51 protein-coding genes and 1 pseudogene are annotated in these 57671 nt (G+C 71.1%); 24 read left to right on the top strand and 28 right to left on the bottom strand.

Annotated features, from left to right (window positions below; translation table 11 throughout):
* Positions 1-194: 194 nt before the first annotated feature.
* Entirely contained in the window at positions 195-1940 is a 1746-nt protein-coding gene (locus D458_RS0128440; protein ID WP_017590120.1) for a stealth family protein, read from the top strand.
* Positions 1941-2102: 162 nt separating this feature from the next.
* On the opposite strand, the gene D458_RS0128435 is transcribed toward D458_RS0128440, so the two are convergent.
* Positions 2103-3542, bottom strand: a complete 1440-nt coding sequence (locus tag D458_RS0128435; protein WP_017590119.1) for an MFS transporter — start codon at positions 3540-3542, stop codon at positions 2103-2105.
* A gap of 53 nt (positions 3543-3595) precedes the next feature.
* On the opposite strand from D458_RS0128435, the gene D458_RS0128430 reads away from it, so the two are divergent.
* From D458_RS0128430 to D458_RS0128410, 3 genes are all read left to right on the top strand, one after another.
* Positions 3596-4183 carry a TetR/AcrR family transcriptional regulator gene (locus D458_RS0128430; protein WP_026119767.1) on the top strand — a complete coding sequence of 196 codons (588 nt, stop codon included), beginning with the start codon at positions 3596-3598 and terminating at the stop codon, positions 4181-4183.
* Between the two features lie 360 nt (positions 4184-4543).
* Complete coding sequence (locus D458_RS0128425; protein WP_017590117.1) at positions 4544-6079, top strand: alkaline phosphatase D family protein; 1536 nt, start codon at positions 4544-4546, stop codon at positions 6077-6079.
* A 429-nt stretch (positions 6080-6508) separates the two neighbouring features.
* Positions 6509-7144, top strand: a complete 636-nt coding sequence (locus tag D458_RS0128410; RefSeq protein WP_017590114.1) for a hypothetical protein — start codon at positions 6509-6511, stop codon at positions 7142-7144.
* Between the two features lie 250 nt (positions 7145-7394).
* Here D458_RS0128410 and D458_RS0128405 read toward each other — a convergent pair whose 3' ends face one another.
* The 4 genes and pseudogenes from D458_RS0128405 to D458_RS0128385 all read right to left on the bottom strand — a co-directional run bounded on the left by D458_RS0128405 (position 7395) and on the right by D458_RS0128385 (position 9844).
* The gene (locus tag D458_RS0128405) at positions 7395-7856 is read right to left on the bottom strand and encodes a hypothetical protein (protein WP_017590113.1); all 462 of its coding nucleotides are present in this window, start codon (positions 7854-7856) and stop codon (positions 7395-7397) included.
* Positions 7853-7981 (bottom strand): hypothetical protein, encoded by a 129-nt coding sequence (locus tag D458_RS38025; protein WP_017590112.1) that lies wholly within the window; start codon positions 7979-7981, stop codon positions 7853-7855. The genes D458_RS0128405 and D458_RS38025 overlap by 4 nt, the downstream gene beginning before the upstream one ends.
* A gap of 502 nt (positions 7982-8483) precedes the next feature.
* A pseudogene (locus D458_RS36585) lies at positions 8484-8687 on the bottom strand (CorA family divalent cation transporter); the annotation flags it as partial.
* Between the two features lie 146 nt (positions 8688-8833).
* The gene (locus D458_RS0128385; protein ID WP_017590109.1) at positions 8834-9844 is read right to left on the bottom strand and encodes a hypothetical protein; all 1011 of its coding nucleotides are present in this window, start codon (positions 9842-9844) and stop codon (positions 8834-8836) included.
* 133 nt (positions 9845-9977) lie between these two features.
* On the opposite strand from D458_RS0128385, the gene D458_RS0128380 reads away from it, so the two are divergent.
* A complete protein-coding gene (locus D458_RS0128380; protein ID WP_026119766.1) occupies positions 9978-10634 on the top strand; it encodes a TetR/AcrR family transcriptional regulator in 657 nt (218 codons plus the stop codon).
* A gap of 287 nt (positions 10635-10921) precedes the next feature.
* On the opposite strand, the gene D458_RS0128370 is transcribed toward D458_RS0128380, so the two are convergent.
* From D458_RS0128370 to D458_RS0128360, 3 genes are all read right to left on the bottom strand, one after another.
* Positions 10922-12013 (bottom strand): magnesium and cobalt transport protein CorA, encoded by a 1092-nt coding sequence (locus tag D458_RS0128370; protein WP_017590106.1) that lies wholly within the window; start codon positions 12011-12013, stop codon positions 10922-10924.
* 211 nt (positions 12014-12224) lie between these two features.
* Complete coding sequence (locus tag D458_RS0128365; protein WP_026119765.1) at positions 12225-12872, bottom strand: alpha-ketoglutarate-dependent dioxygenase AlkB family protein; 648 nt, start codon at positions 12870-12872, stop codon at positions 12225-12227.
* 77 nt (positions 12873-12949) lie between these two features.
* Positions 12950-14752 carry a hypothetical protein gene (locus D458_RS0128360; protein ID WP_017590104.1) on the bottom strand — a complete coding sequence of 601 codons (1803 nt, stop codon included), beginning with the start codon at positions 14750-14752 and terminating at the stop codon, positions 12950-12952.
* 153 nt (positions 14753-14905) lie between these two features.
* Here D458_RS0128360 and D458_RS0128355 point away from each other — a divergent pair, with 153 nt between their 5' ends.
* Both D458_RS0128355 and D458_RS0128350 read left to right on the top strand, forming a co-directional pair.
* Positions 14906-15355, top strand: coding sequence for a hypothetical protein (locus tag D458_RS0128355; RefSeq protein ID WP_017590103.1), 450 nt, complete (start codon positions 14906-14908; stop codon positions 15353-15355).
* Positions 15352-15672, top strand: a complete 321-nt coding sequence (locus tag D458_RS0128350; RefSeq protein ID WP_017590102.1) for a winged helix-turn-helix domain-containing protein — start codon at positions 15352-15354, stop codon at positions 15670-15672. Before D458_RS0128355 ends, D458_RS0128350 begins: the two co-directional genes overlap by 4 nt.
* Before the next feature lie 224 nt (positions 15673-15896).
* Here D458_RS0128350 and D458_RS0128345 read toward each other — a convergent pair whose 3' ends face one another.
* Entirely contained in the window at positions 15897-16907 is a 1011-nt protein-coding gene (locus D458_RS0128345; RefSeq protein ID WP_017590101.1) for an EamA family transporter, read from the bottom strand.
* 71 nt (positions 16908-16978) lie between these two features.
* Here D458_RS0128345 and D458_RS0128340 point away from each other — a divergent pair, with 71 nt between their 5' ends.
* Positions 16979-17899 carry a LysR family transcriptional regulator gene (locus tag D458_RS0128340; protein ID WP_017590100.1) on the top strand — a complete coding sequence of 307 codons (921 nt, stop codon included), beginning with the start codon at positions 16979-16981 and terminating at the stop codon, positions 17897-17899.
* Positions 17900-17989: 90 nt separating this feature from the next.
* Here the strand turns inward: D458_RS0128340 and D458_RS0128335 are convergent, their stop codons facing one another.
* Entirely contained in the window at positions 17990-18919 is a 930-nt protein-coding gene (locus D458_RS0128335; RefSeq protein WP_017590099.1) for a LysR family transcriptional regulator, read from the bottom strand.
* A 315-nt stretch (positions 18920-19234) separates the two neighbouring features.
* Here D458_RS0128335 and D458_RS0128330 point away from each other — a divergent pair, with 315 nt between their 5' ends.
* The 3 genes from D458_RS0128330 to D458_RS0128320 all read left to right on the top strand — a co-directional run bounded on the left by D458_RS0128330 (position 19235) and on the right by D458_RS0128320 (position 23420).
* Positions 19235-19777, top strand: a complete 543-nt coding sequence (locus tag D458_RS0128330) for a GNAT family N-acetyltransferase (protein ID WP_026119763.1) — start codon at positions 19235-19237, stop codon at positions 19775-19777.
* 237 nt (positions 19778-20014) lie between these two features.
* Positions 20015-21214 carry a coiled-coil domain-containing protein gene (locus tag D458_RS0128325; protein WP_017590097.1) on the top strand — a complete coding sequence of 400 codons (1200 nt, stop codon included), beginning with the start codon at positions 20015-20017 and terminating at the stop codon, positions 21212-21214.
* 118 nt (positions 21215-21332) lie between these two features.
* Positions 21333-23420 carry an FUSC family protein gene (locus D458_RS0128320; protein ID WP_017590096.1) on the top strand — a complete coding sequence of 696 codons (2088 nt, stop codon included), beginning with the start codon at positions 21333-21335 and terminating at the stop codon, positions 23418-23420.
* Between the two features lie 324 nt (positions 23421-23744).
* Here D458_RS0128320 and D458_RS0128315 read toward each other — a convergent pair whose 3' ends face one another.
* Positions 23745-24398, bottom strand: coding sequence for a cyclase family protein (locus tag D458_RS0128315; protein ID WP_017590095.1), 654 nt, complete (start codon positions 24396-24398; stop codon positions 23745-23747).
* Positions 24399-24642: 244 nt separating this feature from the next.
* On the opposite strand from D458_RS0128315, the gene D458_RS0128310 reads away from it, so the two are divergent.
* The 3 genes from D458_RS0128310 (at position 24643) to D458_RS0128300 (ending at position 30305) form a co-directional block, all read left to right on the top strand.
* Positions 24643-25326 (top strand): lysophospholipid acyltransferase family protein, encoded by a 684-nt coding sequence (locus D458_RS0128310; protein WP_026119762.1) that lies wholly within the window; start codon positions 24643-24645, stop codon positions 25324-25326.
* A 278-nt stretch (positions 25327-25604) separates the two neighbouring features.
* Positions 25605-26951, top strand: a complete 1347-nt coding sequence (locus tag D458_RS0128305; RefSeq protein ID WP_017590093.1) for an FAD-dependent oxidoreductase — start codon at positions 25605-25607, stop codon at positions 26949-26951.
* Positions 26952-27353: 402 nt separating this feature from the next.
* Entirely contained in the window at positions 27354-30305 is a 2952-nt protein-coding gene (locus D458_RS0128300) for a penicillin-binding transpeptidase domain-containing protein (protein ID WP_026119761.1), read from the top strand.
* A gap of 118 nt (positions 30306-30423) precedes the next feature.
* Here the strand turns inward: D458_RS0128300 and D458_RS0128295 are convergent, their stop codons facing one another.
* The 6 genes from D458_RS0128295 to D458_RS0128270 all read right to left on the bottom strand — a co-directional run bounded on the left by D458_RS0128295 (position 30424) and on the right by D458_RS0128270 (position 35979).
* Positions 30424-30762 carry a DUF3040 domain-containing protein gene (locus tag D458_RS0128295; protein WP_017590092.1) on the bottom strand — a complete coding sequence of 113 codons (339 nt, stop codon included), beginning with the start codon at positions 30760-30762 and terminating at the stop codon, positions 30424-30426.
* Between the two features lie 222 nt (positions 30763-30984).
* Positions 30985-32073: an ABC transporter ATP-binding protein gene (locus tag D458_RS0128290; RefSeq protein WP_017590091.1), complete on the bottom strand. Its 1089-nt coding sequence runs from the start codon at positions 32071-32073 to the stop codon at positions 30985-30987.
* Positions 32070-32927: an ABC transporter permease gene (locus D458_RS0128285; protein ID WP_026119760.1), complete on the bottom strand. Its 858-nt coding sequence runs from the start codon at positions 32925-32927 to the stop codon at positions 32070-32072. The genes D458_RS0128290 and D458_RS0128285 overlap by 4 nt, the downstream gene beginning before the upstream one ends.
* Complete coding sequence (modA, locus tag D458_RS0128280; RefSeq protein ID WP_017590089.1) at positions 32924-33766, bottom strand: molybdate ABC transporter substrate-binding protein; 843 nt, start codon at positions 33764-33766, stop codon at positions 32924-32926. The genes D458_RS0128285 and modA overlap by 4 nt, the downstream gene beginning before the upstream one ends.
* On the bottom strand, positions 33759-34160 hold the full coding sequence (locus tag D458_RS0128275; RefSeq protein WP_017590088.1) for a TOBE domain-containing protein: 402 nt from the start codon (positions 34158-34160) through the stop codon (positions 33759-33761). Before D458_RS0128275 ends, modA begins: the two co-directional genes overlap by 8 nt.
* Before the next feature lie 187 nt (positions 34161-34347).
* Positions 34348-35979 (bottom strand): glycoside hydrolase family 10 protein, encoded by a 1632-nt coding sequence (locus tag D458_RS0128270; protein ID WP_017590087.1) that lies wholly within the window; start codon positions 35977-35979, stop codon positions 34348-34350.
* 327 nt (positions 35980-36306) lie between these two features.
* Between D458_RS0128270 and D458_RS0128265 the strand changes: the two genes are divergently transcribed.
* Both D458_RS0128265 and D458_RS0128260 read left to right on the top strand, forming a co-directional pair.
* Entirely contained in the window at positions 36307-37614 is a 1308-nt protein-coding gene (locus D458_RS0128265; RefSeq protein WP_017590086.1) for an isochorismate synthase, read from the top strand.
* 48 nt (positions 37615-37662) lie between these two features.
* Complete coding sequence (locus D458_RS0128260) at positions 37663-38112, top strand: GNAT family N-acetyltransferase (RefSeq protein ID WP_017590085.1); 450 nt, start codon at positions 37663-37665, stop codon at positions 38110-38112.
* Positions 38113-38319: 207 nt separating this feature from the next.
* Here D458_RS0128260 and D458_RS0128255 read toward each other — a convergent pair whose 3' ends face one another.
* Together D458_RS0128255 and D458_RS36835 are read right to left on the bottom strand one after the other, a co-directional pair.
* Positions 38320-40341 carry a PhoX family protein gene (locus tag D458_RS0128255; RefSeq protein WP_017590084.1) on the bottom strand — a complete coding sequence of 674 codons (2022 nt, stop codon included), beginning with the start codon at positions 40339-40341 and terminating at the stop codon, positions 38320-38322.
* 355 nt (positions 40342-40696) lie between these two features.
* Positions 40697-40858 carry a hypothetical protein gene (locus D458_RS36835; RefSeq protein WP_017590083.1) on the bottom strand — a complete coding sequence of 54 codons (162 nt, stop codon included), beginning with the start codon at positions 40856-40858 and terminating at the stop codon, positions 40697-40699.
* 177 nt (positions 40859-41035) lie between these two features.
* Between D458_RS36835 and D458_RS0128250 the strand changes: the two genes are divergently transcribed.
* Complete coding sequence (locus D458_RS0128250) at positions 41036-41695, top strand: DUF4352 domain-containing protein (RefSeq protein WP_017590082.1); 660 nt, start codon at positions 41036-41038, stop codon at positions 41693-41695.
* Between the two features lie 108 nt (positions 41696-41803).
* On the opposite strand, the gene D458_RS0128245 is transcribed toward D458_RS0128250, so the two are convergent.
* Positions 41804-42583, bottom strand: coding sequence for a glucose 1-dehydrogenase (locus tag D458_RS0128245; RefSeq protein WP_017590081.1), 780 nt, complete (start codon positions 42581-42583; stop codon positions 41804-41806).
* Positions 42584-42727: 144 nt separating this feature from the next.
* Between D458_RS0128245 and D458_RS0128240 the strand changes: the two genes are divergently transcribed.
* Together D458_RS0128240 and D458_RS0128235 are read left to right on the top strand one after the other, a co-directional pair.
* On the top strand, positions 42728-43393 hold the full coding sequence (locus tag D458_RS0128240; protein WP_026119758.1) for a TetR/AcrR family transcriptional regulator: 666 nt from the start codon (positions 42728-42730) through the stop codon (positions 43391-43393).
* Positions 43394-43768: 375 nt separating this feature from the next.
* Entirely contained in the window at positions 43769-44755 is a 987-nt protein-coding gene (locus D458_RS0128235; protein ID WP_239648087.1) for a glycerophosphodiester phosphodiesterase, read from the top strand.
* A 105-nt stretch (positions 44756-44860) separates the two neighbouring features.
* Here D458_RS0128235 and menD read toward each other — a convergent pair whose 3' ends face one another.
* The 3 genes from menD to menB all read right to left on the bottom strand — a co-directional run bounded on the left by menD (position 44861) and on the right by menB (position 48667).
* Positions 44861-46579 carry a 2-succinyl-5-enolpyruvyl-6-hydroxy-3-cyclohexene-1-carboxylic-acid synthase gene (gene menD, locus D458_RS0128230; protein ID WP_017590078.1) on the bottom strand — a complete coding sequence of 573 codons (1719 nt, stop codon included), beginning with the start codon at positions 46577-46579 and terminating at the stop codon, positions 44861-44863.
* 235 nt (positions 46580-46814) lie between these two features.
* Positions 46815-47831, bottom strand: coding sequence for an o-succinylbenzoate synthase (locus tag D458_RS0128225; protein ID WP_017590077.1), 1017 nt, complete (start codon positions 47829-47831; stop codon positions 46815-46817).
* Positions 47828-48667, bottom strand: coding sequence for a 1,4-dihydroxy-2-naphthoyl-CoA synthase (menB, locus tag D458_RS0128220; RefSeq protein WP_017590076.1), 840 nt, complete (start codon positions 48665-48667; stop codon positions 47828-47830). Before menB ends, D458_RS0128225 begins: the two co-directional genes overlap by 4 nt.
* A gap of 170 nt (positions 48668-48837) precedes the next feature.
* Between menB and D458_RS0128215 the strand changes: the two genes are divergently transcribed.
* The 3 genes from D458_RS0128215 (at position 48838) to D458_RS0128205 (ending at position 52514) form a co-directional block, all read left to right on the top strand.
* Positions 48838-50130 carry an AMP-binding protein gene (locus tag D458_RS0128215; protein ID WP_026119757.1) on the top strand — a complete coding sequence of 431 codons (1293 nt, stop codon included), beginning with the start codon at positions 48838-48840 and terminating at the stop codon, positions 50128-50130.
* A 458-nt stretch (positions 50131-50588) separates the two neighbouring features.
* Positions 50589-51998: an RNA polymerase sigma factor gene (locus D458_RS0128210; RefSeq protein WP_017590074.1), complete on the top strand. Its 1410-nt coding sequence runs from the start codon at positions 50589-50591 to the stop codon at positions 51996-51998.
* Between the two features lie 165 nt (positions 51999-52163).
* Entirely contained in the window at positions 52164-52514 is a 351-nt protein-coding gene (locus D458_RS0128205; protein ID WP_017590073.1) for a hypothetical protein, read from the top strand.
* A gap of 92 nt (positions 52515-52606) precedes the next feature.
* On the opposite strand, the gene D458_RS0128200 is transcribed toward D458_RS0128205, so the two are convergent.
* From D458_RS0128200 to D458_RS0128185, 4 genes are all read right to left on the bottom strand, one after another.
* Entirely contained in the window at positions 52607-53011 is a 405-nt protein-coding gene (locus D458_RS0128200; RefSeq protein ID WP_017590072.1) for a hypothetical protein, read from the bottom strand.
* A gap of 86 nt (positions 53012-53097) precedes the next feature.
* On the bottom strand, positions 53098-53574 hold the full coding sequence (locus D458_RS37190) for a hypothetical protein (protein WP_063825779.1): 477 nt from the start codon (positions 53572-53574) through the stop codon (positions 53098-53100).
* Between the two features lie 198 nt (positions 53575-53772).
* Positions 53773-54135, bottom strand: coding sequence for a GntR family transcriptional regulator (locus D458_RS0128190; protein WP_026119756.1), 363 nt, complete (start codon positions 54133-54135; stop codon positions 53773-53775).
* Between the two features lie 285 nt (positions 54136-54420).
* Entirely contained in the window at positions 54421-54810 is a 390-nt protein-coding gene (locus D458_RS0128185) for a hypothetical protein (RefSeq protein ID WP_017590070.1), read from the bottom strand.
* Between the two features lie 509 nt (positions 54811-55319).
* Here D458_RS0128185 and iscB point away from each other — a divergent pair.
* Together iscB and D458_RS0128175 are read left to right on the top strand one after the other, a co-directional pair.
* Entirely contained in the window at positions 55320-56630 is a 1311-nt protein-coding gene (gene iscB, locus D458_RS0128180; RefSeq protein ID WP_017590069.1) for an RNA-guided endonuclease IscB, read from the top strand.
* A gap of 30 nt (positions 56631-56660) precedes the next feature.
* Positions 56661-57290 (top strand): TetR/AcrR family transcriptional regulator, encoded by a 630-nt coding sequence (locus tag D458_RS0128175; RefSeq protein WP_017590068.1) that lies wholly within the window; start codon positions 56661-56663, stop codon positions 57288-57290.
* A 6-nt stretch (positions 57291-57296) separates the two neighbouring features.
* Here the strand turns inward: D458_RS0128175 and D458_RS34465 are convergent.
* Positions 57297-57671: ABC transporter ATP-binding protein (locus D458_RS34465; RefSeq protein WP_017590067.1), on the bottom strand; the 375-nt coding region annotated here is incomplete at its 5' end.

The raw sequence follows: 57671 nt of genomic DNA, 5'->3' as shown, positions 1-57671 counted from the left end.
ACGGCCGCCTCACCTGATCGGTATCACTCCCGGCGAGAGAGAAGACGCGCAACGTAGGAGACGGAAAGATCTCAAAACGTCTCACAAGTCAACGGATGATCCGACCTACCCGTCTCTGTTCTGGCCCGGACGGAACTCAGTACCACCAGGCCCGTCGCCCGTAACGGGACAGCACAGCAGAGGGATCCACGCACATGGCCTTGACATCGCGCTTCAAGAACACCGGAGAACGGCTCCTGCCCGCCGCCACCCGCGAGCGCCGCCAGGCCGAACGCGAACAGGCCGCCGCCCAGGCAGCCCAGGACAAGCGGCTGGCCAAGATCGCCGAACGCCGCCGACAACTCCGCGATGACGACCCCACCGTGCGCCCCTTCACCCTGAACGGGGACGAGTACCTGGGCCGGACCCTGGACCGCTTCACCGCCGCAGGCGCCTCGGCCCACAACCTCGAACTGGTCACCCGCGCCCTGGAACACGCCGGGATCGACTACTTCCTCGTCCGCGGCCGCTCCCCCCTGCGCCACGTGGTCGGGGTGCACCGCAGCGAACGCAAACAGCTCCTGGACGCCATGCGCGAGCTGTACGCCAGCAGCCCCCTGTTCGCGGTCAAACCCGGCCCCGGCGGTGTGGTCGCTGCCTTCTCCCCCTACGTGGACGGGGCCCTGGCCGAGGAGATCAAGTCCGGCCTGATCATCCGCTTCGCCGAACCCCTGCTCTCCCCCGCCGGACGCCTGATGGCCGGACTCGAGTACGGGTGCGACGTCCAGTTCTGGCGCCAGGGAGCCAAGCTCCTGGAACGCGACAACGCCGAGGAGCTCCTGGGCCGGCTGCGCGTGCAGGCACCCCCACAGGTGCTGGCCGACTCCCTGGTCGCCCCCACCAACAACAAGGTCGCGGACGTGCTGCCCACTGCCCAGCGCAAACCCGCCACCTGCACGGTGCGCGAGCGGCAGTACCCCACGTTCGAGCCCTTCACCTGGAAGCTCCCCCTTGAGGCCGACTTCCCCGTGGACGCGGTCTACACCTGGGTGGACGGAGACGACCCCGCCCACGCCGCCAAGCGGGCCCGCCACCGGGGTGAGTCCGACACCGTGCACGAGACGGCCGCCAACGCCGCCCGTTTCACCAGCCGCGACGAACTGCGCTACTCGCTGCGCTCGTTGGAGGCCTACGCGCCGTTCGTGCGCCACGTCTGGCTGGTCACCGACCAACAGGTGCCCGCCTGGCTGGACACCGAGGCGTCGGGGATCACCGTCGTGGACCACCGCGACATCCTGCCCGCCAGTGCGCTGCCCACCTTCAACTCCCACGCGATCGAGTCGCGGCTGCACCGCATCCCCGGTCTGGCCGAGCGCTACCTGTACCTGAACGACGACGTGTTCTTCACCCGCCCCGCCCGCACCGAGCAGTTCTTCCACGCCAACGGCATCGCCCAGGTGCCCTTCTCACCGTTCCAGTTCGGCACCGGAGACCCGGTGGCCGGCGAGCCCGCCCCGAACTCGGCGGGCAAGAACGTGCGTGCGCTGTTGGAGCGCGACTTCGGCCGGGCCATCATCCACAAGTTCAAGCACGCCCCGCACCCGCAGATCCGCCAGGTCGCTGAGGAGTTGGAGGAGCGCTACCGCGAGGAGATGGACCGCACCGCCCACAGCCGGTTCCGTTCCCTGGACCACGTGGCCGTGGCCGCGACCCTGCACCACCACTATGCGTTGTTCACCGGGCGCGCCGTGCCCGGTGAGTACCGGATGCGCTACGTCAACATCGGGGCCCCGGACGCGACCGAGCGCCTCGCGGCGGTGGAGGAGAGCGAGGAGGTGGACTTTTTGTGCCTCAACGACGTCGACACCCCGCCCGAACGCCAGGAAGAGGTGACCGCCATGATCCACACGTTCCTGGAGTCCCGGTTCCCCTTCCCCTCCCGCTACGAAAAGACCACCTGACAGAACAACCCACGACCCAGCGGTGTCTCGTGCCGGGTTCGTCGGAGGCGAGGAACCAACGCTTCGACTTCCATCGTCACGATGACCGGCGCCGACCTGCCTGACCTGCGGCGTGGAACGTGTGGGCGGCGTGCCCGGGCTGCCGGCCGTGGAACCCTGTGGTCACGGATCACGTGGCTTCATCGTGGTCATGATGACGAGCAGACCGGCGAGCATGAAGACGGCGGCGACGGAGAAGCCGAGGGACCAACCCCGGACGACGGCTTCCGTTGTGGGCTCGGCGGAGCCGGGCGGGGTCAGGCCGGAGGTGCGGATGGCGCTGACAGCCGTCAGAGCAGCGAGACCGAGCGCCGCGCCGATCTGTTGTCCGGCGTTGAACAGGGCCGCGGCGATCCCGCTGTCGCCGGGGGAGGCGGAGCCGACGGCGGCCGCTGTGAGTGCGACGAACGCCAGTCCGAGCCCCACGCCGACCAGCAGGAGCGGGGGCAGGAGCGTGCCGGGGTAGCTGCTCTGCAGATCGATGCGGGTCAAGCCCGCGAACGCGACAGCGACGAGCAGAACCGAGATCACGAGGACCGGCCGGATGCCTAGACGCGGCAGCAGTGACGCCGCGCCGGCCGAGGCTGCTGCGATGGCGATCGTCATCGGCAGGAAGGCCAGCCCGGTGGCGACAGGTCCGTAGCCGAGGACGCCTCCCATGAACAGGCTCAGGAAGTAGAACAGGGAGTAGAGCGAGGCGGCGAGGATCAGGCCGACGGCATCGGCGCCCACGAGCGTCCGGTTGCGCAGCAGCCGGATCGGCACGAGGGCATGGGGCCGCACCGATTGCATGCGCGCGAACGCTCCCAGGAGAGCCAGCGACACCAACATCACCGGCAACGCGGGCACCAAGCCGTTCTCCGCCCCCGTGACCAGCCCGTAGACGAGGCCGAGCACTCCGGCGGTGCCGAGCAGCGCACCCGCGACGTCGAATCGCTCGGGCTGCTTCGAGCGCGCTTCGGGGAGCAGGAACCGTGCTGCGGGTACGGCGACCATGACGATCGGGACGTTGACCCAGAACACCCAGTGCCATGACAGGGCCTGGGTGAGGACTCCACCGAGGATCAGGCCCAGAGCCGTTCCGCCTGCCGAAACGCCGCCCCATACGGCGAGCGCGCGGTGGCGGTCGCGGCCTTCGGGGAACACGGTCATCAGGAGCGACAGCGCGGCCGGGGCCAGGACAGCGGCCGCCAACCCCTGAAGTGCCCGTCCGGCGAACAGGACGGCGGCCCCGTGGGCGTATCCGGCGAGCAGTGACCCCAGTCCGAAGACGGCGGCACTCGCGATGAACATGCGACGCCGCCCGTAGCGGTCCGCCAAGCGGCCGCCGAGGAGCAGGAAGCCGCCGAAGGCCAGGACGTAGAAGGTGACGGTCCACTGCAACTCGGCGACGGAGAGGTCCAGGTCGGCCCGGATCGCTGTCAACGCCACGTTGACGACGGTCGCGTCGAGGACGATGAGCAGTTGGCTACCCGCCAGGACGGCCAGGGCGAGCCAGCGGCGCGCGTGAGGAGGCCTGGCGGGTGCGGCGTTCGAGGGAGGGCCCTCTGCGGGTGATTTCACTCAACAAACGTAGAGCGAATTCTCAATTGGGTCAACGCGTGTAGAGTCAACCCATGAGCGGGGACACGGACCAGGCATCACCGACCAGGGCCGAACGCAGGCATCGCAGTGAAGCAGCGATCCTCACCGCGGCCAGGGCACTGTTCGCAGAACACGGCTTCGAGCGCACGACGATTCGGGCGGTAGCGGACCGCGCGGAGGTCGACCCGGCATTGGTGATGCAGAACTTCGGCAGCAAGAACGCGCTGTTCGAAGCGGCGGCACGGTGGGCCGTCCCCACCGAGGGCCTCGTACTGGCCGACCGTTCCGAGTTGCCGCGCGCGGCGCTGCAGCACGTGCTCGACTCCTTCGACGACGTCGACCGGCGGCCGGAGGCCGAAGCGCTGCTCCGGAGCGCCCTCACGCACCCGGCGGCCCAGGCCCAGCTGCGTGATCACGTCATGGGCGAAACGCAGGAACGCGTGGCGGCGACGATCGGCGGGCCGGACGCCGAACTCCGAGCCGCCCTGCTCAACGCCTGCACGCTCGGCCTGACGATCAGCCGTTACCTGATCGGTGTCCAGGTCCTCGCCGACGCCGATCCCCGTGATCTGAAACGCATCCTCGAGCCGGCACTGGAGTCGATCGTCGACTCGCCGTGAGCACGGCCCTGGGCGCCGGCGATCACCCGTGGAGCGTCCGTCGCTGAGCGGGGACCGGCGCACGAGGGCTCACCACGCCGAGCTCGTCGAGATCATCCCCCAGGAAACGACGGACCACCGGACCGGCGCAGCGACCGGATCGGACATGCCCCGAGGAGAGAACCCCACAGCGCGAAGCGGGTATCCCCAGGACAGGACGTCCGTCGAATCGCGGGAAGCACCGCTGACCCCCCCGGGTGACCGCTACTCGCACGGACCGCCCCGGTCCGTATTCACCCGGGTGACGGCTCTCGTTCAAACAGGGGACGGACGTCCCGGATAGAAACCGTGGGTACCACTCCCCCGCAACGAGGAGCCCTCATGGCACGCACCCACCTCTCACGCCGATCCGCCCTGCGTCTGGGCGCCACGGGCACCGCGGGCATCCTCCTGGCCGGAGGCGCGGCCGCTCCCGCCCTGGCCCAGGGCCGCAACCGCCCGGTCCTGACGCACGGCATCCAGCTCGGCGACCCCCGCGCCGACGGGGCCGTGGTCTGGACACGGGCCGACCGCCCCGCGCGCATGGTCGTCGAGGTCGCCACCCGGCCCGACTTCCGCGACGCGCGCACGCTCCGCGGGCCGCAGCTCACCCCGGCCGGTGACGGCACGGGACGGGTCCGCATCACCGGGCTCGACGCGGGCCAGGAGGTGCACGTGCGGGTGCACGCCGAAAGCGGACAGCACACCAGTGAGGTCCTCGAAGGCAGCTTCCGTACCGCCGGGGGCACCGACGGCCCGATCCGTTTCGTCTTCTCCGGAGACGTCGCGGGCCAGGGATGGGGCATCAACCCCGACATCGGCGGCATGCCGATCTTCGCCGCCATGGCCGACCGCGACCCGGACTTCTTCCTCCACCTGGGCGATGCCGTCTACGCCGACGGCCCGCTCGAGGAGAGCGTCGCCCTGCCCGACGGGCGCACGTGGCGCAACGTGGTCACCGAGGAGAAGGCGGCGGTCGCCCAGACGCTGGCCGAGTACCGCGGCCAGTACGCCTACAACCTGCTCGACGACACGCTGCGCGGCTTCGCCGCCCGGGTTCCGCAGATCGTGCAGTGGGACGACCACGAGGTCGTCAACAACTGGTACCCGGGGGAGATCCTCGACGACGACCGCTACACCGAGACCGATGTCGACCTCCTGGCCCGGCGGGCCCACCGGGCCTTCCACGAGTGGATGCCCATCATCCCGTCCGAGGCGGTGGACGGCAGGATCTACCGCAAGCTGCCCTACGGCCCCGACCTGGACGTCTTCGTCATCGACATGCGGCCCTACCGCGACGCCAACTCGCCGGGAACCTCCGCTTTCGAACACGTCCTCGGAGACGCTCAGGCACGCTGGCTGGTCGACGAGGTCTCAGCGTCCACCGCGACCTGGAAGGTGATCGCCTCCGACATGCCGCTCGGCCTGGTCGTGCCCGACGGCGACGACATCGAGGCGGTGGCCAACGGCCTGCCCGGCGAACCGCGCGGGCGCGAGGCCGAACTCGACGGGGTGCTGCACGGCCTGCACCGCCGGGGCGCACGGAACGTGGTGTGGGTGACGGCCGACGTCCACTACACCGCCGCGCACCACTACTCCCCCGAGCGCGCGAGCAGCCGCGAGTTCACCCCGTTCTGGGAGTTCGTCTCCGGGCCGCTGCACGCCGGCGCGTTCGGACCGAACGAACTCGACCCCACCTTCGGGCCCGAAGTGGTCTTCCAGAACGCCCCGCCTACGGCGAACACCTCGCCGCTCGACGGCTACCAGCACTTCGGCGAGATCGAGATCGACCGGAACAGCAAGGAGCTCACCGTCTTCCTGCGCGACGCCAACGGCGACTCCCTCTGGACGAGAACCCTCACCCCCGAGGGCCGCTGATGCCGACCGAGGCCTCCTGGTCGGGGCCCTGACTCCACCTCTGGAGCACCGAGGAGTCAGCGGGTGCCGGTCGGAATCCCTGAACCGGGCGAACCTCGGCGTACGGCTCGAGGTCGCCCTGGAACCGCGCCACTCAGGAGCGGACTCGAGCTGGACGCGGACGGCCGGTGCCGATGACGGCCTGCCCAGCCGGCGAGCACGCGGCCTCGAGGTCACGGGTGCCCTCCAGCAGGTGGACATCGTCTTGGGCCAGGTCCAAGACGATGCACCGGAACTCTGCGAGGTGTCCACGACGCCTCACGAGGCCCTCCTTCAAAGGCCACGTGGTCTCAAGGGCCGAAATTCGACTCCGGAAAACACGGTCCCACCACACCTGAGCGGCTACCCCTCGCACGATCCCGTCCAGGATCAGCCGATAGTGTCCGCCTGATGAAAACGAACCTCTTCAACGACGTGCCCGACGGCCTGACCAGCAGGGCTCGTTACTTTGTCGGCGTGCATGGCGTCAAGATCGACGTCCGCCCCGTCGATGGGCACAGACAGTGGTTGCTCGAGCGAAACATTCCAGCAGTGGTGATCGACCGGATGGCCGCCTACCAAGAGCGCTGGGGTGGTCTGCTCCTTCCACCCGCGCCGCAGTACGACGGAGGTCCAAAATACCTCGATCCGGACTCACCCGAAGGTTCACCGTCCGAAGGGTGGTTGTTCGAAGCAGGCATGCAGCGGACCGCGGTCCCCTACTCCTTCATGATCGGGCCTTCGGGTGAGTTCGGCATTCACACAGATAGGTGGACGCCCCTCCACGCGGCCATCGAGGGTTGGGTGGAATCGCTGGCCCTGGCCCACCACGCAGCTACGACGGCGAAACAGATCACCAAGCTCGTCGGAGATGCCGTCGACGACATCGCGTTGGACGACTACGAACCGGTGCCCGAGGTATTGGGCCTGGCGGACACCTGGTGGAGAGGACCCGACTCGCTGGTAGCGATCTATTCAGGCGAGGCGGAGAGCCTCGAATTTCCCGGAGGCCGCATCGCGCTGATCTACTCCGGCCTTGATGGGTAAGGCCTCCACGGAAGCGTGCAGAACGGAGACGGTTGACAACCACCGCCCGTGTCCGGCAATCGTCCGACACCGACCGAAGGATCAGCAATAACACAAAAATCCAGAAATCTGTTCCTCAAACTGCAAAATAACTTCCCCGAGGACATCCTCAAAATCCCTCTCGAGAAGTATTATCGGCTCGAAGAACCCCTCACCCCATACAGCATCTTGGCCAATTAAATCTACCTTATTAAAATCCAAAAAACGCACACTATTCAGGAGTGAAGCCGGGAGAGCGATCGTCAAAGGTTGCGGAGACAGCGAGCTCGGCAGCTGCGAGACGGGCTTCCTCACGCACGTTCGGGCAGAAATGGTGCAGGAAGGGCTCGATCAGTGGCCGTGCTCGCGGGTCCCGCGTGGCACCGAAGATGTACAGGGCGTACTCGAGGAGTTCGGGTTCCAGAGTCCTCACGACCGAGGCCAGCGGTTCGACGAGGTCCAAGGGCAGGCTGTAGTGATCGAATGCTTCGCTGACCGCGTTCAGGGCGGACTCACGGACCTCGGTCACGGGTTCGGTGACGGCCAGGCCGACCAGTCGCCCGACGACCAGCCGGGCTGTGGCCGCGTCAAGCGCGGCACCGCGTAGGAAGTCCCCGAGCGCCTCGGCAGCGAGGTCTCGCCGGTCCGGAGCGCAGCCGGTCAGCGCTTCAAGCGCTATGAGCACGTCCTTCACGCGACACCCGCCTCCACCCGCTCGAGCAGTGCTCCGTGCTCCAGAACACCCTGGCGGCAGATGAAGAACAACGGTGTGGGCCGCATGGGCACCATCTCCTGGAAGTGTCGCGGTCCGTTCTCCATCGTGTGACGGAGGGTAGCTCTCGGAATCGGCGGCCCGCTCTCGTCCCAGTGGAGGGTGTGCCAGGGCTGAGAGCTGCGCAGGTCTGGAGGACCGACTTCCAGCCATGGTACGGATCGGGCTGCGCGGCCCCTTCCTCGGCGCCTGTGGGAGCGGCGGAGTACACAGAGGGTGGAAGGAGGATTCGTACGCTCAGGGCTTCCCTCGGTTCGAGCGGGCCGTGGGTGCGGGTGATGTGTGGTTCTCCCTCGCCCTGATCGCCCCACTCCCGGTTCAGGCGGTCCTTCGCGGAACCGACCCGGCAGATGAACGCCGCATCCTGGGAGGCGGCCGGGTCGCCTGCCACGTCCGGGAAGGAGAAGGAGGCGCGGGTGTGTTCGATGGGGACCGTCCATCCGGTGCCGACGATGTCGCCGCAGTACCGGGTCCTCTGGTCCTCGTCCTCCTCGGGGAGGGTGGTGAGGCGTTCGTAGGTGTAGCTGACTTCGAGAAGGCCGGCACGGGCGGCCAGCGGAACACCCAGTGGTCGCCGGGATCGGGGGCGGTGTCCATGCCGAAGACCGACGAGATCAGCGTGGGGACGACCAGGATGCCGCCCCAGGAGGACACCTTCTTCATGGCCTCGTTCCGGGAGTGGCCGATGAGGGCGCTGTGGACCTCGGTGATGTTCTCGAGCAGCTGGCGGAACCCGTCGACGTGCTCCCGGACTACTCCCCCGAGGGCCGCTGACGCCGACCGAGGCCCCGGGAATCCGTCCTCCACCTTCCATCCCATCCCGACGACTTCCCTCTGCTCGGGATCTGCGCCGCGCCGCGATGCGGATCCCGAGCAGTGGTCACCGTGTGCGGGGCCTGTCACCTCCGATAACGCTGCGCCACCGCCTCGAAGGCGGCCTTGGGTTCCCATTCCATGTCGGGGTAGGTCTGCCCCCGGTGCCCTTCGAGGAGTTTGACGATGCCCAGGCCCGCCCGGTCCAAGTCGTCCCTGGGGTCGCCGTCCGGGCGGTGGGGGTAGCCGGGCAAGGCGAACAAGAACACGAACGCGCTGTCCACGCCCTCCGTCTCGAAGATCTCCAGCAGTTCGCTCAGATACGCGGCCTGGCCGGGCTCGTCGCGCTCGTACATGCCGTTCAGTCGCACCGGGGCCCTGGTCTCCGGGTCGTGCTCGACCACTTCCAGCACCCGCCCACCGCGGTCCCCCGCCCCGCGGTAGGCCGCGGTGCCGAACCCGGTGACGGCGAGCGGCTTCGGGCCCTGGGCCAGGGTGCGCACCGCGTCCCGGAACCGGTCGGCGACCTCGGCGGAGCGGATCAGCTCGAACGTCACGATGTCGAAGGGAGTCCAGTCGACCTGCTCGAACTGGATGGATGCGTAGGTGAGCTTGCCCTGGAAGCGCTCACGGACCGTGGCCGCGGCGTCGCGGAGGAAGGTGTTGATGCCCACGCCGAGTTCGCGCATCGCTTCGGCCCGCCGCTCGGGTGGGCTCATCAGCTGCTCGACCCGCTCCTCCGGGCTCTCTCCGGACAGGAACCCGCGGTTCATGACACTCAGCTCGACCCCTGCGACGAACACGACTGTGGCCCCCTGCTGCCGGAGCCGTTCCGCTCGCGTGGCGCAGTCGCGGAAGAGCGTGAGGATCTGCTCCGGCTCCAGCTCCAGCGGATAGGGCGAGAACCAGACCTCCAGGCCGAGCTCGGCGGCGGCACCGGCGGCCAGCTCCAGTCGGTCCGGGTCACCGCCGATGATCTGGACCGCGTTGCAGTGCAGGTCGTCGCGGATGATGGCGAGCTCGCGCCGGACCACCGCGGGGTCGTAGTGCTCACGGGATATCCGGCCGTGCGCGACGAATCCGGTGTCGTAGGTCATTCCTCTTGCTCGCACGGTGACGGTCCTCTCTGTCGGTCTCGGTCGGGTCGAGGCTGACAGGAAAAGTGCGTGCGCGCAAGTTTGCATCTACGCAAACTTGCGTGCGCGCAGCTCCGTGTGGAACGCTGACACCGTGACGACACCACCACCAGGGTTGCGGGAGCGGAAGAAGCAGGCCACGCGAGAGGCGCTGCGCGAGGCGGCCCTGCGCCTGGCCGTCGAGCACGGACCGGACCGGGTGCGGGTCGAGGACATCGCCGAGGCGGCCGGGGTCTCGCCGCGCACCTACAACAACTACTTCGCCAGCCGCGAGCAGGCGATCGTCTCCGCTGTGACCGCGGACCGGGAGGCGCGGATCGCGGCGGCGATCGCGGCCCGGCCCGCAGGGGTGCGCCTGGCCGACGCCGTCACCGAAGCAGTGGTCGAGCAGTACACGAACACCGGTGAGCGCGGACACGAGGCGCTGCTGCTGATCACCACCCGGACCGCGCTGCGCGAAGCGTTCCTCGACACCACCGCCGGCATCGAGCGCCCTCTCGCGGCGGTGATCACCGACCGCCTGGACGACACCGAAACGCACACAGCCCGCGTTCTCGCGGCAAGCGTCGCCACGGCGGTTCGCATCGCGCTGGAAGGCTGGCTCCGGCCGACCGGGAACGCGGACGCCGCCGGGAGCTTCGAGGCCGGAGGACTGGTCGTGCCCTCCGGCTCACTGCCCGACCAGCTCCGCGCGGCGCTGGCCCCGCTCGCGCCCGCGTTCGACGCCGCCGAGCAACGCACCCAGCCGTAGGGACGACCCGAGTGACCCGGAACATGCCGATGCACTGGATCGTCGCCATCCCGGTCAGCCGGTTCAACGTGGACGACGCCGTGTCAGGACGCGATGTACGACTGGAGCACCAGGGGAAGTGAACCAGCTCGGACGAAACACCTTCCCTGATTCATCTCTTTCGCGAGAGAACGCCGGAGCGAAACTGCCCCGAGGAAAAGGGTGGCCCGGAATAACTCCTACCCACGCGCTGAACACATGCGCATCGGCGTAGGGCAGGGCAGGCGCGCTTCGCCCCGCTCCACGGCCTACAACCAGCCGTTGCGGCGGAACAGGAGGTAGAGCAGCAGCGAGGAGAGCGCCATGAAGGCCAGCACGAGCGGCCAGCTGAACACCCAGTGGTAGCCGGGCTCGGGGGCGATGTTCATGCCGAAGACCGACGAGATCAGCGTGGGGACGACCAGGATGCCGCCCCAGGAGGAGACCTTCTTCATGGCCTCGTTCTGGGACTGGCCGATGAGGGCGCTGTGGACCTCGGTGATGTTCTCGAGCAGCTGGCGGAACCCGTCGACGTGCTCCCGGGTCGCGGCGACGTGGTCGGCGACGTCGCGCAGGTAGTTGCGGAGCTCGGCGCGGTGCTCCTGCCCCGGCCGGGGCATGTGGGACCGGAACCGTTCCGGGTGCTCCAGGGGCGCCATGAGCCTGTCGAGGACCTCGGCCAGGGGGTCGACGGCGCGTTGGAGCCGGATGACCTGGCGGGCCAGGCGGTAGGTGCGCCGGGAGGCGTCGCGGTCACCGTCGAAGACCTCGCTCTCCACCTCGTCGATGTCGTCCTGGAGTTCGGCGACGGCGGGGGCGTAGGCGTCCACGACCTGGTCCAGGACGCCGTAGAGCACAGCCAGCGGGCCGTGCGTGAGCATCTGCGGCTCGGCTTCGAGGCGCTCCCGGATCACCGTGAAGTCGATCTGCCTGGTGTGCCGGATGGTGATCACGAAGTCGCGTGAGCCGAAGACGTGGATCTCCCCGACGTCCACGGTCTCCGCGTCCTCGTCGTAGCGGGCCGGGCGCAGGACGACGAACAGCACGTCGCCGTAGGTCTCCACCTTGGGCCGCTGGTGGGCGACGATCGCGTCCTCCATGGCCAGCCGGGGCAGGGCGAAGCGGTCGGCGGCCTCCAGCAGCTGCTCCCGGTCGGGGTCGGTCATGCCGACCCACGCCACCAGGTCCCGGTCGGCCTGGACGGCCTCGGCCGCGTCGGCGAGCGAGTCGGCCTCGCGCTCGCGGTGCCCGTGGCGGTACAGCACGGTCCAGACCTCCCCGGGCGGGGCGCCGGCCGGGAGGGCGGACTTCTCCCGGCCCAGGGCCATGGTGCGTTCGGGCGCGGATGCGGATTCGTTCATGGGCTGCCCTCCCCGGCCTGGCCTGTGTCCGGCCGCTACCCGGCCTGACCTGCCGATCCTGACCCGGGGGCGGCACGGGCGCGCGCCGACACGCCGGGCCCGGCCGGCTGGGGAGGGCCAGACGGTCGGGGTCGGCCCGGCCGGGTCCGGTGCCCTGGTCGGCGATCAGCGCGTGGCGCCCGGGGCAGGGCCGCGGTTCGGGGCCGCCCGGTCAGCCGGGCAGGCCGGAGGCGCGGACGGTGATGTTGAGTCTGCCGTCGAGGCCGAGCCCGGGGTCCGCGGTGCCCGGGCGGGTGCGGGGCACTCCGTGGTAGGCCATGCGGGAGGGGCCGCCGAAGACGAACAGGTCGCCGCTGCGGAGTTCGACGTCGGTGTAGGGGCGGGTGCGGGTCTCGGTGTTGCCGAACCGGAAGACGCAGCTGTCGCCCAGGCTGAGCGAGACCACCGGGGCGCGGGAGAGTTCGTCGCGGTCCTGGTGCATGCCCATGCGGGCGTCGGCGTCGTAGAAGTTGACCAGGGCGACGTCGTAGGGGTCGCCCTCGTGCGGTGTCCCGTAGGCGGCCTCGACGGCGCGGGCGGCCAGGTCGCCGAGCAGGTCGGGGAAGGGCTGGACCGGGGTGCCGTCGGGCAGGGTCCGGGAGTACGAGTACGGGACCCAGTGCCAGCCGAGCGAGGTCATCGAAACGCTCATCACCCCGCCGCGCGGCATGGGGTGGCGGCGGGTCCCGGCGGGTCCGCGGGCCCAGTCGCGGCAGCGCCGGACCAGGTCGATCTGGGTCTGCTGGGTCAGCCATCCGGGCAGGTGGACGGCGCCCGGGGCCACGGTGACGGGCGGTGGGCCGAACAACGCATCATCCATGCACCCATCCTGCCCCGCGCGGGCGACAGAACCGCGCGGGGCGTTCGGGCGTGCGTTCGGGACGGCGCCCCCGCGGGTCAGCGGCGCATCAGGTCGCGGATGTTGACCACGAGGAGCACGACCACGATGACCACGATGGGGACGGTGACGGCGATGCGCCAGTCGGCGATGAAGGCGGCCACCACCCCCACGATCAGGCCGATGACCACGGCGGCGATCGCGATCCCGGTGGCGTACTGGACGAACTTGCGGCGGGCGACGGAGTCGATCGCGGCGAAGGCCAGCACGACCCCGAGCATGGCCCACAGGGTCATCTGCCCGTCGAGCAGGAACAGGGTCAGGGCCAGGGAGATCAGCAGCAGGGGAGTGCTCAGCGCGACCCACAGGTGCAGGAAGCGGTTGGCGCGCTGCTCACCCGAGGCGTAGGGCATGTGCGGTGCGTGGAGGTGCCCGGTCGGGGAGGGCGACAGCGGGGTGTCGCTGTCCAGGGAGCGCACGAGGGTGTCGCGTTCGTCGGCGAGCAGGACCCGCTTCTCGTAGACCTCGGCGAGCTCCTTCTCGAGCTTGCCGATCCGCTGGGCGTACTCGCGGGCGCGGGGCCGGGACTGGGCCTCGCGTTCGAGGACCATGCGGGCCGAGTCGAGCTGGCGGAGCTTGTCGCGGCGTCTGACGATCTCCCCGTCCATGTCGCGCAGGCGCGTCTCCAGGCCGCGCACGTGCGAGCGGAGTTCGGAGCGGGCCGCGCTCTCGCTGGGGGCGACCTTCTGGAGGCCGACCCAGGCCAGCGGGTCGGCCCAGGAGCGGCGGATGGTGCCGTCGCGCTCGTAGCGGGGTCCGCTGGGGGCGCGCTCGCCGTCGAAGAAGTCACGGGTGTCGCGGCCCCACAGGCCGCGGAAGCCGCACACCCAGGGGGTGTCGTCGTCGATGAGGACGGCGTTCCACTCGCGGTCGCCGCCGGGGCCGAGCCGTTCGCCGTCGCCGCGCGCGTAGTCGACGAAGGGCACGCCGATGCCGTGCTGGTTGATGACGCTGTCGGCGCGGAAGAGCCGCTGGGTGAACCGGCGCCAGCCGCGGACGAGGCCGCGCAGGAAGGACGGGTCGACCTGGATGAGGTAGTCGCCGGGGAGCATCTGGTGCGAGTGCGAGCCCGCGCCGACGTAGATCATCGGGTGGGGGCCGTCGCGGTGCAGGTCGGGGTCGACCCAGGAACGGCGCAGGTCGTCGCCGTGGTACTCGTGCGAGGAGGCGCCGACCCACACGGGGCGGGTGGTCCCGTCGGGGTTCTCCACGACGTAGACGGTGACGCGCTCCCAGTCGGCCTCGTGGTCGTTGACCCCGCCGTAGATGGTGCGCCAGTCGTTCATCGCGTAGAAGAACCAGTACTGGAGGATGATGTAGCCGCCCTCGCGGGTGACGCGCCCGTAGTAGGTGGCGCCGCCGTTGTCCACGCGCTCGCGGTAGCGGGTGACCGCGGCGAAGGTGACGCCGCCGGGGACCGCACCGCGGATGAGCAGCGAGAGCTTCATCAGGATGTCGAGGACGCGGCCGAGCACGCCCACGGCGGCCAGGCGGCCGCTCTTGGGGATGACCGAGCGCGCGATGCCCTTGAAGCGGCGGGCCTCCTCGCGCAGCGTCTCCTCCTGCACGAAGCGCAGGTGCTTGTGGCGCCCGGGCCACTCCTCCTCCGCTCGGGAGAGCCGGTCGAGGGTGAGTTCTCCGGCGGGGACGATGACGCTCTCACGTCCGCCGGGTTCCTCGATCCAGAGACTGCAGCTGCGTACGTAGGCGTCCACGTCGGTGGGGAAGAAGAGTTCCCCCTTGGTGCACATGAGCACCGGTTCGTGGGCGCGCAGGAGTTCGAGGTCAGATGTGGCCGCCATGATTCGGTCCAAGTTAGTGCATTCGGAGGCCCCTGCGCGCCTTGGAGTGCCGTGCCGTCGGGTGGGACCCGTCATGCCGTGTTTCTGTCCGGTTCGGGAACTTTCGCGGGATCTTGACTTGCCATGTTGGAAAGTGAGTGACACGATGGAAATATGACGACGGCGGAGGGGATGCGTATGCGCAGGGAAGAGGCCTGGGACGCCCTGGAACAGGCCGGGGCGATGGACGCGAAGGTGCGCCCGATGGGGCGCTGGTACGCGCTGTACGGGATCGGGTTCGGCCTGACCAGCATGATTCTGCTGTTGATCATCGGCATCAGCGACTCCGTCGCGGGCGTGGTCGTCGGAATGACGTTCTACGCGATCGCGCTGTCCGCGCTCGTCGTCTACAGCACGACCCGGCCCGTGAAGCCGCTCGGCTACAACAGACTGCACCTCTGGGGCATCGGCGTGTGGACCCCCGCCTATGTCACCGCCGTTGTGGTGGGTTCGATCCTCTTCAGGGGCGAGCTGCTCTGGTGGGTGCCCATGGCGGTTCTGAGCGCCGTCCCGACGTCCGTGGTGGGACTGATCGTCCTACGCCGCAGCAGGAGCGCCCAGTGAACCACCCCCGCAGCCGACTGGACGAGGTCATCCACTCCCCCGTCCGGTTCTCCGTCGTGGCCGCGCTGGCCTCGGCCGGCCAGATCGAGTTCCGGGTCCTGCGGGACCTGGTGGAGGTCAGCGACTCCGTGCTCTCCAAGCAGATCGCGACCCTGGAGGAGGCCGAGTACGTGGGCGTGACCAAGTTCCGGGTGGGGCGCCGCACCCGGACGTCCCTGGCACTCACCCCGCAGGGCCGCAAGGCCTTCACACAGCACGTCCAGGCGCTGCGCGACATCGCCGACGGTGTGGAGCTGCCCCTGCCCGACGCCGACTGAGACCCGCCGCCCCTCGGTCGCCGCCGTGTCCCAGGCCCCTGCCTCGCGCGGTTCCCACGCGTCCGGGAGCAGCTCCGGAACCGCCTCGAACCGGTCCCGATCGTCGGTCTCCGGCGGGAAGGGCGCCACACGGCCGCCGGAGCGGGGCCGGGCCGGAGTGAAAATCTGACGGTCCTTCGCCGCGCTGCGTCCGCCCTCGCGGGGCTCGCGGCGAAGGACCGGGTTCAGGCGGCCCGCTCGTGCAGGCGGACCTCCCGGTCGGATGACCCGGGGGCGCCGTCCTTCGCCCCCGGGTCGGTCTCGGTGTGCCGTGTCCGTACCCTCTTCACGGTCTTGCGCCCGGGCACGGCGGGGCCTGAGCCCCGGTCCCCTCGGGCGGCACCGATCCCGGCGACCACCACCAGCCCCATCCCCACCAGCTGCACGGCGACCGGCGCCTGACCGATGACGACCAGGCCCATCACCAGGGCGACGGCCGGTTCCAGGCTGGAGAAGGTGCTGTAGGCGGTCCGGCTCATCCGTTGGAGGGCGATCATCTCCAGCAGGAACGGCACCATCGGGAAGAGCAGCGCGATGAGCAGAGTGAACACGATCAGTTCGAGGTCGGGCTCGGCGATCACGGCAGGAGCGCCCAGCGGCGCGGTGACCAGCGCGCCGACGGTCATCGCCAGGGCGAGACCGTGCACGGCGTTGAACCCGGCGCCGACCCTCTGGGTGAGCACGATGTAGCCGACCACGCAGACCGCCCCGGCCAGCGCGAAGCCGATGCCCACCAGGTCGAGGTCGCCCTGCCAGGGTCGGGTCAGGCAGACCACGCCGGCCACCGCGGCGACGATCCACACGAGTTCGCGGCGGCGGCGCATGGCCGCGACGGCGACCACGAGGGTGCCGAGGAACTCGATGGAGGTGGCGGTGCCCAGTTCGATCCGTGCCGTCGCCTCGGAGTAGAACAGCATCATCCCCGCGCTCGCTGTGCCCAGGATCACCACGGAACCCAGTTCACGCGGTGTCGCGGCACGCACGGCCCGCCACAGAGAGGGGCCGCCGAGCGCCAGGAGCATCAGTGCGGCCCACGTCAGCCGGAGCCAGGTGACCGCGGCCGGACTGGCGTGTTCGAAGGCCGTGACGGCCAGGGCGCTGCCCGTGTGCAGCGTGAACATGGCGACGAGCAGCATCAGCGGCGCCGGGACCTGCATCCGGGCGCGACGGGGCGAGGTGAGGAAGGAGGGGATCACCCGACCATTGGATCCAAGTGGTTCGTTTCTGTCCACGGACTGTTGGTTGATGAACCGTGTACTTTTGGTTGATGGACTTCACCCGACTCCGACTGCTCGTCGAACTGGAACGACTCGGCACGATGGCCGCTGTGTCTGAGGTCACAGGCATGAGCACCTCGGCGGTCTCCAAACACTTCGCGGTTCTGGAGAAGGAGGCGGGGGTCCCGCTTCTGGTCCCGGACGGACGGCGGGTGCGGCTCACCCCGGCCGGGCGGCGGCTCGCCGAGCACGCCGTGGACATCCTCGCGCGGGTGGAGACGGCCCAGGCCGAGTTCGACGGCGACACCGACCCCGTGGGCCGCGTGGACCTGGTGATGTTCACGTCCGCGGCGCCGATGGTGCTTCCGGCCGTGCGCCGTCTGCGGCGCGACCACCCCGGGATCGACATCCGCCTGACCGAGTACGAATCGGACCAGGCGCTGGACCTCCTCCAAGACGGCGGGGCGGATCTGGGGGTGGTGTACCAGTACAGTCTTCTCCCCCGGGAATTCCCGGGCACGCTGACGGTGTATCCGGTGGGAACGGAGGCGCTCCTGCTCTCCCAGCCCGCCGAGGGGGCGGACAGCCGGACCCTGACCCGGCGCCGCCTGCGCGAGCTCGCGGACGCCTCCTGGATCGCCAGCCCCTACCGGGGCGACGAGGAGGCCCTGCTGCAGCGCATGTGCGCCGACGCCGGGTTCACCCCCCGGATCAGGCACCGCGTCGACACCCTGGAGCTGTTCGAGGAGCTGGTGGCCACCGGGGCGGGCGTGGGTGTCGTGCCCCGCCTGTCGACCACCACCCGGCGCGGGGTCGCGCACGCGCCGCTGGGCGAGCTGGGCGGGGTCCGGCAGGTCTACCTGGCCGGGCGCACCGGCGGCTGGGCCTGGCGGCCGATCCGGGTGGTCGCCTCGTACCTGCACCAGGCCGCCGAGGACGTGCTCGACGACGTCCCGCCGCTCCCGTTCTGAACGCTGCCGCCGACGGGCTCCGTCGGCGGGCGCGGACCGCGGTCGGAACCGGTGTCGACCGACCGGCTCGGCCCGCAGCGGCCTCCCGGGTCAGCCAGCGACGGCGAAGGGGCCGACCGAGGGGACCGGGACCTTGCTGGCGGCCTCGCGGACGGCGGTGAGCAGCGGTTCGGGGACGGATCCGGCCCGGGACAGCACGATGATGTGGCGGCGCGCGGTCTCGCGTACCCCGCGCACGACGATCTGGGGGTGGTTCAGCCCGGTCCAGGCCAGACGGGGCATCAGGGCGATCCCCAGGCCCGCCTGGACCATGGAGAAGACGGCGCTGAAGTCGTCGACGGTGTGCACGATCCGGGGCTGGAAGCCGGCCTGGTTGGCGGCGGCGGTCACACAGGCGTTCCAGGCGGTGCCCGGCGCGGACAGGATCCAGTCCTCCTCGGCCAGGTCGTCGGCCAGGTGCAGGCTGGTGCGGGTGGCCAGGGGGTGCTGGTAGGGCAGGATCGCGTCGAAGAGCTCGACCATGACCGGGTCGCTGCGGAAGTCCGGGTCGCCCGCGGCCGGCAGGTGGCTGGTGGACATGGTGACGGCCACGTCCAGGCGCCCCGAGCGCACCATCTCGGCGCTCTCCTCGGGTTCGGCCTGCACGACCTCGAAGCTCCACCCGGGGTGGCTGCCGCGCAGGCGGGCCAGGGCCGGGGCGACCAGGTCGCTGATACCCGTGGAGAAGGAGCCCACCCGGACGACCCCGCGGTCGCCGTCGGCGTACTCGGCCAGGTCGGCGGTGGCGCGCTCCATCTCCGCGAAGATCACGTGCGCGCGCTTGAGCAGGACCCGGGCGGCCCCGGTGAGCAGGAAGCGGCGGCCCTGGCGTTCGACGAGGGGGACCCCGGCCTCCTTGGCCAGCGCCGCGAGTTGCTGGGAGACCGCCGAAGGGGTGACGTTGAGCGCCTCCGCGGTGGCTGCCACCGTGCGGTGGTGGTCAAGGGCCTGAAGGAGCTGCAACCGCCGAACGTCGATCATGTCCTCCAATTTAGGACAGAACGAACAGGTTTCGATGGCGTTTCGGACTGATTACCCACTCTTTGTGGGTGATTCCGTACACACCGTCCAGACCGCCCCTACCAGCCCCACACAGAAGACCTCGGAAGAAAGATTCAAGATTTTTTCTCTATAGGGATGTCGCGCGCGGTTTTTCTTCGTGTCGCACCTGTTCCGGCGGAAACCGGCACGTACAGTCAGACCCAGCAGCTCAACCACGGGGCCGCAGAACGCGGCCCCCGGGGATCAGCACCCAATGCTGGTGGAACGGGTGAGAAGAAAATGCAAACTTCGCTGATGACCAAACCTCGTTCAACGAACGTCGGCGTCCTTGGCTTCCGCTACCTCGGAGCACACGAGGTGGAGGAACTGGCCGACCTGTGGGGCGCCCTGCACCAGCAGCACACGGTGACCGCTCCGCACCTCGAGGACATCATCAGCGCGGTGAGCCTGGACGAGTCCTGGCGCCGCCGCCGCGCCCAGTACCTGGCCTGGCTCCGCGACCCCGAGACGATGGCCATCCTCGCCGAGCACGACGGGGACCTGGCCGGGTACGCGATGGTGACCATCCGCGAGAACGCCCAGGGCAGCTGGGACCGCGGTGAGCGGGTCGCCGTCGTGCAGACCTTCGCCATCGACCCCGAGTACACCGGCGCCGGCGTGGGCTCCAAGCTCCTGGAGGAGGTGCGCCGCCAGCTCGCCGCCATGGGCATCCGCGACATCGAGTTCTCCGCGCTGGCCACCGCCTCCGAGGACATCACCTTCCTGGAGCAGGAGGGCTTCCGCCCCTTCGTCACCACGATGGTCTGCCGGGTCGACGGCTTCGGCGCCCACGACTAGCCACTCCCCCAGCCGTTTCCCGGCGCACCGGTCACCGGTGCGCCGCCCGGAACCAGCCCCCGCGCGGTCATACCCACGTCCCGCGCGGGGGCTTCTCCATGCCCGCGTCCCGCCCGTGCCCTGCCCTCGCCCCGTCGGCGAGCGGGCCGCGCACTGCCTGCGAGCGGGCCCGGCCCCGCGACACACCCGCTCCGCACGGCCCGGCAGGAGCCGGGCCCGAAGCGCTACGCTCGGCCCGTGGCCTCCTCCGACTCCAGCACCTGCATCTTCCCCGGCTGTACGCGCCCGGTCCCCCGCGGCTCCTCCCCCGGGCGCCCGCCGCAGTACTGCGATCTGCCCGAACACACCCGCTGGCGGGCGTGGAAGGAACGCCAGCGCCTGGCACAGGAGGCGGAGAACGCCGAGGAGGCGGTCCGCTCCGAACAGGACGAGAACTCCCCCTCCCCCGGTCCCGCCCAGGGCGGTGAGCCCGTCACCGCGGCCCGGCTGCGCGCCGACGACCTCCTCACCCGGTTCGCCGTCCAGGCCGAGCAGCTCAGCGCGACCCTGGACTCGGCCACCGAGGCCTTCGCGACCATGTCCGACCCGGCGGCAGCCGAGGCGCAGGTCGAGGCGGCCCGGCTGGCCGCCGCCCGCCAGGTGTCGGAGGCCGACTCCGCCCGCCTGGAGGCGGAGAACCGCCGCCGGGAGGCCGAGGCGGCCCGCCGTTCGGCGGAGGAGACCACGGCCGCCGCCGTGACCGCCACCCAGGAGGCCGAGCGCATGGCCGAGGAGGCCCTGCGCCGCAGGGACGCGGCCGAGGCCGAACGCGACCGCCGGGTGGAGCTGGCCGACACCGCCGCCCGGGAGCGCGACGCGGCCGTGGCCGAGGCCAACGCCGGACTGGCCTCGGCAGAACGCCGGATCACCGAGACGGCCGAGCGGGCCCGCACCGAGCTGGAACGCGAGCGGGCCGAGTCGGCCAGGGCCCTGGAGCGCGCCCACACGGAGACCGAGCGCCTGCGCACGGAGCTGGCCGAGCAGTCCCGCCGCCGGGACGAGGCCGAGCTGGCCGAACGCGGCGCGCTGGCCCGGGCCGAGCGCGCCGAGGAGCAGGCCGCGCGCGACGCCCGGACGCTGGAGAGCGAGCGCTCCCGGTTCGGTACCGAGCTGGAGCGCGCCCACCAGCGGCTGGAGTCCGACCGCGCGGCCGCCGAGGCCGAACGCGCGCGCCTGACCGCGGAGCTGAACCGTCTGACGGCGGACCGCGAACGCCTCGTCACCGAGCTGGACACCCAGCGCCGCAACGCCGAACTCACGCTCGCGGAGGCCCGTGAGGCCGCCGCCGCGCGCCTGTCCGTGGCCGAGGAGGCCCGCGACCGGGCACTGGAGCGGGCCGAGCGCGCTGAGGCCGCCCTCGAGGGCGCACGTGAGGAAGCTGTCACCGGCCGCTCCTGACCAGGGCCGGAACGGTGCGGGGCCGCTCCGGCCCCGCACCGACTACGTCCCCGTTCGTCCTGTTCGGCTTAGGATGGGCCCCGTGCGAGATCTGGGAACCACTGGTGAGACCGGCCCGATGAACCTGGGCGGGGACGACGACGCCAAGGGCCCGGAACGGGTCACGGTGGGTGAGCGTCCACGACCGCGCGTCGACCTCAAGGCGGTGTTCGGCCTGGAGTCGGGCCCCTGGGCCTGGACGACCGCGGTTCAGGCCGCGGTCGCGATGACGGTCTCCTTCGCCCTGGCCGCGCTGATCTTCGGACCCCAGATCGGCACCCTCGCCGCTCTGGGTTCCATGACCGTCCTGTACGAGAAGAAGACCCCCTACGCCTACCGTGCGGCGGCCCTGGCCCTGGTCGGTCTGGGATTCGTCGCGGCGGTCACCCTCAACTCGCTGGCCGCCTCGATCTCACCGTGGGCGGCGGTGGTCTCCATCGGGCTGACCGCTGGGGTCGCCACCTGGGTGTGCGCCGCCTGGCGGGTGGACAAACCCGGAACGATGTTCTTCGTCCTGGTCGCCACCATCTCCACGATCGCCCCGGGCGGGCTGGCCGAGGTGCCCCTGCACGCTCTGGTCGCCGCGCTGGGGGCCGCCGTGGGGTGGACGGTGTCGATGTCCGGCGCCCCGCTGCGCGCCCGCCACCCCGAGTACCGTGCGGTGGCCGGGGCCTACCGGGCGCTGGCCTCGCTGCTGCGGTCGGTGGGCACACCCGACCTCGACCACGCCCAGCACACGTCCTCGGTCGCCCTCGCCGAGGCGTGGCGGATCGTGCTGCTCGGCCAGACCCGCGGCTACCGGACCACACCCGAGGCGGCCCGGCTGCGCGCCCTGCTGCGCTGGGTCTCCGACATCCACCTGGCCGCGACCCAGGTGTGCATGGCACGGCCCACCACGCTGCCCGACGAGGCCGCGGAGTTCGCCGACCGGATGGCGCTGGCCGTCGCCGACCCGAGCAGTGCCCCCGACCCGGACTCGCTGGACGAACTCCGCCGGGGCATGCGGCCGCGTTCGCTGGAGGCCCGGCTGTACAACCTGCTGTCGAGGGCCGCCCAGGCAGCGCGCCGCGGCCACGACGAGGAGGAGGACGAGGACGACAAGCGCACCACCGCCCTGGAAGACGACCGCTATCCCGCCCTGTGGAGTTCCCTGCGGTCCAGTCTGAGCGGTGACTCCCTGATCCGCCCGACCGCGCTGCGCATGTGGCTGACGGTGACCCTCGCGGGCGCGTTCGGCCTGTGGATGGGCCTGGACCACTACTACTGGGTGGCCCTGACCACGACCGCGGTCCTTCAGGGCGGCAACGTGGTGCTGACCATGAACCGTTCGGTGCAGCGGTCCCTGGGGACGCTGCTCGGTGTGCTGGGCGGGGTCGCGCTGCTCACGCTGGACCTGCCGCTGGCCGCGGTGATCCTCCTGGCCGGGCTGCTCCAGGGCGCCACCCAGCTGGTCGTGGGCCGCAACTTCTTCTACGGCTCGGTGCTGCTGACCCCGATGGCGCTGATGCTGTCCTACACCGCCCACCCCTATCCCGTCACCGAACTGGCGGGGTCCAGGATCATCGACACCCTGGTGGGTTCGGCCTTCGGCATGCTGGGCGCGCTGCTGCTGTGGCGCAAGGCCTCGGCGGCCCGGCTGCCGCAGGCCATCTCGGGCGTGCTGGAGAGCACCCGCCAGTGCATGATGCTGGTGCTGGACCAGGACGTGGAGATCACCGAGAAGCGCCGCTACCAGCTGCGCCGGGACATGCGGGCCTCCCTGGTGAACCTGCGCGGTGTCTACGAGAGCGCCATCGGCGACGTGCCCCGCGCCGCCTCCACCCGTCCGCTGTGGCCGGTGGTGGTGGCCACCCAGCGCATCGGTTACCTGGCGTTGGCGGCGCTGTCCCAGGACCGCAGCCCGGAGCCCGCGGGCACGATCACCCTGCAACGGGTGGACCTGGCCTTCCACGAGCTCATCGCCTCGATGGAGGAGCGCCGTACCCCGCGGCTGGGCGCCCTGCCGCGCCTGCCCGCCTACCCCCGGATCAACATGGAGCTGCGGGCGCTGGCCAATTCGATGACCAGCGCCGTCGCCCAGGACGAGCGGGCCGCCCAGCAGGAGGCCGAGCGCCGGGCCCAGCGCGAACAGCGCCGCGCCCAGAAGGACGTCGACGCCGACCTCTAGCCACGGATGGCCGCTCACGCCCAGCGGCAGAGGGTTGCCGTTCGGGCGCCGGCAGGTGGTGTTGCAGGAAGCCCGAGGAGGTGCCGGAGGTGGGATTGCCCGGGAAGTACCGTCGGCCTCCAGGCCGCCCGTTGAGGGCGGTGGCGGGCGACGGGTGGGCGGAGGCCCAAGGGGGTGCTTTCGTTCGGGCGCCGGCAGGGTTTTGGAGGTGCCGGAGGTGGGATGGCGAGGAACGAGCCATCACACCGTAGGTACCGAAAGTTCCTGCCATCATTGGCGCCCGAACACGGGCCGAAGCGAAGCGGAGGCCCAAGAAGACAGGCCTCAGCCGGTGAGGGCGAAGGCCCGTACGGGGAAGGCGGCCACGCCGCGGACCTTGGCGGGGACCGCGTAGAAGGAGAAGCCGTCCGCGGGGAGCTGGTCGAGCAGGCACAGGTGCGTGACGATCGGGATGCCCGCCGCGAGCAGGGCGGCCTGGGCGGGTCGGGCGCCCTCGGCGGCGGGGGAGGTGTCGTCGACACTGACCGAGTCGATGCCCACCAGGACGGCTCCGGCCTCGACGAGGGTCTTGGCCGCCGTCTCGGTCAGGTGGGGGTGGTCGGGCCGCCCGTAGGCCTCGGTACGCCAGTGCCGGTCCCAGCCGGTGCGCACCAGGACGGCGCGGCCGCGCAGGTCGAGGCCGGTGAAGGCCTCGGGGCCGATCTGGCGGCCCTCGGTGGCGGTGACCACGACTCCGGGGAGGTCGGCGACCCGTTCCAGGTCCAGGTCGGCCGGGTCCGCCCCGTCCCGGTAGCGGTGGGCGGGCATCTCGACGTAGGTGCCGGTGGCTCCGACCATCGTGACCCGGCCGCTGCTGTTCCCGTGCCCCGGGACCCCTCCCGCGACGGTGGTGCTCTCCTCGATCACGGGTTCGGGCAGGCCCGGACAGGTGGTCATCCCGTCGGTGATCTGGTGGCTGACATCGACCAGTTTCGGCATGGCTGTCTTCCTCACTCGCATCCGGAGAAGCCCTCCGACCGGAGCCAGAGGTCTAGACCATCAGCGTAGCGCGTGTGGCCTGGGTCACGGGAGTGGTAGGGAGTTCTCTCTTGGGAGACCTCGCCCCCGCGACCCCGCGCCGAACCCGGATAAGCTCTGGTGGCACGACAGCGGACCGACGGTCCCGCCCGTGCGTCCACACCCCGCGCGAATCCGCCACCCACCGAGAAGGGGCGACTTCATAGTGTCACTGTACGGAGCGGCCAAGGCCGTTGTCGCACCCGCCAGCCGCGTGCTGTGGCCCCAGCGGGTGGAGGGCGCGCACCACGTCCCGGCGCAGGGACCGGTGATCCTGGCAGCCAACCACCTGTCGATCATCGACCCCCTCTTCATCGGGGTGGCCTGCCCCAGACCGGTGCGCTTCATCGCCAAGAAGGAGCTCTTCGACGAGAGCACCCTGGTCAAGCGGATGGTGTCCCGGACCCTGCGGGCCCTGGGTCCGGTGTCGGTGGACCGCCGCCCGGGCCAGAGCTCCCAGGAGGCGATGGACAACAGCGTGGAGGTCATCAACGGCGGCGAGGTCTTCGGGATCTTCCCCGAGGGCACCCGCTCCCCCGACGGCCACCTGTACAAGGGGCAGACCGGCCTGGCCTGGCTGGCACTGAGCACCGGGGCGCCCGTGGTCCCGGTCGCGCTCACCGGCACCGGGCGCATCCTGCCGCCCGGCCGCAAGATCCCCTCGTTCAACCGCGTGGGCGTGAGCTTCGGCGAACCGGTCGACCTGTCCCCCTGGACGGGCCGGGCGGACAAGGCCAAGCCCCGGCGGGAGGCCACCGACGCCATCATGGACGCGATCGCCAAGCTGTCGGGCCAGGATCAGATCGCCCGGTACGCCGCCTCGGTCAAGGCCGAGATCGAGGGCAAGTGACTTTCCCCACAGCCGGCGCCGGGCTGATTCGGCCTTGACGGGGCGTTGACCCCAGACTGAAGGCCCTTTCAGCGAACCCGGATCGGGCCCCCTGCCTGGAATGCCGTCGGCGAACGGCACTCCGGAGCGCAATCGCCTCCCCGGAGGCGAGAGCAGAATTCCCTACCCCTATAGTGGGTTTTTCCGGTGGCGACATCGGATAGATTAGGCGAGCCTTACCTATGGCGTCCGACCCTGGCGCGAAGACTTGGAGCTGTGCGATGACGCGACCACTGCGAGTGGGAATCGTGGGTGCGGGCCCGGCGGGAATCTACGCCGCGGACCTGCTCACCAAGGACGAAACCCTGTCCGCGTGCGGCACGTCCGTCAGCATCGACATCCTCGACAAGCTGCCGTCGCCCTACGGCCTGGTCCGCTACGGCGTGGCCCCGGACCACCCCCGGATCAAGCAGATCCAGGGTGCGCTGCACAAGATCCTCGACAAGCCGGAGATCACCTTCTACGGCAACGTCGAGTACGGAGTGGACCTCAAGCTCGAGGACCTGCGCCGCCACTACGACGCGGTCGTCTTCGCCACCGGCAGCGACCGCGACCGCACGCTCGACATCCCCGGCGTCGACCTGCCCGGCAGCCACGGCGCCGCCGACTTCGTCTTCTGGTACGACTCGCACCCGGACGTCAACCCGTCCTGGCACGTCGACGGCACCAGCGTGGCCGTGATCGGCGCGGGCAACGTCGCCGTGGACGTCGCGCGCATCCTGGCCAAGGACGCCGACGACCTGCTGTCCACCGACATCACGGACAACGTCTACGAGGGCCTGCGCGCCAAGCAGATCACCGACGTGCACGTGTTCGCCCGGCGCGGCATCGCCCAGTGCAAGGCCACCCCGATGGAGCTGCGCGAGCTGGACAAGCAGCCCGGCGTCGAGGTCCTGGTCTACGCCGAGGACTTCGAGATGGACGAGGGCAGCCTCAAGGCCTGCGAGGAGTCCAACCAGGTCAAGACCAACGTCAAGGTCCTCCAGAACTGGGCGATCCGCGACGAGCGCGGCGCCGACCGCCGCCTGCACCTGCACTTCCTGCACTCGCCCGTGGAGATCCTCGGCGAGGACAGGGTGACCGGTATCCGTACCGAGCGCATGGAGCTGACCGGCGACGGCAACGTCAAGGGCACCGGCGAGTTCGTCGACACCGAGGTCCAGGCCGTCTACCGCGCCATCGGCTACCTGGGCTCGCCCCTGGCCGACCTGCCCTTCGACGATGAGCGCGGGGTCGTCCCGAACTCCGAGGGCCGGGTCCTGGACCTGGACGAGGAGCACGTCGACGGCGTGTACGCCACCGGTTGGATCAAACGCGGCCCGGTCGGCCTGATCGGCCACACCAAGGGCGACGCCCTGGAGACCGTGACCAACCTGGTCGCCGACCGCGAGTCCTTCACGCCGGCCGCAGAGCCGGACCCCGTCGCCTTCCAGGCGCTGCTCGCCGAGCGCGGTGTCGAGTACACCACCTGGGAGGGCTGGAAGCGGATCGAGGCCAAGGAGGAGGAGCTGGGCGCCGAGCGCGGCCGCAAGCGCCTCAAGCTGCTCAGCCGCGAGGAACAGACCAGCGTCGCACGGCAGGCCTAGGGTCTCCACAACCCCGGAGCCCCGTGTGAGCGTCCCGGCCGGTCCCGTACCCCTTTGCGGGACCGGCCCTTTGTCTTTACCCGATCCGCGCCGCCTCTCACCGTGAGATTGCGCATGCGGCTCTCCTGTGCCTCGTGGAACAACTCCCCGGACGGATGGGTTAGAGTCACTGTTGGTCGGTGTGGTAGCAAGTGTCCCCCGGGCCTCAACTATTGCCTTCGCGGAATACCGCGTCCGGCACCCGCTCCTCGCGGGCGGGCTGATCGGACGGCCAGGAGCCCCGTTGTGCCCCGCGCCGAGAGGCGACCGCCATGCCGACCATCATCCTCGTGCCCCGCTCCCACCGAGGTGGGAGCGGGGCATCGTGGTATCTCCAGGAAACGTAACGAAGGACGGTCAGGCGTGGACGAACGGTCCCCCCGGCAGCCGGATTCCTCCGGGCCGCCCGAGGATTCGGATGGCACAGAGGCGCGTCAACCGCGCCCGGAGAACCCCTACCGCATCCCCCAGCGACCTCCCGGGGCCCGCCCCGCGGAGACCGGAGGCCTCGGCTTCGAGCCCTCGGGGCCCGTTCGGCAGGAGGGCGCCGTCGAACCGGCGCCGCCGGCCGACCGGCCGGACGAGGCCGCGGAACCCTGGGGCACCCCCTACCGGGGGTCGCACCAGGCCCCCGCGCCCGAACCCGGAGCCGAGCCCGCTTCGTGGAACGAGCCCGAGCCCGAGCAAGCTTCGTGGGCCGCGCCCGAGGCCGAACAGCCCTCGTGGAACGCGCCCGACGCCGATCGCTCCTCGTGGAACGAACCCGAGGCCGAACAGCCCTCGTGGAACGAACCCGAGGCCGAACAGCCCTCGTGGAACGCGCCCGACACCGTGAACGAGCCCTGGCAGGAGCCCCGCACGAGCCGGGACCAGCCCGAGCAGCAGTGGGGGCAGCCCGCGCAGAACCCCGACCAGGGGTGGCCCGCGCCCGAGGAGCCCTCCGCGGAGCGCCCTCCCGAGCCTTCGCAGGCCTGGAACAGTCCCGACACGGTCGCCCAGTCCTCCTGGGGCCGGCCGGTCGAGCCCCCCACCGACGAACCCCACGAGCCGTGGGGCACCCCGGTCGCGCCGCGGCCCGCCCAGGCGGACCGGAACGGTCCCGCCGGGCAGCAGGCCCCTCAGGAGTCCTGGGACGACCCCGGGACCGGAGCCCAGGAGGGCTGGGCCGCCCAGGCCGCCCAGGGTTACGACGGCCCGGGACACGACAGCTCGGGGTACGACAGCCAGGGGTACGGCACTCCGGGGTACGAGACCCCCGGTTACGCGAGCCCCGGTTACGACCACTCCGACCACTCCGGCTACGGGTCCCAGGGGAACGAGAGCCAGGGTCACGAGGCGCACCGGCCCGAGGGTGCCGCGGTCTCCCCCGAGGCGTGGGAGACCCCGTACGCGGGCCAGCCCGCATACCAGGGCGACACTCCCTACCCCGGATCCGCTCCGGAGCCGTCCGCCCACCACGACCCGCAGGAGGAGGGGCGGAGCCGCAGCGACAGCTACGAGTTCCTCTACAGCGGTCAGGGCGGCTACGGCGGCCCCGAAGGGCCGGGCGGCCACACCGGCCCCGGTGGTCCCGGTGGTCCCGGTGGTCCCCAGGGCCCCGACGACCCCTATGACGACGACGCCTACGACCCCGGCCCGCCGCCGCCCCGGAAGAAGTCCCGCCGCGGGCTGATCATCGGCGTGGTCGCGAGCGTGGTCGTCCTGGCGCTGCTCGGCGGTGCCGCCGGCTGGTACGTGTACACACTGCCCCAGCCCGAGGAGGCCACGGCCGAGTACGAGGCCGCCTGGGAGGACCAGGACTTCGCCCGGCTGGCCGCCGTCACCACCGGTGACGACGCCGAGGAGATCCTCGGTGGGATCGACGCCGGTCTGGGTGTCGACGGCGTCGAGGTCGAGATCGGCACGCCCACCACGGAGGGCAGCACCGGCAGCGCGCCCTACGAGGTGACCGTGGCACTGACCAACGCCGACGACTGGGGTTGGGAGGGCGAGCTCCCGCTCGTGCGCGAGGACGGCGAGTGGTGGGTGGACTTCTCACCCGAGGTCGCCTACCCCGGGCTCGGCGAGGGCCAGGTCCTGGCCCGTACCGCGGTGTGGGGTGAGCGCGGCCAGATCCAGGCCGCCGACGGCACCCAGCTGGACACCCCGGAGCTCTCCGGTTCGCTCCAGATGATCGTGGGCGAGCTGGGCGAGGCCGACGAGGACGACGTCGAGCGGCTCGGCCCGGCCTACAGCGTCGGCGACACCGTCGGCAAGACCGGCCTCCAGCGCACCTACGAGGAGCGGCTGGCCGGTGAGGCCGCGACCACCATCGTGATGGTGGACGCCGCCGAGGCCGAGGAGCTCGACTCCCTGGAGGTCACCGAGGAGAACACCGTCACGACCCTGGACGGTTCCGACGGCGAGTCCGTCACCACCAGCATCGACATGACGGTCCAGAACGCCGCGGCCAACGCCGTCATCGACTCCGACAAGGACACCGGGATGGTGGCGATCCGCCCCTCCACCGGTGAGATCCTCGCGGCGGTGAACGTGCCCGGCGGGTTCAACCGGGCCTTCGAGGGCCAGTACCCGCCCGGCTCCTCCTTCAAGATCGTCACCTACAGCTCGCTGTTGGACAACGGTCTGTCGGTGGACGCCACCATGGACTGCCCCAAGGAGTACGACCTGGGCGGCTGGCCGTTCCGCAACGCGGGCGAGGCCGAGTACGGGGAGCAGACGGTGACGGAGGCGTTCGCGACCTCCTGCAACACCGCGCTGGCGCACGAGATCGGTCAGCACCTGAGCCCGGAGAACCTCCAGGCCAGCGCCGAGCAGTTCGGGATGAACGCCCCGCTGGACATCGGTGTGAACACCCACGAGCCGAGCTTCCCGCCCGTGGACAGCGCCACCATGATGGGTGCCCAGGGCATCGGCCAGGGCCAGATCCTCACCTCACCGCTGCACATGGCGACGGTGCCCGCTGCGGTCGCCGACGGTTCCTGGCGGCACCCGGTGCTGGTCACCGAGCCCGCCCGGGAGGACCTGCCCGAGCCCAACCCGATCGGCAACGCCGAGGCCCTGCGTCCGATGATGCGCGCGGTGATCACCGAGGGCACCGCCAAGGACGCCGGTTTCCAGGGCGAGGTGTACGGCAAGACGGGCAGTGCCGAGTTCGGCACCGCCGACGACGCCGACGAGGACGGCGAGCTGCCCAGCCACGCGTGGATGGTCGGCTACAAGGGCGACGTGGCCTTCGCCGTGGTGGTCGACGGCGGTGGCGGCGGCGGTTCCGTGGCCGGCCCGCTGGGAGCCAAGTTCACCAACGCTCTCTGACCGCGAGCACGTCAGGCCCCGTCCGGAACACGCTTCCGGGCGGGGCCTTTCCCGTGCGGTCCGGCGCCGCGCGGACCGGCGGCGTTCTCCGAGCCCCGGGGGACGTGGGGCCCGGAGGTCAGCTGACCGGTTCGGCCGGTTCGGGCGGCCCCTCCACCGGGTCGCCCTCCGGCGCCGGATCGGGCGCGTTCTCCTGCGAGGTCTCGGCGGGCCGGGGGACGTCGGGCTGGGGCGCGCTCGGTGTGAGCACGAACAGCAGGACGAGCAGCCCCGCGGTGACCACCGCGATCAGCCCGCAGGCCACCCATGGTTTCCAGCTCCGCAGCCCTGGGTCGGCCGGGGCGTCGGGGTCGTCGGTCCCGAAGGCCTCCAGACGTCCGGCAAGGTCCGGGGCGTCCTCGCTGAGCTGCCGCTCGATCTCCTCGAGGATCCTTCGCTCATGCTCTCTCAGGGACATGGAACCCTCCTCGGCCGTTGGGGGAAGGACTGTCGTCACCGGGTGTCCTACAGTCTCCCCCGGGTGAGGGGTGGATATCCAAGTGTCCACAGGATTTCCGTACCCGTTTTTCACGGTTGGGACCGAAAGGACACTGTTCGTTCCGACATGTGGGAGCCGTGTCTCACCGGAGGGCGGGCCCCGGGCCCCTCCAGGCGGGCGGATCCGCTTCCCCTGCCCGGCTCAAGCCGGGTAGCACTCGACCTCGGAGGCCTTGACCCCCGCCCAGACCGTGTCGCCCCGGGACAGCCCGAGCTCGGCCAGGGCCGCGGGGGTGATGTCCGCTGCCAGAGACGGCGGGCCGTCCAGGTGCACGCGGACCTGGTCGCCGAAACGCTCGATCCCGTCCACCGTCAGCCGCCACACGTTGCGTGTGCTGCCGCGGGGGTGCTCGGGGTACAGCGCCACCGCGCGCGGCGGGAAGGCCACCAGGGCCGGACCGCGGTGCGGCTCGCGCACCGCCACCCGGGCGGGCCCGTCAGGGGCCGCCCCCTCCAGGACCACCGTCTCCCCCTCGCCCCGCCCCTGGAAGAGGTTGAGCCCCACCAGGCGGGCCACGTAGGAGGTACGCGGCCGTCGGGCCACCTCGGCGGGCTCGCCCCGCTGCACGACCCGGCCGGACTCGATCACAGCGATGCGGTCGGCCAGCACCATGGCGTCCAGCGGGTCGTGGGTGACCAGCACCGTCACTCCGTCGAAGTCCTCCAACAGGTGGCGCAGCCGGGCCCGGACGTCGATGCGGGTACTGGCGTCCAGCGCCGCCATCGGCTCGTCCAGCAGGAGAAGGCGGGGGCGGACCGCCAGCGCGCGGGCCAGGGCCACCCGCTGGGCCTGGCCGCCGGAGAGCTGCCGGGGCCGCGAGCGGGCGTGCGCGGTCAGGCCCATGTGGTCGAGCAGTTCGGCGGCGCGGGCACGCGCCTCGGCCTTGCTCGCGCCCTGGCAGCGGGGGCCGAAGGCGACGTTGTCCAGGGCGCTCATGTGCTCGAAGAGCAGGTAGTCCTGGAAGACCATGCCGATGGGGCGGTGTTCGACGGCCGTGGTGGTCTCGTCCGCGCCGTCCAGGAGCACGTGCCCGCCGGTGAGGGGGGCCAGCCCGGCCAGGGCGCGCAGCGCGGAGGACTTGCCCGCTCCGTTGGGCCCCAGCAGGGCGAGGATCTCGCCGGGGGCCGCGGTCAGGTCCACGTCGAGGGTGAAGTCCCCCCGCCGCACACGCAGTCCGGCGTCGAGCGCGAAGGTGTCGGGGGCCGGGGCGGCCGGCCCGGTCGGCCTCACGCGGCGTTCACCCACCTCTCGCGCAGGGTGGCCAGGACCACCAGGGACACCAGGAGCAGGACCAGGCTCAACACGACGGCGGCCTCCGGGTCGCGCTGCATGGCCATGTAGACGGCCAGCGGCATGGTCTGGGTGGTACCGGGGAAGTTCCCCGCGAAGGTGATGGTCGCGCCGAACTCACCCAGGGCGCGCGCCCAGCACAGCACCGCGCCGGCCCCGATCCCGGGCAGGACCATGGGCAGGGTGACCCGGGTGAAGATCGTGACGCGGTCGGCTCCGAGGGTGGCGGCGGCCTCCTCGTAGCGGCGGTCGGCCCCGCGCAGGGCCCCCTCCACGCTGATCACCAGGAAGGGCATGGCCACGAACACCTGGGCGATGACCACGGCGGCGGGGGTGAAGGGCAGGGTCAGTCCGAACCAGGCGTCCAGGTACCGGCCGACGAGGCCGTTGCGGCCCAGGACCATCAGCAGGGCCACACCGCCCACCACGGGCGGGATCACCAGGGGGACGGTGACCAGGGCCCGCACGAACCGGCGGCCGGGGAACCCGGTGCGGGCCAGCATCCAGGCCAGGGGGATGCCGAAGACCAGCGAGACGACGGTGGCCGCGGTGGCGGTGGACAGTGACAGCCACAGGGCGCGGAGCACGTCGGGTTCGGTGATGCGGGCGCCCATGGTGGGCCAGGGGGCGCGGACGAGCATCCCGGCGAAGGGCAGGACCAGGAAGAGGACGCCGACCACCGCTGGGACGACGAGGACCCAGGGGATGCGCCCGGACCTGGTGCGCGGGGCCCGGGTCCGCGGAGCGCGTACGACCGGCGCGTTCCCCGGCGGGCGGGGTGTCCCGGTGGTCACGGGGCGCCGAACCCCGCCTCGCCCAGGACGGCCGCGCCCTCGGCGGAGGTGACCGCCTCGATCCAGGCGGCGGCGAGTCCGGGGCCGGCCGGGCCCGGGAGCGCGCCGATCGGGTAGTCGTTGACCGCGTCCTCGGCCTCGGGGAACTCCAGGCCCTCGACCCGGCCCTCGGCGGCGACGACGTCGGAGGCGTAGACCAGGCCGGCGTCGACCTCGCCCAGTTCGACCTTGGTCAGGACGGCGCGGACGTCCTCCTCGTAGGTGACCGGGGTGATGTCCAGGCCGGAGGCCTCCAGGGCGGTGGCCGTGGCGGAGCCGCAGGGCACCTCCTCGGCGCAGAAGGCCGTCCGGACGTCGTCTCCGGCCAGGTCCTCCAGGTTCTCGATCCCGGCGGGGTTGTCCGACGGCACGGCGATCCGCAGGGTGTTGGTGGCGAAGACCCGTCCGCTCCCGCCGTGCTCGGCGGCCCAGTCGGCGTCCAGGCCCTCGCCCTCCACGACCTGTTCCATCGTCGCGGTGTCGGCGGCGGCGAACACGTCCGCGGGCGCACCGGAGTTGATCTGCTGGGCCAGTTCACTGCTGCCCGCGAAGTTGAAGGTGACCTCGACCCCGGGATACCGCTCCTGGAAGTCCTCGGCGATCTCGGTGAAGGCGTCGGTGAGGGAGGCCGCGGCGAACACGGTCAGCCCGCCGCTGAGCGCGCCGCCGGGCGCCGCGGTGTCCCCGTCGGAGGAGGTGTCCCCGGCGCCGCAGGCGGCCAGGCCCACGGCGAGCGCGGCGGCGGCGAACACGGTGACCGGGCCGCGGCCCCGCCCGGCTCGGGGGGCGGTGTCACGCATGGTGTCCTCCGGTGGTCTCGATCACGACGTTGGTGGACTTGACGACGGCCGTGGCCTGGCTCCCGACCTCCAGGCCGAGCTCGTCGGCGGCCTCACGGCTCATCAGGGAGACCACCCGGTGCGGCCCGGCCTGGATCTCGACACTGGCCATGACCCGGTCGCGGACCACGTTGGTGACCAGTCCCTGGAAGCGGTTGCGGGCGGAGGAGACCCGGCGGCCGGGGTCCTCGTCGGCCCCGGCGCGCATGAACGCGGCGAGTTCGGCGCCGTCGAGGAGTCGGCGGCCGGAGGCGTCCCGGGAGGCGGCCAGACGACCGGAGTCGACCCATCGGCGCACGGTGTCGGCGCTGACGCCGAGCAGGTCGGCGGCCTCACTGATCTGGAAGGTCGGCATGGGAAGAACCTACTACTCGCACATGCAAGGGCGTCACGTGTATGTGGGTAGCACATCGTAACTTTTCACGGGGATTCTTGGTGGATATGCCAGTTGCCCGTCGGGGGGACGGCCCTTCGGATACACGGAGAACGGGCCCGCCCCCTGTGGGGAGCGGGCCCGTCCGGCCTGCGGGTCGCTTCGGTGGTCAGCCGCGCGGGTCCGCGATGTCGCTGACCGGCCCCTCGGCCCGGTAGTCGTCCAGGGCGGTGACCACGTAACCGGCTCCGTCCTCGAGGGGCTCGGTGTCGGTCAGGGCGGAGCCTCCGGTCATGCCGACCAGGTTCTCCGGGGCCAGCGCGGCGCAGTAGGCCTCGTCGTCACCGGCCTCCAGGGCCTGGGCGGCCTCGGCCGTCAGCCGGTAGACCGCGTAGAAGCGGGCGTCCTCGATGGCCTGCCACGCGACCTCCACCCCGTCGTCCTCGGTCTGGGCGGAGACGTCGGTGGGCGCGCCGACCAGCGGCCCCTCGCCCTCGGGTGAGTCGATCACCGGGGGCAGCGCGGGCCGGGTGTAATGGGTGTCGAGCAGGTGGTCGACCGCGTCGGGGTTGTCCCGCATGCTCTTGATGGAGAAGTAGATGTCCCCGGCGACCTGGTCGAGCTCTCCCGAGTAGTCGAGCTGGTTGCTCAGCGCGTCGTCGCCGGTCCAGCCGCTCTCACCGAGGCGGTACGCGCCCTGGCCCACGTACAGGTCGACGCCGGTGCCCTCGACCTCGTCGGCCCACCAGTCGGTCAGGGCCTCGTAGTCGGCGGTGGAGAAGCCCCGCTCCCAGTACAGCTGGGGAGCGACGTAGTCGACGGTGCCCTCCTCGATCCAGGTGCGGGTGTCCGCGTACTGGGCGTCGTAGGACTGCAGGCCCGAACTGGGCGAACCGCTGGGGTCGGTGGAGTCGTTGCGCCAGATTCCGAACGGGGAGACGCCGAAGCTCACCCAGGGCTTGGTCTCCTGGATCCGGCCGTGCACGTCGCGCATGAGCTGGTCGACGTTGTCGCGCCGCCAGTCGCCGCGGTCGTCGAAACCGCCGCCGTACTCCTCCCAGCTGGCGTCGTCGTCGAAGGTGGCGCCGTCCTGCGGGTACGGGTAGAAGAAGTCGTCGAAGTGCATGCCGTCGATGTCGTAGCGCTCGACCACGTCCATGATGACGGAAGTGACCCACTCGCGGACCTCGGGGTTGCCGGGGTCGACGTAGGCCTCCTTGCCGAAGTCGACCAGCCAGTCCGGGTTCTGCTTGACGGGGTGACTGTCGACGAGGTTCTCGACGTCCGGGTCCTGCAGGCCCACCCGGTACGGGTTGAACCAGGCGTGCAGCTCCAGGCCGCGCTCGTGCGCCTCCTCGACCGCGTACTCCAGCGGGTCGTAGCCGGGATCCCCGCCCTGCTCGCCGGTGAGGTAGCGGGCCCAGGGCTCCAGGTCGGAGTCGTAGACGGCGTCGGCTGTGGGCCGGGCGTGCAGGAAGACGGCGTTGAGTCCCATGTCGACGGACTCGTCGAGCCACTCGTCGAGCTCGGCCTTCTGCTCGTCGGCGGACAGTCCCGGCTCGGAGGGCCAGTCGATGTTGCGGACCGTGGTGAGCCAGGCGCCGCGCATCTGGCGCTTGTCCCCGTCGGCGCCGCACTGGGCGGGAGCGGCCAGGCCCTCACCGCCGGGGGCGGGGGCGTCGGTCCCGGAGTCGTCCTCCTTCGCGGAGCAGCCGGCCAACAGCACCGTGGTCGCGGCGGCGGCCACCGCCCACCGTGCTCCGGCGCGCGGCGTGGTCACGGCCCGTGCCATCGAACGCATCAACAGGTTCTCCTCCGGGAAGTTCGCGCACCGCCGTCCCCCTGGCGCCGCGCCGCGACCCAGAGTAGAGCAAGATGTCAATTTTCAGACACGATTCAGCCAATGTGTGGACAACGTCGCACAATGTGGCGGACGGGAATCTTTTCGCAGGTCAACGAAGCACCGCACAGCAGGGGTTGCGGACCCCCTACACCCGTTCCGGGGCAAAGGTCCCCCTACCGCACACGAACCGTTCCGGGAACGGAGAGTGACCGGACCGCCCCCAACGGGTCGGAACAGGCCGAACCAGGACACGGGTTCCGAGGCCACGTCCTAGAATCAGGATCTGTGAACGCCGTGCCGAACTCTCAGAATCCTCAGTCGCCGCGCGCCGGAAAACTGTTCGTCCGCACCGTCTCCCTGCGTGACCGCGCCGACAGTCTCGTCCGGCGCCTGCCCTCCGGCGCCCCCCTGGCCTGGCTGACCGGAGACGACGGCGTCGTCGGCTGGGGTGAGGCCGCCCGCCTGGAGCCCCGAGCGCAACCGGAGGGCACCCCGCCCACCGACACCACCCGGTTCACCGAGGCGGCCCAGTGGCTGAACGGCCTGCTGGAGAACACCGAGGTCGAGGACGAGGTCGACCTGCCCGGAACCGGCCTGATCACCTTCGGCACGTTCACCTTCACGCCCACATCGCACGGCTCGGCGCTGATCGTCCCCCGTGTGGTCGTGGGTCGCCGCGAGGGCCGGGCCTGGCTGACGACCATCACCGACGAACCCGGGGCGCACCCCGAGGAGCTGCTGCGCCCGCGGTCCGCGCCCCGCCCGGTCGGCCCCGTGGAGTGGCGGCCCGGGTCGCTGACCCGTGAGGAGTGGATGGGCGCGGTGGCCGGGAGCGTCGAGCGCATCCGCTCCGGTGGACTGGAGAAGGCCGTACTGGCCCGGGACTCCTTCGCCGACGCGCACTCCCCCATCGACGTGCGCGTCCTGCTGGAGCGGCTGCGCACCCGCTTCCCCGCCTGTTTCACCTTCTCCGTCGGCGGGATGGTCGGGGCCACCCCCGAACTCCTGCTGCGCCGCGAGGGCGACCAGCTGACCTCGCTGGTGCTGGCCGGGACCCGCCCCCGGGGCGAGGACGCCGAGTCCGACCACCGGCTGGGCCAGGAGATGCTGGCCTCGGCCAAGGACATCGAGGAGCACGGGCTGGCGGTGGACTCGCTTCGCAGCGCGTTGGAGCCGCTCGCCGACGAGCTCGTCGTCCCCGCCTGGCCGCACCTGCTCAAGCTCGCCAACGTCCAGCACCTGGCCACCCGCGCCCATGCCCGGCTCGCCCCCGGGGTGTCCGCGCTGGACGCGGTGGCCGCCCTGCACCCCACGGCCGCCGTGGGCGGGACCCCCACCGAGACGGCGATGCGGCTCATCGCCGAGGTCGAGGGCATGGACCGGGGCGGATACGCCGGGCCGGTCGGCTGGCTGGACGGCGCGGGCAACGCCGAGTGGGGGATCGCGCTGCGCTGCGCCCACGTGGACGGTTCGCGCGCGCGGCTGTACGCGGGCTGCGGGATCGTGGCCGGTTCGGACCCCGCCTCGGAGGTCGCCGAGGCCGAGTCCAAGTTCCGTGTGATGCGCGAGGCCCTCACCGATCCAGAAGAGTGAGCGCGACATTTCACATCCCGGAAACATCGCTGCGGCATTCTCGTGCCCATGAACGTTGACCTGGTCCCCTGGGACGACCCCGACGCCACCGAACTGCGCGCCGGCCAGCGGCGGGAGATCGCCGAACGCTACGGCACCCCCGACTCCGAACCCGGCACCCCGCCCTCCGCCGGCGACATCGCGGTGTTCGCGGTGGTGCGCGACGAAGGCGGAACGGCCGTGGGCTGCGGCGGCCTGCGCGACCTGGGTGAGGGGTTCGGCGAGGTCAAGCGCATGTACGTGCTGCCGGACAGCCGCGGCTCGGGTGCGGCCGCGGTACTGCTCCAGGCGCTGGAGGAGTGGGCCCGCGGCCAGGACTGGAAGGCGCTGAGGTTGGAGACCGGAAACCGCCAGCCGGACGCGGTGCGCTTCTACACGAAGGCGGGATACACGCCCATCCCCGCTTTCGGCGCCTACGCGGACGATCCCGGCTCCCTGTGCTTCGAGCGGGTGCTCTGACCGGCCGTCGAACGCGGGGCCGGGCGTGTATCCCGCCGGGCCCGCATCCCGCCGGTCCGGCTCCTGGAGCAGGTCGCGCGCCGTAGGCCGCACCGGGGACGAGCTCGTCCCGGACCCGGAAAGTGAACCGGCCCCGGTCCCTCCCCCACGACGGAGAGGACCGGGGCCGGTGGTCGGTACCGGGCCGCAGGGGCCCGGCGGGGCCGGTTACTGGCCGACGTCGCGGCCGGCCTGGTGCCAGATGCAGGCCACGGACGGGCGGGGGAAGTCGCCGTCGGGCCAGGTGCTGGTCGGCGACTCGAAGGTGCCGTTGTCGCCCGGGTGCTGCGGCGCGAGGAAGACGGTCTTGTTGTCCTTGCTGATGAAGGGGCCGCAGGCCTCTGCGCGCACCGGCACCGTGGCGAAGGTCTTGAGCTCACCGCGGAAGCGGCCCTCGACCGGCATCACGTGCAGGGCGTCGGCCGTGCCCAACGAGCCGGGCTGGCCGTCGGTGGAGATCCACAGGTTGCCGTGCTTGTCGAAGGCCAGGTTGTCCGGCGCCGAGATCGGCATCACCTTGGACTTGTCGAAGCCCGCGTAGTAGGTGTCGTCGTCCTCGGGGTCTCCGCACACCAGCGGCACGTTCCAGCCGAAGGTCGTGGCGGCGTTGTCGTCGCCGTCCTCGATGATCTCCAGGATGTGGCCGTAGCGGTTGGGGCCGCGCGGGTTGGGCTCGTCGGCCTGGCCGGGCTCGCGGGCGGAGTTGTTGGTCAGGGCGCAGTAGACCTTGCCGGTGACCGGGCTGGGCTCGAAGTCCTCGGGGCGGTCCATCTTGGTGGCGCCGGCGGCGTCGGCCGCCAGCCGGGTGTGGACCAGCACCTCCTCGACGCTGAACCCTTCGACGAAGCTCCGGGTGGAGTCGCACAGGGCGATCCACTCACCGGTGCCGTCGAACTCGCCGTCGGAGGGCAGGGTGCCGGAGCCGTCGATCTCCTCGGCCGGGCTGTTGCCGGTGAGCTTGGCGACGTAGAGCGTGCCCGAGTCCAGCAGCGTCATGTTGTGGCGGCGCGATCCCTCGACGTACCGATCGTCGCTGACGAACTTGTACATGTAGTCGAAGCGCTCGTCATCGCCCAGGTAGACCACGACCCGGCCGTCGGCGGCCAGGATGGTGTTGGCGCCCTCGTGCTTGAAGCGGCCCAGCATGGTGCGCTTGACCGGCTTGGCCTGGGGGTCCAGGGGGTCGATCTCGACGACGTAGCCGAACCGGTTGGCCTCGTTGGGGTGCTTGGACAGGTCGAAGCGCTCGTCGACCAGGTCCCAGCGGCGGCTGGAGGGGCCGGTGCCCAGACCGTAGCGGTTGGTCTCGGGGGTGCCGGGCGCGTTGCCGAAGTACTGGTTGAAGTTCTCCTCGCCGCTGAGGAAGGTGCCCCAGGGGGTCATGCCGCCCGCGCAGTTGTTGAGCATGCCCAGGACCTCGGTGCCCGTGGGGTCGGCCTCGGTCTTGAGCAGGTCGCTGCCCGCCGCGGGGCCCGAGAGGACGAACGGGGTGGCGGTGTGGATGCGCCGGTTGAAGGAGCGCTCGCCCTGCGACAGCTTCCACTGGCCGGTGCGGCCGACGCGCTCGAGCTCGACCAGGGAGCCGCCGTGGGCGGCCATGGCGACACGGGTCTGCTCGGGGTCGGCGTTGGCTCCGCCGTCCCAGCCGGCGAACATGATGTTCTCGTTGGTGTACTCGTGGTTCACCCAGAGCAGGCCGTGGTCGTCGTCGAGCTGGTGGAAACCGACGTAGTCGCAGTTGTAACCGAACTGCTGGGCCTGGGCCTCGGCGGTCTGGGCGTTGACGTCGAACTCGGGGGCACCGGGCAGGACGGGGTCGCCCCAACGGATGATGACGTGCTGCTCGTAGTGCTTGGGGATGGTGAGGGCGTCGTCGTTGTTGGGCAGCACGCTCTTGAACGTGAGGCGGGGAGAGGGGTGCGGGCGGTCGGGACCGCGGTCGGCCGCGGCCGGAGAGAGCGCGGCCAGGCCGAAGGCTCCGGCTCCGGCGGTCACCGCTCCGGCGCGCAGCGCGGACCGGCGGGAGAGGACCCCCTGGAAGATGTCGCCGAAGTAGGAGTTGGAGCTGGTGTTGGGCGCGGGCTGGAAGCAGGCGTCGCCGCAGCGGTAGTGGCACGTCGCGCGGGACCTGCCACCGCCCACGAGGTCGAGGAGGGGAAGCCGGCGGCGCGGGGTCGCGGATTCGGGCACGCGTTTCTCCTTGGGGATGGTGACCGCTCACGCTCCCCGAGATGAGCTGCGGGGCTCCGCTCAGGGGTACGGAGGCGGTCGTGCAGGAGGTCCTGCCTGGTCGCTCACGACCTTGGCCGAGGTTTCACACGCGGTGGTGAAACCCGGGTGAACGCACCTACAACTCCCTCTACACGCCTGGGACGCATCACTCTGGGCAGCTGTACGCACACTCACCGCTGGACCTTGTGGTGATCCTCGCTCACCCGCTCCCCCGCGTCCACAAGCCTCGCCCGGACCGGCTCCGCTTTGACGTGTGCTCGTCGAGCCCTCTCCCCGCGTCCCCGGTCTCAGGGCCCCGTCCGCCCGCGCGGACTCAGCGGGCGGCGCGGCCGACGGGGACGACCAGCGGACCGCCGGAGACGGGGTCCTCGGTGACGACGGCCTCCGGTACCGATGTCCTGGACAGCGCGGACCCGGGGGGACTCTGAGCGGCGCCCTGGCCTACGATGTACCCGCTGACTTCGAGATCAGCCACGCGATGGTCGACGGAGCCTCGCTCATGTCCGGTGAACGCGTGGACCCCCAGTCGAATGCGAGCACGGGTGCCGACGCGCCTCCACGTCGTCCGCACTTCCTCTCACCTGTTCAGGAGGGGGCGGAGCGCCGGGCACGTGCTCCGCCCCGGTCCCACGTATCCCTCGAGGAGCCCACGATGTACCCCCACCCCCAGCCCATTCCCTCAGGGCTCTCGACAGGGCGCAAGATCTTCCTCGGTGTCGGCGGAACCACCATCGTCGTGCTCCTCGTAGCCATCGCGGTGGTGATCGCCACCCCCTCGGAAGACGATCCCGGCTCCGATTCCGAGCAGACGGCGTCCTCCGCCGTTCAGGAACAGTCGCCCTCGCCGTCTTCGCCGCCCAGGGAGCCCCAGTCCCAGCCGGCTGAGGACGAAGAGGAACCGGAGGGCACCCTCGGGATCGGTGATTCCTTCGAGGTCGACGAGTTCTCCGTGACCGTGGACGAGGTGAGGGTGTCCACGGACCCCATCCAGGACAACATCTTCAATCAGAGCCACTCCCCCGAGGGGAAGTGGGCGATCGTGAAGTACACCGTCACCAACATCGGTGACGATCCGCAGGGCTGGTACCAGACGGTCCGGGTCCGCACCGACGAGGGAAGTTCCTATTCGGAGGACTACGGCATCGGAACCGCTTTGTCCTACGAGGAAACCGGCGAAGTCGTCTTGGACATCAACCCCGATGCCTCGGCCGTCTATCACGCAGCGGTCGACATTCCCGAAGACGCCGAACCCGACCGGGCGGAGTTCCCCGACGCGGTGGGAAACCACACCGCGGTCGACCTGGACGATTGAGCATTTCACCCCCTGGGCACGGCCTGACGTTCGGCTGGGGCGGTGACCGGCGCGGCCCGTGCAGGCGGATCCGCACGGAGTCGTGCCGTCCGATCGTGTCCGGACCGCTCATGCGGCCTCGGCCTGAAGGGCGGGCCCGAGGAGGAGCCCACCGTCGATGACGTACTCCGAGCCCGTGATGAACGACGCGTCCGACGACGTGAGGAACAGCAGAAGCCGGGTGACGTCGGTCGGCTCCCCGAGTCGGGGGATGGCGAACGGCTCGGGTGAGTAGAAGTCGGCGATGGCCGCGGTGGCGCCGGCCGCCGGTTCCTGGATGAAGGGGGTCGCGATCACGCCGGGGTGGATGGTGTTCACGCGGATGCGGTCCCGGCCGAGCTCGAGCGCTGCCGTTCGGGTGAGACCTCGCACGGCCCACTTGCCGGCGACGTAGGGCGCGTAGTGCGCCGTTCCGCCCAGGCCCATCGTCGAGGCGATGTTGACGATGGTTCCCCCTCCCGCACGGCGCAGAGCGGGAGCGGCGGCCTTGATGCCGAGGAAGGTCCCGGTGAGGTTGACGTCGAGGATGCGCGACCACGTGGCCTGGTCCGTCTTCTCGATCGGAGCCGGCGGGTTCTGGACGCCCGCGTTGTTGACGAGCACGTTCAGGGCGCCGAAGGCGCTCTCGGCGGTCAGCACAGCGGCGGACCACGAGCTCTCGTCGGTGACGTCGAGGTGGGTGAAGCGGGCGCGGGTCCCGAGTTCGCCGGCGAGAGCGGCGCCGCGTTCGGCGTCGATGCCGCCGATCACCACGTTCGCTCCCTCCGCGTGAAACGCGCGTACGTGGCTCGATCCCTGGCCACCGGCCCCGCCGGTCACGAGCACGGTCTGTTCGTCGAAGCGGCGCATCAGATGTTCCTTCGGTACGTGGCTGACTGACCGGGATCATCGGTGATGAACGGCCGACCAGTGGTGAGCTGAGTGACTCACCGCTGCCTGACACTAGGCGGGCAACAACGGTGAGTCAAGCCACTCACCTCGTATACTCGACCCATGAGCAGAGCCGTGACGACGTATCACCAGCGCATCGCCCAGGAGAAGCGTGCGCTGATCTTGACGGCCGCGACCGCACTCTTCCTCGAACTGGGCTACGACCGGACGACACTGGCGCGGATCGCAGAGCGTTCGGGGGTTTCGCGGGCCACCTTGTTCAAGCAGTTTCCGAGCAAGGCTGCCCTGTTCGACGCCATGGTCACCGAGTCCTGGTCGACCGGGGACGAGGAGGAGCCTCCGCCCACAGGCGACATCGTCGACGGGCTCAGCACCATCGGTCGCCGCTACGCCGAGCTGCTGGGCCGCACCCGGATGACCGACCTGTTCCGCATCGTCATCGCCGAACTGCCGCGATTTCCCGAACTCGCCAACGCGCAGTTCTCGCACGGGAAGATGCCCTACTTCGAGTCCGTACGCGGCTACCTGCTGGCCGAGCACGAGGCGGGAACGGTGCGGATCGAGGACGTGGACCTCGCAGCCACCCAGTTCCTGGGCATGATCTCCAACTACGTCTTCTGGCCGGCGCTCCTGGTACCGGGCTGGGAGGTGAGCGCCGAACGCGTCGCACAGGTGGTCGACGAGGCCGTCCGCACCTTCGCCGCCCGGTACGCCGTGACCGGCCCGGGGCAGTCGACCGTCGCCTGCGAAGAGTCAGGGCAGTTCTGAGGGCTACGCACGGGACCGCCCGGGGCCGGAGCCTTCTCCCGCGGGTGAAGGCCTTCTGGCCGGTCCCGGCCACCGTCACCGCCCGGCCCGTGGAGGCCCCGCGCGCAGGAGCGGCCGAGAGCCGGGGCGACCAGGCGTTCTTCGTGCCTCCAGGCGGAGTTCGTTCACAGGACACGCCTGTGTCAATCGACGGCGGAACGGTGAGGGGGTGTCCTCCGGGTGTTGATGTGCGAAGACTCGGGGGATCTCCTATCGCGTCCGGGCTGTTCACTGCTTGACGGATCGCCCGGACGAAAGAAATCGGGATAGGCGGCGAAGGTGAATCCGGGCGACAGTCATCGGATCATCCGGTTCCGCCCTCATCAGAGGAGCACTGTGTCAGGTTTCCCCCAGATCTTTCCTGGATACCCCCGTCCCGGCAGCGACGCGCTCCACCGAACCGCGGTGCGCTGCGTAGCGGTCTTCGCGGCCAGCTCCGCGATGGCCGTTCTCGGTTTCGCGGGTGCGGCGAGCGCCGACACCGCGCCCCACGAGTCGGGGTCGGCGACCGCCGGTCCGCCGCACGGCCCGGAGGTCCTCGACATCGCCCACCGCGGAGCGTCCGGTTACGCGCCGGAGAACACCCTCGCGGCCATCGAGGTGGCCGCGGAACTCGGCGCGAGCACCGTCGAGACCGACGTGCAGCGCACCGCGGACGGTGTGCTCGTCTTCATGCACGACGCGAACCTGACGCGGACCACCGACGTCGAGGAGGTCTACCCGGACCGGGACTCCTACGCCGTCGGCGACTTCACCATGGAGGAGATCAGCAGGCTCGACGCCGGCTCCTGGTTCGGTGAGGAGTTCGAGGGGGAGCCGGTGCCCACCCTGCAGGAGGGGCTGGACCTCATGAAGAAGCTGAAGCTCGGCTTCCTCCTGGAGATCAAGGCCTCCAGCAACCACCCCGGCATCGAGGAGGACATCGCCGAGGTCCTCCACGACAACCCGTGGTTCCTCTCGCCGGGGTCGCTGCCCGGAAAGCCCGGCTACGACCGCCTGGCGATCCAGGACTTCAACTGGGAGGTCGTGGAGAAGTCACGCGCGCTCTACCCGGACCACGTCCCGCACGGGCTGTTGGGGCGCGTGCCCGTGGACCAGCTCGAGGACTACTCCTGGGCCGACCAGGTCAACCCGAACCACAACCAGATCGACGAGGCCTACGTCCGGGCCGTGCACGACGCGGGCATGGAGGTGCACACCTACACGGTCAACACCCCCGAGGACATGCAGCGGGCGATCGACCGGGGTGTGGACGGCGTCATCACCGACTACGTCGACGTGCTGCTGGAGGTCCTGGACGGCTCCGCGTCAGCTGCCGCCTGACCTTCGCCCGACGGGCTCGTCTGCCGCTGGTCCGGTGAACCGGACCAGCGGCGGACCGGGCCGCCGGGCTCGTCCCCGCCTCGGACGAGCCCCCGTACGTGCCGGCTAGGTCAGCCCGGCCGTCGCGGCGTCCACGGCGTCCTGCAAGCGCCGGCGCAGGGCCGCGCTGCCCGCACGGGTGGTGCAGACCTCGACGATGCGCAGGCCTTCTCCCAAGAGGGCCTTGGGCAGGTCGGTGGCCCACTCGACGCGGGTGTAGGGCAGGTCGGCGACCGCGGCGACCCTCTCCATGGAGATGCCGTGCGGCGTGCCGAACACCCTCTCGAAGTCGGGGTGTCCCGCCTGTTCCAGGCCGGAGAAGATCCCCCCGCCGTCGTTGTTGACCACGACGATCGCCAGGTCGGGGCGGGGCTCGCCGGGGCCGATGATCAGGCCGTTCTGGTCGTGCAGCATCGCCAGGTCGCCCAGCAGGGCGTAGGCCTGGCCCTGGCCCTCGGCCTGGTGGGCCAGGGCGGCACCGATGGCCGTGGACACGGTGCCGTCGATCCCGCTCACCCCGCGGTTGCCGACCAGGCGCACACCGCAGCGCGCGCGCATCGTGGCGTCGAGGTCGCGGATGGGCATGCTCGAACCGGCGAACAGCAGCGATCCGGTGGACACGTGGGAGACCAGGTCGCGGGCGAGGCGGGGTTCGGAGAGCACCTCGTCGGCGTCCAGCACCCCGTCGAGGGCCTCACGGGCGGCGGCCTCGGCGCGTTTCCAGGAGTGCGACCAGTCGGTGCGGCGCGGCTCGTCCCAGGGCAGGCCCGCGGGCGGGGCGACCGCCGCGACCACGTCGGTGGCGGTGCGCGCGGGATCGGAGAAGGCGTTGGCCAGGCTCGCCGCGGGGTCGCCGAGCGCTCCGGCGGTGACCACCACGTGGCGTTCGGCGCTGCGCAGGTAGGCCAGGATCTGGCGGGAGAGGTTGGGGCGTCCCACGCTCACGATCAGCTCGGGGGTGTGCCCGGCGGCGAAACCGGGTGCGGCCAGCAGCTGGCGGTAGGTGGAGATCGCGCCGGTCCGGCGGGCGTTGGAGGTGGGCTCGGCCAGCAGGGGCCAGCCGGTCACCTCGGCCAGGGCCAGGAAGGGGACGGCGTCGTAGTCGCCGTCACCGCACACGATGACGCCGCGCTCCACGTCCGGCAGGACGAGTGGGGCGGGTTCGGTGAAGGGCCCGGGGCGTGAGACCCACGGTCTTCCGTCCGGGCGCCCGTCCAGGGGAGCCGTCCAGGTCGGGGTGTCCGCGGGCTCGTCCGGGGTGAGCGGCTCGCGGAAGGCCACGTTGAGGTGGACCGGTCCGGGGCGGCCGCCGACGGCCGAACCCCAGGCACGACAGCACAGCGAACGCCAGTACGCGATCATCCCGGGTGCGGGGTCGGGGGTGCCGACCTCGGCGAACATGCGCACGGCACCGCCGTACAGGCCGATCTGGTCCACCGTCTGGTTGGCGCCGGTACCGCGCAGCTCCGGTGGCCGGTCCGCGGTGAGCACCAGCAGCGGGACACCGCTCTCGTCGGCCTCCATCACCGCCGGGTGGAAGTTGGCGGCCGCGGTACCGGAGGTGCACACCACCGCCACCGGCCGGCGCGAGGCGCGGGCCAGTCCCAGGGCGAGGAAGGAGGCGGAACGCTCGTCCACCCGCACGTGGACCCGGATGCCGGGGTGGGCGACCAGGGCCAGCGCCAGTGGGGTCGAGCGCGACCCGGGCGCGACGACGGCCTCGGCCAGCCCGCAGCGGGCCAGTTCGTCGACGAGGACCCGCGCCAGGGCGGTAGACGGATTCATCAAAGTCTTTCGTTCGTCAAGGTGTGTACCAGTATCGCTGTGCGATCCGACCCGATCGCACGACCCCCGGTCTTTTCCAGTGAACCCCGTTCGGCGGCGATGGGCGACCGATCCCGGCTGTGATCTCTTGCCCACCGGTCCCAGCCGCCCGCCACCGTGTGTCGCCGGTCACCGTGATCCGGCCCGTCGGCGCAGGTCGGGTCGGATTCGGGCCACCGGTCCGCCGCCCCGGTACTTAACCCGCCGGCCCCTCACCCGCGGCGTCCGTACCCGCGGGCCCCGCGTCCGCACCCGCGGCCTCGGCGGCCGCGGCTCGGGCACGCCAGTCGGCGGGGTCGGTCTCGACCGCCTTCAGCGCCTCCTCGTCCACGACCGCCGGGCGGACGGGCAGGAAACCGTCCTCGGGCAGGAGCGGAACGGCGGTGACGTCGGCGGTCAGCATCTGCATGGTCGCCAGCCCGCAGGCGTACGGGAGCTCGGGCAGGGCGGCTGCCAGAGCCACCCCCGCGGCCAGGCCCACCGACGTCTCCACGGCGCTGGAGACCACCACGGGCAGACCGCAGGCCTCGGCCACCCGCAGCGCGGCGCGCACCCCGCCCAGGGGCTGCACCTTGAGCACCACGATGTCCGCGGCGCCGGCGGCGCGCACCCGCAGCGGGTCCTCCGCGCGGCGGACGGACTCGTCGGCGGCGACCGGCACGTCCACCCGGCGGCGGACCGCGGCCAGCTCGTCCAGGGTCGCGGAGGGCTGCTCCACGTACTCCAGGTCGAAGCGGTCCAGCTCGCGGGTCATCCGCACGGCGGTGTCCACGTCCCAGGCGCCGTTGGCGTCCACCCGCACCCGGCCGGAGGGGCCGATCGCGGCGCGCACGGCCTCGACCCGGGCCACGTCCTCACGCCAGTCCTGGCCCTTCTCCGCCACCTTGACCTTGGCCGTGGTACACCCGCCCGCGGCCACGATCTCCGCGGCGCGTTCGGGGCCCACGGCGGGCACGGTGACGTTGACCGGTACCCGGTCGCGCAGCGGTTCGGGCCAGCCCCGGTGGGCCGCCTCGTGACAGGCGGCCCACCAGCGGGAGGCTTCGCGCGGCCCGTACTCGGCGAAGGGCGAGAACTCGCCCCAGCCGACCGGGCCGCGCACCAGCATTCCCTCACGGACCGTGATGCCCCGGAAGCGGTTGCGCAGGCCGATCGCGAAGGCCCGCCCCCCGGCGGTGGTCCCCGCCGGGTCGGTGTCCGAGGCCGCGGTCACGGGCGGCGCGGGAACTTGTCGAAGTCCGGACGGCGCTTCTCCTTGAAGGCGTCCCGGCCCTCCTGGGCCTCTTCGCTCATGTAGTAGAGCATCGTGGCGTCACCGGCGAACTGCTGCATCCCGGCGGCGCCGTCGCTCACGGCGTTGATGGCGCCCTTGAGCATGCGCAGCGCCAGCGGGGACTTCTCCAGCATCTCGCGGGCCCACTGGACGGTCTCCTTCTCCAGGTCCGCCAGCGGCACGACGGTGTTGACCATGCCCATGTCCAGCGCCTCCTGGGCGCTGTACTGGCGGCACAGGTACCAGATCTCGCGGGCCTTCTTCAGGCCCACGGTCTCGGCCAGCAGCCAGGAGCCGTAACCGCCGTCGAAGGAGCCGACCTGGGGGCCGGTCTGCCCGAACTTGGCGTTGTCGGCGGCGATGGTCAGGTCGCAACAGACCTGGAGCACGTTGCCGCCGCCGATGGACCAGCCGGCGACCATGCAGATCACGGGCTTGGGCAGACGGCGGATCTGCACCTGGAGGTCGAGCACGTTGAGGCGGCCGATGCCCTGCTGGGCCACGGCGTCGTCGCCGATGTAGCCGTCGTCGCCCCGGATCTTCTGGTCGCCGCCGGAGCAGAACGCCTGGTCGCCGGCGCCGGTGAAGATGATCACACCGACGCTGGAGTCGTCCCGGGCGATGTTGAACGCCGTCTGGAGCTCGAAGAGCGTCTGGGGACGGAACGCGTTGTGCCGCTCCGGGCGGTTGATCGTGATCTTGGCGATGCCCTCCGCGGTCTCGTAGATGATGTCGGAATACTCGCCCGACCGCTGCCAGTCGATCACGCTGCTCACGGCTCTGCTTCTCCTCACGGGGATGGGGACGGTGTGGACGCGGACGGTGTGTGACCGTCGCGGCGTCAACCCTACGCATTCTGCCAGGCGAGCCGGGACGGACAGGCACGCCCCCGGCACCCGGCCCCGCCGGACGGCCCGATCCGCGGCCGGGCGTACGCTGGGACACCGTGGCACAAGCAAGCGAACCCCGGTCCCCGCTCCCCTCTTCGGAGCAGGCCCCCTCCCCCGAGGGCGGACGCGCCCTCCAGGCGGTGCGCGGTCTGCCCCCGGACACCCTGCACCGGCTCCTCTCCAGGGCGTTGGACGGAACCGGACCGGCTCTGTTGCCCATCCCCGACGGCACCCCCGACGCCCGCGCGGACACGCTCCTGGCGGCGATGCGCCCGGCGTCGCTGCGCACCCCCGACGGGGTCACCGACCTGCCCGGAGGCGCCCCGGCGGGGCCCGACGCGGCGCTGGTGGTCACCACCTCCGGTTCGACCGGCGAACCCAAGGGCGTGGAGCTGTCCGCGACCGCGCTGCTGGCCTCGGCCCGCGCCTCGGTGGCCCGGATCGGCGCGGTCCCCGGCGACAGCTGGCTGTGCGTCCTGCCCGCCGGGCACATCTCCGGCATCCAGGTGATGATGCGCGCCCTCGTCACCGGGACCGAGGCGGTGCACGCGGTCTTCGACGTGGACGCCGTCATGGAGCTGGCTCAGCGGCTGCGCCCGCACGTGTCCCTGGTCCCCACCCAGCTGCGCCGCCTGCTGGCCGCCGGTGCCGACCTGTCGGTGTTCGGCACGGTCCTGCTGGGCGGGGCGGCCGCCGAACCCTCGCTGTTGGACGCCGCCCGTGCGGCGGGCGGGCGTGTGGTGACCACCTACGGCATGAGCGAGACCTGCGGCGGGTGCGTCTACGACGGCGTTCCCCTGGACGGGACCCGGGTCAGGATCGCCGCCCCCGAGAGCGGTGCTCCGGGTCGTGTCCTGCTCGGCGGCCCGGGCCTGCTCACCGGCTACCGCCTGCCGCCGGGCAGCGCGCCGGAGGACGCCCTGGCCACGAGCGCCGACGAGGCGGGCCTGGCGGTCGACGGTGCCGGACGCCGGTGGCTGCACACCAACGACCTCGGACGCCTGGACCCCGACGGCCGCCTGCACGTCCTGGGCCGGATGGACGAGGTGGTCAACACCGGTGGCCACAAGGTGGTCCCCGGCCAGGTCAACGCGGTCCTGGCCGCGCACCCGGACGTGGCCGAGTCCGTCGTGGTGGGCCGCCCCGACCCCGAGTGGGGCGAGCGGGTGAGCGCGGTCGTGGTGCCCGCCGACCCGGAGCGGCCTCCGACACTGGAGGGGTTGCGCGCCTGGGTCCGCGAGCGGCTTCCCGCCTACGCCGCCCCCAGGGAACTGGACCTGCGCGCCGCCCTGCCGATGCTGGCCTCGGGCAAACCCGACCTGGTCTCGCTCCGCCGGCCCGCCTCCTGAAGGACCCCCGGGGCACCCCGTTCACCTGGCACAAAGCGGCGTTTACCGGTGTGGTCCGTACACGTGGGACCCTGGCCCCGGGGAGATCTTGTCCGGAAGGCGGGGAACTTCCGAAAGCTCCCTGGCGTCTACTTGTGTATCCGGTTTCTTCGGCCCCTCTCCCAAGGAGGTCCGCGGTTGGCGGCAGCCATCGGTCAACTCGTCCGCTCCCCTGCGTCCTCCCCCACGCCCGGAACGCCTGTCGCGCTGCGGTCCGAGCTCCGAAGCCAAGCGCGTTCCTTTACCCGCATGGGTCCGCATCCCGCCACTCATGGCACAGTGATCTATGCCACCCTCTCCGATATCCAATCGAGACAGGGAACATTTGACTCGCCGACACGTTGGACATATTGGCGCGTCCAGTCGGCGGGAACCCTCCGCCACGTGCCACACGTCCTGGAAGGGAGGGAGGTGCCCACATGACGAGCACTGCCCTAGCCGCTTCGAGCCCCGAGGCCGAAGCCCCCGGTGGCAACGCTCCGCCCGAGGGCCGCGCCGCCCACGCGGCTCTGACCGACCTGATCGCCCAGGGGCGCGCTCAGGGACACCTGTCCCTCTCAGAACTACGTACCGCTTTCTCCGCGGCCGGAGTCACCTCCAGTGACGGCCGCTCCATCCTGCGTGAACTCACCGAGAACGGGGTCCGACTCGCCAACGGGGGCGAGGACTCCGCGATGGTGGCCGACCCTGACGCCGAGGACGACGTGCTGGAAAACACTCTCATCGCGACGGTGCCCGACACCGACGAGGCTCCCAAGGCCGCATCCGGCAAGGTCGCAGCGCGCAAGGGCCCCTCCACCCGGAGAACGGCCCGCACCACGCGACGCACCAAGAAGACCGAGACCACCCAGGCCACCACCGATCCGGAGACCGGTGAGGCCGACCTCGACGACCAGTCACCCGCCATGGGCGACTCGGTCCACACCTACCTCAAGGCGATCGGGCGGCGTCAGCTGCTCACCGCCGAGCAGGAGGTGGACCTGGCCAAGCGGGTCGAGGCCGGGCTCTACGCCGAGTACCGGCTCGGGCTGCACGGCGAGATCGACGAGAAGGCCGAGATGGCCGACGTCGAGCGCGAGGAGCTCGAGTGGGTGGCCGAGGACGGCCGCAAGGCCAAGTCCCACATGCTCGAGGCCAACCTCCGGCTGGTGGTCTCCGTCGCCAAGAAGTACAGCGACCGGGGGATGTCGCTGCTGGACGTGGTCCAGGAGGGCAACCTCGGCCTCATCCGCGCCGTGGAGAAGTTCGACTACACCAAGGGCTTCAAGTTCTCCACCTACGCCATGTGGTGGATCCGCCAGGCCATCCAGCGCGGGTTCGCCGACTCCGCGCGCACCATCCGCCTGCCCGTGCACGTCCTGGAGCTGCTCAGCAAGGTGAGCCGGCTGGAGCGGGACATGCACCAGGCGCTGGGCCGTGAGCCCACGCCGGAGGAGCTGGGCCTGGAGCTGGACAAGACTCCGGCCCAGATCGAGGAGCTGCTGCGGGTCACCCGCCAGCCGATCAGCCTCGACTCCACCATCGGTGAGGACGGCGAGACCCGCATCGGCGACCTGATCGAGGACGTGGACGCCTCGGAGGCCTCCGAGGTGGTCGACCGCCAGCTCATGGCCGACCAGCTGCGCAACGCGCTCTCGGACCTGGAGCCGCGCGAGGCGACCATCATGTCCCTGCGGTTCGGGCTGATGGACGGCCGACCCCGCACCCTCGACGAGATCGGCAAGCACCTGGGGCTGACCCGGGAGCGGATCCGTCAGCTGGAGAAGCAGTCCCTGTCCAAGCTGCGCCACCCCAGCCGGGCCCAGCAGCTGCTGGACTTCGCCAGCTAGGCCGACCGGCCCGGTCGGCGAGGACAAGCCGTGGAGCCGTTCCCTTCGAGGGAACGGCTCCACGGCTGTTCCGGGGCAGGGACAACCCCAGGGACAACCCCGGCCTTCCCCTGGTATCCCCGCCACCGACTGTCCCCGGACCGCTCGCGGTGGGAGCATGGGCAGATGACTGACAACCCTCAGCGGCACCGGGAAGAGGTCGCCGCGGCGCTGCGCGCGAGCCGCGAGTTGGGCCCCGAGTACGACGAAGCGGTGGCCGCCTCACTCGTCGAGCGGGTGGACGACACCATCGAGGAGCGCGTCAAGCACCACGTGGCCCGCCAGGTGGGCGCCACCGAGAGCCGCAAGGGCGTGGCCTCCAACACCGTGCGGATGGTTCTGTCCCTGGTGTGTCTGGGCGTCAGCATCCCCGCGACCGCCATCTCCGCGGGAATGGTCGGTGTCGCCGGGATCGCCGTCGTGTGGGTGGGCCTGATCGCCTTCTACCTGATCTCCGTGGCCGGGATGCGCAACTGAGACCGGCCGCGCGGGCCGCTCCGCGAACGCGAACGGGGGCGGGGACCGTGTCGGTCCCCGCCCCGTCGGCGTTCGCGTCCCCTCGGGCCGCGTCAGTACCCGCAGGCCTCCAGGATGAGGTCCTGGGTCTCGGCCTCCCAGTCCAAGGCGTCCGCGAGGCCGTCGTGGGTGCCTTCGTCCAGCTGGATCAGGACCTCGTTGACGGCGTCGGCCCGCTCGGTCGCGTCGCGCTGGACCGAGCCCCGGGCCGCCTCCTCCAGGAACTCGACATCGAACAGGTGCTCTTCGAGCTCGGTGTAGTACTGGTCCTGGTAGGGGATGTCGTCGACCAGGATGTCCTGCTCGATGCCCTGGGCAGCCAGGTCGACCGCGCTCATCCGGCTCTGGATGTCACCGCATGCCGCGTCGATGTCGGCCCGGTTCCCGGAACAGGCGGTGAGCGCCAAGGGGACGGCCAGGGCGGCAGCGGCCAGGGCGAGGGTTCGGGGGTGGGACATCAGGTGTGCTCGTTTCCTTCTCGTGGTTCTCTCAGGGGGATCACGCGGTCGCGAGCGGGAACCGCGGGGTCGTGCCGGTCGCGGGGTCAGAGCAGCAGGGCGATGACCACCACGACGACCAACAGGGCGACGACGACGGCCAGACATCCCACCGCACCGGCGACACCGCCGCCGCGCGGGGCGAAACCCGGACCGTCGTTGTAGTGGTGCCGGTTCCTGCCGGAGTACCAGCGGTTGCGGGGGCGCGTGTTGTAGCCGGGGGCCGCCGCGGGCCCGGGGTTGGACCGGTTGGCGCGTGAGGCGCGCGCGGGCCTCGGGGTACGGGCGGGACGCGCGGAGCTGCTGCGGGACTTGAAGCCGCCACCGGAGCGTGCGGCACCGCCGCTGCTGCTACGGGACTTGAAGCCGCCACCCGAACGCCCGGCACCACCGCTGCTGCTGCGGGAGTTGAAGCCGCCACCGCGCCGCGAAGCACCGCCGCGCGAGCTGCCGCCGGAGCCGCCGGAACGCCCACCGCCCGAGCGTCCGCCTGATGACCGTCCGCCGCCAGATCTCCTGCTCATCGGCGTCTCCTTGGGGGTTGTGGTTCAGCGCCGCCCAGGGGGAGGCGGCGCACCTCGACGATAGCTGCCGACATCGCCGCACAGGAGGGGCATGCAGGGTTTCGTCCGGTTACGGTCATCACCGTCCGGGGGTGGAACCGCGCAGGCCCCGGCCGCGTCGTCACAGCCCCGGTCCGCGGATCGGGCCGTCCCGGGCGCTCAGCCCTCCAGGGCGGCGCGCAGGATCTCGACGGCCTCGTCGTGCTCCAGCCCGACCCGGGTGATGACCTCGGCGTAGGCCCTGGCCGCGGCGAGGGCCTCGGCGCGCTGGTCGTCGCCGGCGGCGGCCACGAAGGTCCCGGACCGGCCCCGGGTCTCCACCACCCCGGCCTGTTCGAGTTCCCGGTAGGCGCGGGCGACGGTGTTCACCGCGACCGAGAGCTGTCCCGCCAGCGCGCGGACGGTGGGCAACCGGTAGCCGACCGGTAGCTCTCCGTTGGCCGCCGCGATCGCAACGAGGGCCCTGATCTGTTCGTAGGGCGGTACCTTCGACGTTGGATCAATGCGGATGAAATCCGCCATGTCCTTCTTCGCTCCCCACGTGACTTGCCGAATCCGCATCCGAGGCGGGCTCGGACGCCCTCCAAACCTATGCCCACCCGTCGCCCGCCACCAACCCTCAACGGACGCACTCCGCGCGCACCCCCACACCCGTCGCCCGCCACCAACCCTCAACGGACACGCTCCGCGCGCACCCCCACACCCGTCGCCCGCCACCAACCCCCGGGGACGGGTACGGAACCGGCACGGCGAGGCCCCACGGGGTGAGCCGTGGGGCCGCTGTACCGAAGGCGGTGTCCTGAAGGGTCAGACCGCCGGCGACCGGGGCACCGTCTGGATACCGTGCAGCCGGTGGGCCTCCCGGGCGGTGAGCAGCTGCTCGGCGACCTGGGTGGCCTGCTTGATCTCCGGCCGGGCCAGTCGCTTGCGGCGCTGGAGGCGGTCGGCGTACCCCTTGACCCCGATCAGGACCCGCTCCCGGGCGTAGGCGGCGCGGGTCGCCTCGGTGAGGGCCGCGTCCAGTTCCAGGCCGAGTTCGTGGAGCTCCTCGACCGGGGCTCCCTGCTCACGTGCGCGGTCCAGGGCCTGCTCCGCCTCGGCCACCCTCCTCAGGAGGTCGGGCAACCGGTCGGCCCGCTCCCGGTCCTGGGCGAGGTCTTCCCGCGCCTTCGTCCTGTCCTGCTTGGCAAGTCGCATGTCCGCTCTCCGTTGGGAGTACCGTCGGCCGTGTCGAAGCAACTGTAGAGGTGACGAAGATCATCTGGCGAGCCGGGCCGTGCGTCGGTGCTGGCGTCGCGTCGACGGAACTGCCAACTTTGCACAGTCGGTCCCCCTGCCCCCCGGAAGGCACCAGAGTAAAGGGATCCCGGGTCTGAAGGCCCGGGCTTTCAGCGCACATGGCTGAGGGCCGCCTTTACCAGCACCAGCCATCACCTTCGAAGGAGGTGACCTTGATGGCTACGTTCCGCGTAGGACCAAAGACCCACCCTGGCGTGCTTCCTCAGCGCCAGGCCCTGGAATCGGAGTCAGCAGACGCGCCCCGGATCGGGCACGAAACGGGACTCCGACACCGCCGCCAGGCGGTACCCGGCGCGGACCATGTGCGAGGGGAGACCACCAGCACCTCACCTGGTGCCGGTGGCGTCACTTCCAACCCTGTTGGGAAGCAGGGCCGTGAGGCCCACACCAAAAAGACCCAGGCGTATGTGTTCGTCCTGGACCAGAACGGTGTCCCGCTTCAGCCGTGCCACCCGGCTCGGGCTCGCAAGCTGTTGACCAAGAAACGTGCCGTGGTGGCCCGGCACACCCCCTTCACGATCCGTCTCACCGACCGCACCGCCGCAGAATCCGAGATCGACGGGGTCGAGATCGGGATCGATCCGGGCTCCCAGCACACCGGCATTGCCGTGTTCACCGCCCGGGCGGGGGAGCGCCGGGGCCGGTACGCCCTGCAGTTGGACCACCGGGGCGCGCAGATCAAGAAGAAACTCGGCCAGCGCGCGGGTTACCGGCGGCGGCGCCGCAGCGCGAACCTGCGCCATCGGGCGCCCCGGTTCTCCAACCGCGCCCGCCCCCGGGGGTGGTTGGCCCCCTCACTGCGGCACCGGGTGGAGACCACCACCAGTTGGGTGGATCGATTGTGTCGGTGGGCGCCGGTGCGCGGGGTGCATGTGGAGCGCCTCGCCTTCGACACCCACGCCCTCTCCGCCGGGAAACCCTTGGAGGGGGTGGAGTACCAGCAGGGCACCCTGGCCGGGTTCGAGGTGCGTGAGTACCTGCTGGCCAAGTTCGACCGGGCCTGTGTGTACTGCGGGGCCACGAACGTGCCGCTGAATCTTGACCACGTGTATCCCCGCTCGCGGGGCGGGTCGGACCGGGTGTCCAACCTGGTGCTGGCGTGCGTGCCCTGCAACCAGACCAAAGCAGACCGGCCCGTCGAAGAATTCCTGTCCGGAAAACCCCAGACGCTGGCCCGGGTCCTGGGCCAAGCCAGAACGCCGCTGCGTGATGCGGCCGCTGCGCAGTCCACGAGGTGGGCGCTCTGGCGAGCGTTGGACCAGCGCCTGCCCACCCACGTGGGCTCGGGTGGGCGCACCAAGTTCAACCGCACCCGCAACCAGCTCCCCAAGACCCACACCCTGGACGCCCTGGCTGTCGGCAAGGTCGAGGCCATCACCCGGATCGTGGCCCGGGTGATGGTCGCCGGGTGCGCGGGCCGGGGCCGGTACGCACGCACCGCACCGGACCGGCATGGCTTCCCGCGGCTGCGTGCGGCCCGCCAGAAGCAGTACTTCTCCTTCACCACCGGAGACCTGGTCCGCGCCGTCGTTCCTTCTGGGAAACGTGCGGGCACCCATACCGGGCGTGTCCTTGTGCGGGCCAGGGGGAGCTTCGACATCACCACCGGTCATGGACGTCAGGCCGGGATCAACCACAAACACATCCGTCTGCTCCAACGCGCAGACGGCTACGCCTACACCTTCCGGAAGGAGGAGGGCGTTTCCTCCCGGCCCTGAAGGACCGGGCTTCCACGCCCAAAAAACAAAGTGAGCAGGAACTACGCCGGTCTCAGCCGTGAACGCATCATCGTCGAGGCCCTCCACATCATCGCCGGCCGCGGCCTGGGCGGGTTGTCCATGCGCCGTCTGGGCGACGCCCTGGACGTGGAGGCGATGGCGATCTACCACCACTTCCCCCGGGGCAAGGAGCAGCTGTTCAACGCGATCGCCGCCTACGTCACCACGGCTCGCGTGGTCAGCGGGCTGACCGAGGGGCAGGGCCCGCCCGAGGCGGAGGAGGAAGAGGGTTCGGAGGAGGCCCCCGCGGAGGCGGCCGAGGCGGACGACCGTCCGTGGGACGAGCGCCTGACCGCGTGGGCCGAGGCCTACCGCACCCGCCTGCTCGCCTACTCCGGAGCGCTCTCCCTGCTGATGCACCGCGCCCCGCACACCCTGGGCGAGGAGGACACGCGGGCCCTGCTGCGGACGGCCTTCAGCGAGGCCGGGCTGGCAGAGGACGACGTGCCCCGGGCCGTCGACGCCCTGAACGGCTACTGCCTGGGCTCGGTGGCCCACCAGGTCCGGCACGAAGGACGTGAGGACGCCCCCGACGAGGCCGAGGCGCTGGCCCGGTTCCGGTTCGGCCTGCGCGCCCTGTTGAGGGGACTCTCCTCCTGAACCCGGTCAGGCGCCGCTCCGGGCCCGCATGCGCACCCGTTCGCCACGCAGTTCACGGGCCTCGTCCGGGTCCAGGACGGGGGCCGCGGTGAGCAGCTGCCTGGTGTAGTCGCTCTGCGGGTTCTCGTAGATGCTGTCGCTGTCGCCGAGTTCGACCACCTCGCCCTTGCGCATGACGGCGACGCGGTCGCTGACCTGGCGCACGACGGCCAGGTCGTGGGCGACGAAGATGTAGGTGAGCCCGAAGTCGTCCTGGAGCTCGGAGAGCAGGCGCAGCACCTGGTCCTGCGTGGACACGTCCAGCGCCGAGACCGGCTCGTCGCACACGATCAGCCTCGGCTTGAGGATCAGCGCACGGGCGATGGCGATGCGCTGGCGCTG

This window comes from Nocardiopsis ganjiahuensis DSM 45031 (assembly GCF_000341085.1).
Lineage (GTDB): Bacteria > Actinomycetota > Actinomycetes > Streptosporangiales > Streptosporangiaceae > Nocardiopsis > Nocardiopsis ganjiahuensis.
Note: the sequence above shows the minus strand (reverse complement) of the source record. Positions and strands in the feature narration are given on the sequence as shown.

Bases quoted from the DNA above. Each gene is read 5' to 3' on its own strand.
- D458_RS0128410 (WP_017590114.1), top strand. From the start codon at position 6,509: ATGAAAACGAACCTCTTCAACGACGTGCCCGACGGCCTGACCAGCAGG.
- modA (WP_017590089.1), bottom strand. From the start codon at position 33,766: ATGCGTGACACCGCCCCCCGAGCCGGGCGGGGCCGCGGCCCGGTCACC.
- D458_RS0128245 (WP_017590081.1), bottom strand. From the start codon at position 42,583: ATGCGCCGCTTCGACGAACAGACCGTGCTCGTGACCGGCGGGGCCGGT.
- D458_RS0128315 (WP_017590095.1), bottom strand. From the start codon at position 24,398: ATGCCGAAACTGGTCGATGTCAGCCACCAGATCACCGACGGGATGACC.
- D458_RS0128430 (WP_026119767.1), top strand. From the start codon at position 3,596: ATGAGCGGGGACACGGACCAGGCATCACCGACCAGGGCCGAACGCAGG.
- D458_RS0128205 (WP_017590073.1), top strand. From the start codon at position 52,164: ATGACTGACAACCCTCAGCGGCACCGGGAAGAGGTCGCCGCGGCGCTG.
- D458_RS0128385 (WP_017590109.1), bottom strand. From the start codon at position 9,844: ATGACCTACGACACCGGATTCGTCGCGCACGGCCGGATATCCCGTGAG.
- D458_RS0128355 (WP_017590103.1), top strand. From the start codon at position 14,906: ATGACGACGGCGGAGGGGATGCGTATGCGCAGGGAAGAGGCCTGGGAC.
- D458_RS0128250 (WP_017590082.1), top strand. From the start codon at position 41,036: ATGTACCCCCACCCCCAGCCCATTCCCTCAGGGCTCTCGACAGGGCGC.
- D458_RS0128340 (WP_017590100.1), top strand. From the start codon at position 16,979: ATGGACTTCACCCGACTCCGACTGCTCGTCGAACTGGAACGACTCGGC.
- D458_RS0128295 (WP_017590092.1), bottom strand. From the start codon at position 30,762: ATGTCCCTGAGAGAGCATGAGCGAAGGATCCTCGAGGAGATCGAGCGG.
- D458_RS0128270 (WP_017590087.1), bottom strand. From the start codon at position 35,979: ATGCGTTCGATGGCACGGGCCGTGACCACGCCGCGCGCCGGAGCACGG.
- D458_RS0128425 (WP_017590117.1), top strand. From the start codon at position 4,544: ATGGCACGCACCCACCTCTCACGCCGATCCGCCCTGCGTCTGGGCGCC.
- D458_RS0128360 (WP_017590104.1), bottom strand. From the start codon at position 14,752: ATGGCGGCCACATCTGACCTCGAACTCCTGCGCGCCCACGAACCGGTG.
- D458_RS0128200 (WP_017590072.1), bottom strand. From the start codon at position 53,011: ATGTCCCACCCCCGAACCCTCGCCCTGGCCGCTGCCGCCCTGGCCGTC.
- D458_RS0128240 (WP_026119758.1), top strand. From the start codon at position 42,728: ATGAGCAGAGCCGTGACGACGTATCACCAGCGCATCGCCCAGGAGAAG.
- D458_RS0128440 (WP_017590120.1), top strand. From the start codon at position 195: ATGGCCTTGACATCGCGCTTCAAGAACACCGGAGAACGGCTCCTGCCC.
- D458_RS0128260 (WP_017590085.1), top strand. From the start codon at position 37,663: ATGAACGTTGACCTGGTCCCCTGGGACGACCCCGACGCCACCGAACTG.
- D458_RS37190 (WP_063825779.1), bottom strand. From the start codon at position 53,574: ATGAGCAGGAGATCTGGCGGCGGACGGTCATCAGGCGGACGCTCGGGC.
- D458_RS0128185 (WP_017590070.1), bottom strand. From the start codon at position 54,810: ATGCGACTTGCCAAGCAGGACAGGACGAAGGCGCGGGAAGACCTCGCC.
- D458_RS0128190 (WP_026119756.1), bottom strand. From the start codon at position 54,135: ATGGCGGATTTCATCCGCATTGATCCAACGTCGAAGGTACCGCCCTAC.
- D458_RS0128275 (WP_017590088.1), bottom strand. From the start codon at position 34,160: ATGCCGACCTTCCAGATCAGTGAGGCCGCCGACCTGCTCGGCGTCAGC.
- D458_RS0128330 (WP_026119763.1), top strand. From the start codon at position 19,235: ATGACCAAACCTCGTTCAACGAACGTCGGCGTCCTTGGCTTCCGCTAC.
- D458_RS0128320 (WP_017590096.1), top strand. From the start codon at position 21,333: ATGAACCTGGGCGGGGACGACGACGCCAAGGGCCCGGAACGGGTCACG.
- D458_RS0128365 (WP_026119765.1), bottom strand. From the start codon at position 12,872: ATGGATGATGCGTTGTTCGGCCCACCGCCCGTCACCGTGGCCCCGGGC.
- D458_RS0128370 (WP_017590106.1), bottom strand. From the start codon at position 12,013: ATGAACGAATCCGCATCCGCGCCCGAACGCACCATGGCCCTGGGCCGG.
- D458_RS38025 (WP_017590112.1), bottom strand. From the start codon at position 7,981: ATGGAGAACGGACCGCGACACTTCCAGGAGATGGTGCCCATGCGGCCC.
- D458_RS0128335 (WP_017590099.1), bottom strand. From the start codon at position 18,919: ATGATCGACGTTCGGCGGTTGCAGCTCCTTCAGGCCCTTGACCACCAC.
- D458_RS0128210 (WP_017590074.1), top strand. From the start codon at position 50,589: ATGACGAGCACTGCCCTAGCCGCTTCGAGCCCCGAGGCCGAAGCCCCC.
- menD (WP_017590078.1), bottom strand. From the start codon at position 46,579: ATGAATCCGTCTACCGCCCTGGCGCGGGTCCTCGTCGACGAACTGGCC.